Source organism: Phytohabitans aurantiacus (assembly GCF_027923225.1).
In the GTDB taxonomy this organism is placed as follows: Bacteria; Actinomycetota; Actinomycetes; order Mycobacteriales; family Micromonosporaceae; genus Phytohabitans; species Phytohabitans aurantiacus.
In genome coordinates this window covers 115343-161030 of sequence record NZ_BSDI01000005.1, presented here as the reverse complement: position 1 = coordinate 161030, position 45688 = coordinate 115343, and the positions used below count along the sequence as shown (strand labels likewise).

Annotated in this window: 44 protein-coding genes and 1 pseudogene (1 of these 45 only partly in view); 24 read left to right on the top strand and 21 right to left on the bottom strand. The window is 71.7% G+C overall.

From position 1 onward, the window contains the following. A partial coding sequence (locus QMG73_RS06935; RefSeq protein WP_281893205.1) for a DUF222 domain-containing protein occupies positions 1-892 on the bottom strand: 892 nt, incomplete at its 3' end. 390 nt (positions 893-1282) lie between these two features. Further along, positions 1283-2593 carry an NAD(P)/FAD-dependent oxidoreductase gene (locus QMG73_RS06930; protein WP_281893204.1) on the bottom strand — a complete coding sequence of 437 codons (1311 nt, stop codon included), beginning with the start codon at positions 2591-2593 and terminating at the stop codon, positions 1283-1285. A gap of 154 nt (positions 2594-2747) precedes the next feature. Here QMG73_RS06930 and QMG73_RS06925 point away from each other — a divergent pair, with 154 nt between their 5' ends. The 10 genes from QMG73_RS06925 (at position 2748) to QMG73_RS06880 (ending at position 12913) form a co-directional block, all read left to right on the top strand. After that, positions 2748-3638, top strand: coding sequence for an SMP-30/gluconolactonase/LRE family protein (locus QMG73_RS06925; RefSeq protein ID WP_281893203.1), 891 nt, complete (start codon positions 2748-2750; stop codon positions 3636-3638). Continuing rightward, positions 3635-5095 (top strand): sugar ABC transporter ATP-binding protein, encoded by a 1461-nt coding sequence (locus QMG73_RS06920; RefSeq protein ID WP_281893201.1) that lies wholly within the window; start codon positions 3635-3637, stop codon positions 5093-5095. The genes QMG73_RS06925 and QMG73_RS06920 overlap by 4 nt, the downstream gene beginning before the upstream one ends. Positions 5096-5110: 15 nt before the next feature. Next, a complete protein-coding gene (locus QMG73_RS06915) occupies positions 5111-6190 on the top strand; it encodes an ABC transporter permease (RefSeq protein ID WP_281893200.1) in 1080 nt (359 codons plus the stop codon). Then, positions 6187-7362, top strand: coding sequence for a substrate-binding domain-containing protein (locus QMG73_RS06910; RefSeq protein ID WP_281893199.1), 1176 nt, complete (start codon positions 6187-6189; stop codon positions 7360-7362). Before QMG73_RS06915 ends, QMG73_RS06910 begins: the two co-directional genes overlap by 4 nt. Beyond that, positions 7359-8228, top strand: coding sequence for an NAD(P)-dependent oxidoreductase (locus QMG73_RS06905; RefSeq protein WP_281893198.1), 870 nt, complete (start codon positions 7359-7361; stop codon positions 8226-8228). Before QMG73_RS06910 ends, QMG73_RS06905 begins: the two co-directional genes overlap by 4 nt. Positions 8229-8230: 2 nt before the next feature. Further along, positions 8231-9106 (top strand): NAD(P)-dependent oxidoreductase, encoded by an 876-nt coding sequence (locus QMG73_RS06900; protein ID WP_281893196.1) that lies wholly within the window; start codon positions 8231-8233, stop codon positions 9104-9106. Continuing rightward, the gene (locus QMG73_RS06895) at positions 9103-9978 is read left to right on the top strand and encodes an SDR family oxidoreductase (protein ID WP_281893195.1); all 876 of its coding nucleotides are present in this window, start codon (positions 9103-9105) and stop codon (positions 9976-9978) included. The genes QMG73_RS06900 and QMG73_RS06895 overlap by 4 nt, the downstream gene beginning before the upstream one ends. 1 nt (position 9979) lies before the next feature. Continuing rightward, on the top strand, positions 9980-11029 hold the full coding sequence (locus tag QMG73_RS06890) for an L-idonate 5-dehydrogenase (RefSeq protein WP_281893194.1): 1050 nt from the start codon (positions 9980-9982) through the stop codon (positions 11027-11029). A 42-nt stretch (positions 11030-11071) separates the two neighbouring features. Next, positions 11072-11860: an IclR family transcriptional regulator gene (locus QMG73_RS06885; protein ID WP_281893193.1), complete on the top strand. Its 789-nt coding sequence runs from the start codon at positions 11072-11074 to the stop codon at positions 11858-11860. Positions 11861-11935: 75 nt separating this feature from the next. After that, positions 11936-12913 carry a 2-hydroxyacid dehydrogenase gene (locus QMG73_RS06880; RefSeq protein ID WP_281893192.1) on the top strand — a complete coding sequence of 326 codons (978 nt, stop codon included), beginning with the start codon at positions 11936-11938 and terminating at the stop codon, positions 12911-12913. Between the two features lie 11 nt (positions 12914-12924). Here the strand turns inward: QMG73_RS06880 and QMG73_RS06875 are convergent, their stop codons facing one another. Beyond that, complete coding sequence (locus QMG73_RS06875) at positions 12925-14049, bottom strand: Ig-like domain-containing protein (RefSeq protein ID WP_281893191.1); 1125 nt, start codon at positions 14047-14049, stop codon at positions 12925-12927. 168 nt (positions 14050-14217) lie between these two features. Here QMG73_RS06875 and QMG73_RS06870 point away from each other — a divergent pair, with 168 nt between their 5' ends. Beyond that, a complete protein-coding gene (locus tag QMG73_RS06870; RefSeq protein WP_281893190.1) occupies positions 14218-14583 on the top strand; it encodes a PH domain-containing protein in 366 nt (121 codons plus the stop codon). Here QMG73_RS06870 and QMG73_RS06865 read toward each other — a convergent pair. Then, on the bottom strand, positions 14571-15155 hold the full coding sequence (locus QMG73_RS06865; protein WP_281893189.1) for a hypothetical protein: 585 nt from the start codon (positions 15153-15155) through the stop codon (positions 14571-14573). The genes QMG73_RS06870 and QMG73_RS06865 overlap by 13 nt on opposite strands. A gap of 46 nt (positions 15156-15201) precedes the next feature. Here QMG73_RS06865 and QMG73_RS06860 point away from each other — a divergent pair, with 46 nt between their 5' ends. After that, positions 15202-16029 (top strand): alpha/beta fold hydrolase, encoded by an 828-nt coding sequence (locus QMG73_RS06860; RefSeq protein WP_281893187.1) that lies wholly within the window; start codon positions 15202-15204, stop codon positions 16027-16029. Between the two features lie 327 nt (positions 16030-16356). Here the strand turns inward: QMG73_RS06860 and QMG73_RS06855 are convergent, their stop codons facing one another. Further along, the gene (locus tag QMG73_RS06855; protein ID WP_281893186.1) at positions 16357-16728 is read right to left on the bottom strand and encodes a VOC family protein; all 372 of its coding nucleotides are present in this window, start codon (positions 16726-16728) and stop codon (positions 16357-16359) included. Positions 16729-16819: 91 nt separating this feature from the next. On the opposite strand from QMG73_RS06855, the gene QMG73_RS06850 reads away from it, so the two are divergent. Continuing rightward, on the top strand, positions 16820-17764 hold the full coding sequence (locus QMG73_RS06850; RefSeq protein ID WP_281893184.1) for a hypothetical protein: 945 nt from the start codon (positions 16820-16822) through the stop codon (positions 17762-17764). 19 nt (positions 17765-17783) lie between these two features. Continuing rightward, a complete protein-coding gene (locus QMG73_RS06845; RefSeq protein ID WP_281893183.1) occupies positions 17784-18098 on the top strand; it encodes a hypothetical protein in 315 nt (104 codons plus the stop codon). Here QMG73_RS06845 and QMG73_RS06840 read toward each other — a convergent pair. From QMG73_RS06840 to cpt, 3 genes are read right to left on the bottom strand one after another with little or no spacing between them, the layout of a single operon-like run. Next, positions 18022-18216: an alpha/beta hydrolase gene (locus tag QMG73_RS06840; protein WP_281893182.1), complete on the bottom strand. Its 195-nt coding sequence runs from the start codon at positions 18214-18216 to the stop codon at positions 18022-18024. The two genes, QMG73_RS06845 and QMG73_RS06840, sit on opposite strands and share 77 nt — an antisense overlap. Positions 18217-18225: 9 nt before the next feature. Continuing rightward, on the bottom strand, positions 18226-18465 hold the full coding sequence (locus QMG73_RS06835) for a hypothetical protein (protein ID WP_281893181.1): 240 nt from the start codon (positions 18463-18465) through the stop codon (positions 18226-18228). A 36-nt stretch (positions 18466-18501) separates the two neighbouring features. Continuing rightward, positions 18502-19035 (bottom strand): chloramphenicol phosphotransferase CPT, encoded by a 534-nt coding sequence (gene cpt, locus QMG73_RS06830; protein WP_281893179.1) that lies wholly within the window; start codon positions 19033-19035, stop codon positions 18502-18504. Between the two features lie 273 nt (positions 19036-19308). Between cpt and QMG73_RS06825 the strand changes: the two genes are divergently transcribed. From QMG73_RS06825 to QMG73_RS06810, 4 genes are read left to right on the top strand one after another with little or no spacing between them, the layout of a single operon-like run. Further along, a complete protein-coding gene (locus tag QMG73_RS06825) occupies positions 19309-20604 on the top strand; it encodes an enolase C-terminal domain-like protein (RefSeq protein ID WP_309299439.1) in 1296 nt (431 codons plus the stop codon). After that, complete coding sequence (locus QMG73_RS06820; protein ID WP_281893178.1) at positions 20601-22163, top strand: sugar ABC transporter ATP-binding protein; 1563 nt, start codon at positions 20601-20603, stop codon at positions 22161-22163. Before QMG73_RS06825 ends, QMG73_RS06820 begins: the two co-directional genes overlap by 4 nt. 1 nt (position 22164) lies before the next feature. Further along, positions 22165-23166, top strand: a complete 1002-nt coding sequence (locus tag QMG73_RS06815; RefSeq protein ID WP_281893176.1) for an ABC transporter permease — start codon at positions 22165-22167, stop codon at positions 23164-23166. 33 nt (positions 23167-23199) lie between these two features. Then, positions 23200-24171, top strand: coding sequence for an ABC transporter substrate-binding protein (locus tag QMG73_RS06810; protein WP_281893175.1), 972 nt, complete (start codon positions 23200-23202; stop codon positions 24169-24171). An 81-nt stretch (positions 24172-24252) separates the two neighbouring features. Here the strand turns inward: QMG73_RS06810 and QMG73_RS06805 are convergent, their stop codons facing one another. The 11 genes from QMG73_RS06805 to QMG73_RS06755 all read right to left on the bottom strand — a co-directional run bounded on the left by QMG73_RS06805 (position 24253) and on the right by QMG73_RS06755 (position 33407). Continuing rightward, on the bottom strand, positions 24253-25401 hold the full coding sequence (locus QMG73_RS06805) for an RCC1 domain-containing protein (RefSeq protein WP_281893173.1): 1149 nt from the start codon (positions 25399-25401) through the stop codon (positions 24253-24255). Between the two features lie 194 nt (positions 25402-25595). After that, positions 25596-26552 carry a septum formation family protein gene (locus QMG73_RS06800; RefSeq protein WP_407676754.1) on the bottom strand — a complete coding sequence of 319 codons (957 nt, stop codon included), beginning with the start codon at positions 26550-26552 and terminating at the stop codon, positions 25596-25598. A 131-nt stretch (positions 26553-26683) separates the two neighbouring features. Then, on the bottom strand, positions 26684-27091 hold the full coding sequence (locus tag QMG73_RS06795; protein WP_281893172.1) for a nuclear transport factor 2 family protein: 408 nt from the start codon (positions 27089-27091) through the stop codon (positions 26684-26686). A 16-nt stretch (positions 27092-27107) separates the two neighbouring features. Beyond that, positions 27108-28604, bottom strand: coding sequence for an FAD-dependent monooxygenase (locus QMG73_RS06790; protein ID WP_281893171.1), 1497 nt, complete (start codon positions 28602-28604; stop codon positions 27108-27110). A gap of 1 nt (position 28605) precedes the next feature. Further along, complete coding sequence (locus QMG73_RS06785; RefSeq protein ID WP_281893170.1) at positions 28606-28851, bottom strand: acyl carrier protein; 246 nt, start codon at positions 28849-28851, stop codon at positions 28606-28608. A gap of 17 nt (positions 28852-28868) precedes the next feature. After that, positions 28869-29879: a beta-ketoacyl-ACP synthase III gene (locus tag QMG73_RS06780; protein ID WP_281893169.1), complete on the bottom strand. Its 1011-nt coding sequence runs from the start codon at positions 29877-29879 to the stop codon at positions 28869-28871. After that, complete coding sequence (locus QMG73_RS06775) at positions 29876-30580, bottom strand: AAA family ATPase (protein ID WP_281893168.1); 705 nt, start codon at positions 30578-30580, stop codon at positions 29876-29878. The genes QMG73_RS06780 and QMG73_RS06775 overlap by 4 nt, the downstream gene beginning before the upstream one ends. Before the next feature lie 14 nt (positions 30581-30594). After that, complete coding sequence (locus tag QMG73_RS06770) at positions 30595-31563, bottom strand: AvrD family protein (protein WP_281893166.1); 969 nt, start codon at positions 31561-31563, stop codon at positions 30595-30597. Continuing rightward, on the bottom strand, positions 31544-32761 hold the full coding sequence (locus tag QMG73_RS06765; RefSeq protein WP_281893165.1) for an MFS transporter: 1218 nt from the start codon (positions 32759-32761) through the stop codon (positions 31544-31546). Before QMG73_RS06765 ends, QMG73_RS06770 begins: the two co-directional genes overlap by 20 nt. Beyond that, a complete protein-coding gene (locus QMG73_RS06760) occupies positions 32758-33147 on the bottom strand; it encodes a carboxymuconolactone decarboxylase family protein (RefSeq protein ID WP_281893164.1) in 390 nt (129 codons plus the stop codon). The genes QMG73_RS06765 and QMG73_RS06760 overlap by 4 nt, the downstream gene beginning before the upstream one ends. Continuing rightward, positions 33144-33407, bottom strand: coding sequence for a hypothetical protein (locus QMG73_RS06755; RefSeq protein ID WP_281893163.1), 264 nt, complete (start codon positions 33405-33407; stop codon positions 33144-33146). The genes QMG73_RS06760 and QMG73_RS06755 overlap by 4 nt, the downstream gene beginning before the upstream one ends. 327 nt (positions 33408-33734) lie before the next feature. Here QMG73_RS06755 and QMG73_RS06750 point away from each other — a divergent pair, with 327 nt between their 5' ends. Genes QMG73_RS06750 through QMG73_RS06740 form a run of 3 tightly spaced genes read left to right on the top strand, consistent with a single transcriptional unit; the run spans position 33735 to position 36230 of the window. After that, entirely contained in the window at positions 33735-34346 is a 612-nt protein-coding gene (locus QMG73_RS06750) for a hypothetical protein (RefSeq protein WP_281893162.1), read from the top strand. Continuing rightward, on the top strand, positions 34343-35554 hold the full coding sequence (locus tag QMG73_RS06745) for a sensor histidine kinase (RefSeq protein WP_281893160.1): 1212 nt from the start codon (positions 34343-34345) through the stop codon (positions 35552-35554). Before QMG73_RS06750 ends, QMG73_RS06745 begins: the two co-directional genes overlap by 4 nt. Next, entirely contained in the window at positions 35544-36230 is a 687-nt protein-coding gene (locus QMG73_RS06740) for a response regulator (protein ID WP_281893159.1), read from the top strand. Before QMG73_RS06745 ends, QMG73_RS06740 begins: the two co-directional genes overlap by 11 nt. 106 nt (positions 36231-36336) lie before the next feature. On the opposite strand, the gene QMG73_RS06735 is transcribed toward QMG73_RS06740, so the two are convergent. Continuing rightward, complete coding sequence (locus QMG73_RS06735) at positions 36337-36942, bottom strand: hypothetical protein (protein ID WP_281893158.1); 606 nt, start codon at positions 36940-36942, stop codon at positions 36337-36339. Positions 36943-37237: 295 nt separating this feature from the next. Between QMG73_RS06735 and QMG73_RS06730 the strand changes: the two genes are divergently transcribed. Both QMG73_RS06730 and QMG73_RS06725 read left to right on the top strand, forming a co-directional pair. Then, the gene (locus QMG73_RS06730; RefSeq protein WP_281893157.1) at positions 37238-38851 is read left to right on the top strand and encodes a carboxylesterase/lipase family protein; all 1614 of its coding nucleotides are present in this window, start codon (positions 37238-37240) and stop codon (positions 38849-38851) included. A 69-nt stretch (positions 38852-38920) separates the two neighbouring features. Next, positions 38921-40951, top strand: a complete 2031-nt coding sequence (locus tag QMG73_RS06725; RefSeq protein WP_281893156.1) for a sensor histidine kinase — start codon at positions 38921-38923, stop codon at positions 40949-40951. 61 nt (positions 40952-41012) lie between these two features. Here the strand turns inward: QMG73_RS06725 and QMG73_RS06720 are convergent. After that, positions 41013-43130, bottom strand: a pseudogene (locus tag QMG73_RS06720) (MMPL family transporter); the annotation flags it as partial. Between the two features lie 218 nt (positions 43131-43348). On the opposite strand from QMG73_RS06720, the gene QMG73_RS06715 reads away from it, so the two are divergent. After that, a protein-coding gene (locus QMG73_RS06715; RefSeq protein WP_281893155.1) for a non-ribosomal peptide synthetase crosses the window boundary here: on the top strand, positions 43349-45688 show its 5' end (the start). It continues 11874 nt past the right edge of the window; 2340 of the gene's 14214 nt are visible here — the first part of the coding sequence; it begins with the start codon at positions 43349-43351; the stop codon falls past the right edge of the window.

Sequence of the window (45688 nt, the reverse complement as noted above, 5' to 3'; positions counted from 1 at the left end):
GCAGGATGTGGGCGTCGCAGGCCAGCCGTCGCACCTGCTCCGCGGTGAGTCGTTCGCCGGTGTCGAGCTGCCCGACGCCCAGTTCTTTACGCACGACGTCGTACGGCACGGTGACCGCGACCTGTGGCCGGTCTCCGCCGTTGTCCGGTAGCTGTTCGGTGCGTAGGGCCAGCCGGCATACCTCGACGAGTGCGTCGGCGCGGCGTTGGGCGGGTGTGCGTTCGAGGTCGGGTTTGCATAGTGGGTCGAGGGCGGCGTTGACGATGGCGGCGGCTTCGGCGTCGAGCCAGCCGGTGACTCGGTAGCGGCCGTCGCCGTTGTTGGTCAGGGTGAACGCCCGTGTCCGTTGGGCGCGTTTCTCGTCTCGTTCGGTGGCGCGTCGGTCGGCTTCGTCGGCCATTTCTGGTGCCACATGTGCCAGGATCCGTTGTGCGGCTTTGCGGAAGGTGGCCGGCTCCCAGTCTGCGAAGTCCGCGATCAACGTTTTCTCGGCCAGGTCCACCACATCCGCCGGATTCTCGTCGGCCAGGTCGTGAACGGTCTTGGCGACGATGTGGGCTTGTTCGACGTTGATAGCGCCGCTCGACAGTGCCGCGTCCAGCACCGGCCGCCTATCCAACGCCTGGGCCAGGTCGACCGTGCGGCGGGCGGTATTGATGCTGACATGTAGCTGTTCGCGGAGCCAGACGGCGGTGCTGGCGGCCTCTTGGGCGATGGGCAGGTTGCGGCCTTCGATTTCGCGGATGAGGTGGAGTGTGGTGGCGGCGAGTATCTGCTGCGCGTCGTGGACGGTGTGGAGGGCGTCGATGAGGTCGGTGTCGGGCAGCGACCAGACCGGGGTGCCGGCGCACTGGCCGGCGATCTCCCTGAGCTGCTCCAACGTTTCCCGCACACATTGATTCTCGTACGTTTGTGCGGTGATCGTTGCCCCGCCAGGCGACACGCCGGCCGACACGCCGGTCGACGAAAAAGTTGGCCTGCTTGGTTGGGCTGGGGCCTGTTTCCGCGGCGATGTGCCCCGGCCGTCGATCAAGGAGATCCGCATGGATCGAGGGCGAATGCACGCGGAGAAGAGATCCAACCACGTGCGTTCGCCCTTGATCGACGGTGCGGGGGGCCCGCGCGGCGCGGTGCGCGGGGGTCGTGCGCGATGCGGTGCGCGGGGGTCGTGCGCGATGCGGTGCGCGGGGGTCGTGCGCGATGCGGTGCGCGGGGGTCGTGCGCGATGCGGTGCGCGGGGCGTGGGGTCGGGCGCTGGGCACGGGGCGGGGAGGGGCGGGGGTTACGGCGGGGTGGGGCGGGTTAGGGCGTTGCGGGCGTTGATTTGTTGGGTGGTGGCTACGCGTTGCGGGCGGCCGCGACCCAGGAAGCTCACCACCCAGTGCATGAGCGTCGTGACCTTGTTCTTGAAGCCGATCAAGTAGAACAGGTGCACGGCGAGCCACATCAGCCAGCCGAGCACTCCGCGGAAGTGCAGTCTGCCAACGTTTGCCACCGCCGAGAAGCGGCTGATGGTGGCCATGTTGCCTTTGTCGAAGTACCGGAAAGGCTTGGTCAGCGGTCGCCCGGCCAGGCGTCCCTTGATGACGCGGGCGGCGTAGCGGCCGCCTTGCATGGCGACCTGGGCGACGCCGGGCAGATTCGAAGCCGCCATGTCGCCGACGACGAAGATCTCGGGGTGTCCCGGGATGGTGAGGTCCGGGTTGACGCGGATGCGGCTGGCGCGGTCGGTTTCGGCGCCGGTGGCCGCGGCGAGGCGCTGGCCGAGCGCGGGTGCGGCCACGCCGGCCGCCCAGATTTTGGTGTATCCCTCGACGCGTTCGGTGCCGTCCGCGGTCTCCATTTTCACGCCCTCGGCGTCCACGTCGACGACGCGGGTGTTCAGGCGCACGTCGACGCCCATTGTGGACAGTTGGCGAAGGGCGTCGCGCGACATCGGCGGGTCGAAGGCGGGCAGGACGCGGTCGGCGGCGTCGACCAGGATGATGCGGGTCTTGGCGAGGTCGGCGTGGCGGTACTGGCCCTTCAGGGCGCGGTGTGCGAGCTCGGCGATCTGTCCGGCCATCTCCACGCCCGTGGGGCCGGCGCCGATGAGTATGAAGGTGAGCCAGCGCTGGCGAGCCGCCGGGTCCTCTTCGAGCTCGGCCATCTCGAACGCGTGGAATATGCGGCTGCGCAGTTCCAGCGCGTCGTCGATGTTCTTCAGCGACGGCGCGTGCTCGGCGAAGCCGTCGTTGCCGAAGTACGAGTTGCTGGCGCCGGCGGCGACGATCAGCGAGTCGTACGGCACCCGCCGCTCGCGGCCGTCCGGTGCGCTGACGAGCACCGCCTTCTCCGCGACGTCCACATCGGTCACCCAGCCGAGTTTGATGTCGAGGTTGTCGTGGCCGCGGAAGATCTCGCGGATCGGCAGGGCCACCTCGCCCTCGGAGAGGATGCCGGTCGCGACCTGGTAGAGCAGCGGCTCGAACAGGTGGTACGTCGTGCCGTTGATCAGCGTCACCGACGCGGGTGCCCGGCGCAGGGTCTTGGTGGCGAACAGGCCGCCGAACCCGGCGCCGACGACCACCACACGGTGCTTCTGAGTCCTCATGCCTGGAGGACGGGACAGCACCGCCAGACGTGACAGTAAGTGCTGGTCATGTGACGCGGGTCGCGTTTCCAACACGTTAAGAAAATGTCGCCGACCCTCTTGCGTTCCACCTGTGGTACAGCGTTCACTGTGTGGCACCACCTAGGGAGGTCACATGGTGAAGCTGGCCGACGTGGTCGACCCGTCCGCGCGACCCGAGCGGCTGGGCGGCGACGCGACCTGGAGTGAAGGGCCGCTTTGGCTGCCCGCTGAAGACGCCGTCATCTGGTCGGACATTCCCGGCAACCGCATCCTGCGCTGGAGCGCCGCCACCGGTGCCGTGACCGTCGACCGTACCGCTGTGGAGTTCACCAATGGCCGCTGCCTCGACGTAAACGGCCTGGTGGTGACGTGTTCGCACGGGCGGCGGGCGGTCGAGCGCGGCCCCGCGGGCGCCGCCGGAGAGGTGCTCGTCGACCGGTACGGCGGGGTGCGGCTCAACTCGCCCAACGATGTCGTGGTGGCCGCCGACGGCGCGATCTGGTTCACCGATCCGCCGTACGGGATCGTCCAGCCCCAGGAGGGGTACGCGGGCACCCAGGAGTACCGCGACTGTTACGTCTTCCGGTTCGACCCCGCCACCGGTGAACTGACTCCGGTCGTCCTGGACATCGAGGAGCCCAACGGGCTGGCGTTCTCGCCGGACGGGTCGTTGCTGTACGTCACCGACACCTCGGCCGCCCTTCGCAAGGACGGCAGCGGCAACCACTGGATCCGGGTCTACGACGTCGTCGACGGCAGGCGGTGCAAGAACGGCCGGGTCTTCGCCGTGGTCGATCCCGGCCTCGCGGACGGCATCAAGGTCGACGTGCTCGGCAACGTGTGGACGTCGAGCGCCGACTCGGTGCAGGTGTACGCGCCGGACGGCACCCACCTGGGCCGGATCCCGGTACCCGAGGTGGTCGGCAACCTCTGCTTCGGCGGGCCGGACGGCAGCACGCTGTTCATCGCCGCCACTACCGGCCTGTACCGGCTGCCCACCCGCACTCGCGGGGCGACCGCGTGAGCACCCCGCTGCTGGCCGTGCGGGGGCTGGTCAAGTCCTTCTACGGCAACCGGGCGGTCGACGACGTCTCGTTCGACGTACCGGCCGGGCGGGTGGTGGCGCTGCTCGGCGAGAACGGCGCCGGCAAGTCCACGGTCATCAAGATGCTCGCCGGCGTGTACCACCGCGACGCGGGCCAGATCCTGCTCGACGGGCGCGAGATCCACAAGCCCGAGGGCATCTCCTTCATCCACCAGGACCTGGGCCTCGTCGACTGGATGACGGTCGCGGAGAACATCGCGCTGGTCAGCGGCTTTCCCGGGGGCCGCCGGCCGATCTCGTGGCGCGCGGTACGCCGGCAGGCAGAGGAGACCCTGGCGCTGGTCGGCGGCGGCATCGACCCGGACGCGCGGATCTTCGATCTGCCGCGCACCGAACGGTCGCTGCTGGCCATCGCGCGCGCTCTGGTCGGCGGTGCGCGGCTGCTGGTACTCGATGAGCCCACCGCGAGCCTGCCAGCCGCCGACGTGGAGCGCCTTTTCGCGGTCCTGCGCCGGCTCCGGGAGTCCGGCGTGGGCATGATCTACGTGTCGCACCGCCTCGACGAGATCTTCCAGATCGCCGACGACGTGGTGGTGATGCGCAACGGCCGCGTGGTCGGCGCCGCGCCGACCGCCGAGTTCACGCCCGGCGACCTCGTGCGGCTCATCGTCGGCCGGGAGACGCGGCCGGGCTCGCCCGGCGCGGTCGGCGACCGCGTGCGGCTCGAGCTCGACGGCGTCCGCGTCGGCGACGTCGGCCCGGTGGACCTGAAGGTCCGCGCGGGTGAGGTGGTCGGCCTCGTCGGCCTCCGTGGCGCCGGCCAGGAGGAGATCGGGCGCGCGGTCGCGGGCGTGCTTCCGGCCCGCGGCGGGTCCATGAGCCTTGACGGTACGCCGTTCGCGCCCCGCCACACCGGTATGGCGGTGAAGGCGGGCGTCGGGTTCGCGACCTCGAACCGGGAGACCGACGGCATCGCGGCCGGCCTGTCGGTGCGCGAGAACCTCTTCATGAACCCGTCGGTGTGGGGGCGCCGGCTGCTGGCTCCCGGCACCACGCGCGCGGAGCGGATCCGGGCGGCGCGGCTGGTGCGCGAGTTCGACGTGCGGCCCGCCGATCCTGAGCGGCCGATCGACACGCTCTCGGGCGGCAACCAGCAGAAGGTGATCGTGGCGCGCTGGTTCGGTGTCGGGCGCGCGGTAGCGGTACTGGAAGAACCCACGATGGGCGTCGACGTCGGCGCGAAGAGCGACATCTACGCGTTGCTGCGACAGGCCGGCGAGCGCGGCACCGCCGCGCTCGTGGTCTCCACCGACCTCGAAGAGGTCGCCGCGATCTGCCACCGGGCCCTGGTCTTCCACCGCGGCCGCGTGTGCCGCGAGCTGGCCGGCGCCGACCTGACCGTGACCGCCTTGATGAGCGCCGCGACCGGCCTCTAAGCCCGAGGAGAACAGATGGCTCTGCACACCTCCGTGCGCTCGACCGCGCTGGAGCCGCGCAAGGGCGGCTCCGCCTCGCGGCGGCTGCTCACCGTCTATGGCATGGTGTTGCTGACGGTGGCGCTGTTCGGGCTCTTCGCGGCGCTGAAGCCGGACACGTTTCCGACGCTGCTCAACTTCAAGCTGCTCACCGCGGGCAACGCGGTGCCGCTGATCCTCGCGCTCGCGGTGACGGTGCCGATGGTCGCCGGGAAGATCGACCTGTCGGTCGGGTACGCGCTCGGACTGTGGCAGGTGCTCGCGCTCTCCTGGCAGCTCAACGGTTTGGACTACCGGCTCGTCATCCTGCTGGTACTGGTCGGCGGCGCCGTCGTCGGCCTCGTCAACGCGGCCCTCGTCGAGCTCGCTCAGGTGGACGCGTTCATCGCCACGCTCGCCACCGGCCAGGTCATCTTCGCGATCACGTACTGGCACACCGGCGGCCGGCAGGTCGTCGACACCGATGGGCGGCGCGCGGCCAACTTCGACTCCCTCGCCACCTGGTCGCTCGGGCCGGTTCCCGGCCCGTTCGTCATCGCCGTCGTGCTCGCTGTCGCGCTGTGGGCGGTGCTGGAGTTCCTGCCGGTCGGCCGTTACCTGTACGCCGTCGGCGCGAACCCGAAGGCCGCCGAGCTGACCGGCATCCGGCGCCGCCGGTACGTGGTCGGCTCGATGGTCGCCTCCGGCGTGCTCTGCGCGATCGGCGGCATCCTGCTCTCGGCCCGCCAGGGCGGCGTCGCACAGGCCAACATCGGTCCCGACTTCCTGCTACCGGCGCTCGCCGCGGCGTTTCTCGGCTCGACGACGATCCGGCCCGGACGGGTCAACGCCTGGGGCACCGTGCTCGGCGTCGTCATCACCACCATCGGCATCTCCGGCCTCCAGCAGCTGCTGCCCGGCCGGTTCTACCTGGACCCGCTGTTCAACGGGCTCACCCTGGTCGCCGCCATCACCATCGCCAGCCTCGCCAGCCGCAAGCGGCTCGCCAGCGCGGAAAAGCACCAGGTCGCCACGCCTGATCCCGCACCGTCAACCACCGTTGGGAGCACCGTATGAGAACCTTCCGGGCGGTAGCCACCGCCGCCGCCATAATGCTCGCCTTCGCCGGATGCGCCAGCGAGACCGCCGCACAGCAGTCCGGCAGCGCCTCGACCGGTTCGTCACCGTCGGCCGCCGCGCAGGCGCTCGTGCCGGAGGGCATCACGGACGTCCTCGCCGACGCCAAGAAGCGGGTCGCCGACAGCCTGTCGGGCTCGACCGGCTTCACCCCGCCCAACACGGGGCCGGCGGCGCAGAGGAAGGGCGCCACGATCGCGTACGTGGCGGCCGACCTGACCAACGGCGGCGTCAACACGGTCGCCAAGGCGGTCACCGAGGCCGGCGCCGCGATCGGCTGGAAGGTCAACGTCATCGACGGCAAGGGCAGCGCCCAGGGCCGCACCAACGCGCTCAACCAGGCGATCGCGCTCAAGCCGGCCGGCATCATCCTCGGCGGGTTCGACGCCACCGAACAGGCCGCCACCATCAAGCAGGCCGCCGACCTGAAGATCCCGGTCGTGGGCTGGCACGCCGGCGCCGAGTCCGGCCCGATCGCCTCCGCCGGGCTGTTCACCAACGTGACCACCGACCCGTTGCAGGTGTCGTGGCTGGCCGCCGCGTACGCCGTCGCGCAGTCCGAGGGCAAGGCGGGCGTGGCCATCTTCACCGACTCCCAGTACCAGATCGCCGTGCGCAAGGCCGACGCGATGCGCGACTACGTCAAGCTGTGCTCGGGCTGCTCGGTACTGTCCTATGAGGACGCGCCGATCGCCGAGGCGGACTCCCGTATGCCGGCCCTGATCTCGTCGCTGCTCCAGCAGAACGGTGACAGGCTCACCTTCCTGCTCGGCATCAACGGCAACTACTTCGGTGGTGCCAAGGGCGCGCTGCGCGACGCCGGCAAGCCGGGCGCGGGTCCACCGTGGGCGGTCGCGGCCGGTGACGGTGACGCCGCCGAGTTCCAGCGCATCCGCACCGTCGACTACCAGGCGGCCACCGTCGCCGAGCCGATGCCGCTGCAGGGCTGGCAACTGGTCGACGAGCTGAACCGGGCCATCGCCGGGCAGCAGCCGTCCGGGTTCGTGCCGATGCCGGCGCTGATCACCAAGCAGAACGTGCCCTCCGGCGACGTCTTCGACCCGCCGTCCGGGTACCGCGACATCTACAAGAAGATCTGGTCCGGCCAGTGAGCGAGGTCGGGGTCATCGGGCTCGGCGTCATGGGCTCGGCCATCGCCCGGCGGCTGCTGGCCGCCGGGCACCGGCCCCACGTGTACGACGTGCGACCCGAGGCCGTCGCCGAGCTCGAAGCCGAGGGGGCGGTGCCCGCCGCCCGCCCGGCCGACCTCGCCGGTCGCCTGGTGGTGCTCTCCCTCAACAGCGCGACCATTGTGGAGCGTGCGGTCTTCGGGCCGGACGGCGTGCTCTCGGGCGACTCCAAAGGAACCCTCTTCGTCGACATGTCCAGCATCGATCCGGCCAGCACCCGCGACATCGCCGAGCGCGCCGAGCGCCAAGGCGCGGCGTGGGTCGACGCACCGCTGTCCGGTGGCGCGCCCGGTGCCCTGCGCGGCGAGTTGACCCTCATGTTGGGCGGCAGCGACGAAGACGTGGCCCGCGCGCTGCCGGTACTGCGGATCCTCGCCTCGCGCACCACGCACCTCGGGCCGGTCGGCTCCGGGCAGCTCGGCAAGCTCGTCAACCAGGTGCTCGTCGGCTGCGGGTTCGCGGCGCTGGCCGAGGCGGCCGCTCTGGTGCGGGCGGCCGGGCTGCCCGCCGAGCAGATCCTGGCCGCGCTGACCGGCGGGCGGGCGGATTCGGCGCTGCTGCAGGAGTTCTTCACCAAGTTCGCCACTGTGGACCTGTCGCCGACCGGCCGGGTGGCCAACATGGTCAAGGACCTGGAGATCGCCCGGGACTTCGCCCGCACCCGTAACGTGCCGCTGCCCATGACGACGGCGGTGTCGGAGCTGCACCGCTGGCTGGTGGCGCGGGACCACGGCGCCTCGGACAACGCGGCGCTGATGCTGTACTACACGGGCGGTGCGGAGGCGTGACGATGAGCGGTCGGGTTGGCCTCGTCGGGCTAGGTGTCATGGGCAGGGCGGTCGCCGCGCGGCTTACCGCGGCTGGCGTCCCGGTGGTCGCCACGTCCCGCACGCCGGCCACGCGTGAGGCCGCCGCGGCCGCTGTTCCCGGCCTTGTCGTTCTCGGCGAGCCGGCCTCCGTGGCCGCCGCCGGCCCAGCGTTGGTGTTGACGTGCCTGCCCAGCGGGGTCGAGGTGGCGTCCGTCGCCACCCAGCTCGTCGCCGGGTTGCCGGCTGGGCGGTCGCTGCTGCTGGTCGACCTGAGCACCACCGCGCCTGCCGAGGCGGCCGCCCTGCACGAGCGGCTGCGCGCCGGCGGCCACCGCGTGATCGACGCGCCCGTCTCCGGCGGTCCCACGGGTGCCAGTGCGGGCACACTGTCCATCATGGCCGGTGCTGTCGAAGCCGACCTGCGTGAGGCCGAGCCGATCCTCGCCCACCTTGGCACAGTCGTCCACTGTGGTCCACCCGGCTCGGGACAGGTTGCCAAGGCGTGCAACCAGCTCGTCGTCGCCAGTACCCTCGTGGCCGTCGCCGAAGCGCTCACCCTCGCGGCGCGCAGCGGCGCCGACCCGGCACTCGTCCGCGCCGCGTTGTTGGGCGGCTATGCCGCCTCGCGCGTGCTGGAGTTGCAGGGCGAGCGGATGCTGCGCGGCGACTTCGAAGGGCGGGGCAAAGCCGGCCTGCTGGCCAAGGACGTGGGCATCATCCGCCGGCTGGCCGGCGAGGCGGCGCTCGGCACGCCGGTGCTCGATGCGGCCGGCGCGATCGTCGACCGCCTAGCCGCCCGCGACCCCGACATCGACCACAGCGCCGTCATCACCATCATCGAGGAGATGGTCCCGTGAGTGAGTGGAGCGGCGCGGCGCCGCTTGGAGCGGCCCCCGTGCCCACCGACTCGATCGGCCAGGTCGGGCCGATCCAGGCGCCGCCTTCGGGCGCCGCGGAGCGAACGAACCAGGAGACACAGCAGTTGTTTGACCTCACGGGGCGCAGGGCGTTGGTCACCGGATCCAGCCGGGGGATCGGCGCGGCGCTGGCGACCGGTCTCGCGGAGGCCGGCGCCGAGGTGGTGCTCAACGGGCGCGATGAGGCGGCGCTGGAGCGCGCCCGGCGCGCCCTTGCCGAGCGCACCGGCGCCACGGTGCGGGCCGCCGCCTTCGACGTCACCGACGCGGCCGCCGTCCAGCAGGGCGTCGAGCGGCTCGGACCGGTCGACATCCTCGTCAACAACACCGGCGTGCAGCACCGCGAGCCGATGCTCGACGTCGGCGTCGACACCTTCCGGCGGGTACTGGACACCAACGTCACCAGCGCGTTCCTCGTCGGTCGCGCGGTCGCCGCCGGCATGATCGCGCGCGGCCACGGCAAGATCATTAATGTGTGCTCGGTGCAGACCTGGCTGGCCCGTCCCGGCATCGCCGCGTACACCGCGTCCAAGGGCGCCCTCGCCATGCTGACCAGGGCGATGTGCGCCGAATGGGCGAGCCACGGCGTGACCGCCAACGGCCTCGCCCCCGGATACGTGGTGACCGAGCTGACCCAGCCGCTGGTCGACGACCCGGCGTTCGACGCGTGGATCCGCGGGCGCACCCCGGCCGGCCGCTGGGCCACGCCGGAGGACCTGGTCGGCACCCTGATCTGGCTGGCCGCGCCGGCCTCCGACTTCGTCAACGGCCAGGTCGTCGCCGTCGACGGCGGCATCACGGCGGTGATCTGAGATGGCGGTGCTTGACGGGACCATGCGCGCGGTCGTCGTACACGGCGCCGGTGACCTGCGGCTGGAGCACCGCGACGTGCCCGCGCCCGGCCCCGGCGAGGTCGCGATCGCGGTCCGCTACGGCGGCATCTGCGGTTCCGACCTGCACTACTGGCGGCACGGCGCGGTGGGGGAGTTCCGGGTGCGCGAGCCGCTCGTGCTTGGGCACGAGGTGGCCGGCACCGTGCACGCGCTCGGTGACGGCGTCGAATCGGTCACGGTCGGCGCGCCGGTCACCGTGCACCCCGCGACACCGTGCGGCGCCTGCCGGCAGTGTCTCGGCGGTCGCCCCAACATCTGCCCCAACGCCCGCTACCTAGGCAGCGCCGCCCGGTTCCCGCACGTACAGGGTGGCTTCGCCGACGTGCTCGTCGTCCGGGAAGACCAGGTGATCGCGCTGCCGGCCGGGCTCGACCTGCGGCGGGCCGCGGTCGTCGAGCCGGCGTCCGTCGCATGGCACGCCGTCCGCCAGCTCGGCGACGCGCGGGATTCCCGGGTACTGGTCACCGGCGCCGGCCCCATCGGCTGCCTGGTCGTCTCCGCGCTGCGTGCGGCGGGCGCCGCCGAGATCGTGGTCACCGACGTCCACCCGGAGCCGCTCGCGGTGGCCGCCGCGCTCGGCGCGACCCGCACGGTACTGGTCGGCGACGGCACCGACGACCTCACCGCCGACGCCGCCATCGAGTCGTCCGGCAGCCCGGCCGGGTTCAACACCTGCCTGCGCGCGGTCGACCGCGGCGGCCTGGTGGTCGGCCTCGGCCTGCTGCCGCCCGGTGACAGCCCGATCGCCGCCAACCTGATCGTCACGCGCGAGCTGCGGGTCGTCGGGTCGTTCCGGTTCGACCGGGAACCCGGCGACGTGCTGGCCGCCCTGTCCGACGGCCGGCTCGCCGTCGACCCCGTCATCACCCAGGTCGTGCCGCTGGACGCGCTCGGTGACGCGTTCCCGCTGGCGGGCGATCCGACCCGGTCGTGCAAGGTGCTGCTCGACTTCGCGGGCGGTACGCCGTGACTGCGAAGATGGGCGGGCGCACATGAGTGAAGGAGTCCTTCCGTGACCCAGATCAGGCAGTCGGCACCGCGTTCGCTCCGCGACGTCGACAGCCGTGCCCCCGCGGTGACCCGGGCCGTGGCCCTGCTGGAGGAGCTGGCCCGCCGGGGCCCGCTGTCGCTGACCGAGCTGGCCCGTTCGCTCGACCTGGCGAAGTCCACCGTGGCCAACCTGTGCGCCGCGCTGGAAGACAGCCACCTCATCCGGCGCATGGACCAGCGGTGGGCGCTGGGGTACAAGGTGGTCGAGCTGGGCCAGGGCTTCCTGGCCGGCACCGATCTGGTCGCGGAGTTCCGACGCGCGGCGACCGTGCTGCCGGTGGCCGCCCAGGAGACCCTGCTGCTGGCCGTCCTCGACAACCTCGACGTCGTCTACCTGGCCCGCCACGACGGCAACCAGCCCGTGCGGCTGGCCAGCGACATCGGCCGGCGGCTGCCCGCGGTGGTGACCGCGCTGGGCAAGGCGATGCTCGCCAGCCTGCCACCGGCTGAGCTCGACCGCCGGCTCGCCACCGTCGACGAATTGCCGGTGTACACGGCGCGGTCGCACCGCACGATGGACGCGCTGCGCGCCGACCTCGACGAGATCCGCCAGCGCGGGTACTCGCTCGACGACGAGCAGAACACCGAGGGCGTCACCTGCTACGGCGTCGCCCTGCCCGGCGCGCCGGACACCCCGACGGCGGTCAGCGCCACCATGCTCACCGCCCGGGTGACCCCCGAGCTGCGGGATTCGCTCACCAAGGACCTGACCAGGCTCGCGAAGGACCTGGCTCGGCTGGCCGGTTCGTAACGCCATCCGCTCTTCATCCGGCTTTGCCATAGCCGACGCTTGGAACGCTGTACCGCATACTGAACGGAGTTGACCATGACGCCTCGCGTCGCCGTCTCCCGCCGCGACCTTCCCGGGCCCGGCCCGCGCCTCCTCGCCGACCGGTTCGACCTCGAGGTCTGGCAGGACGACGCGCCACCCACCGCTGGGCAGCTCGCCGACCTGGTCAGTGACTGCGACGCGGCGCTCGTGCTCGGTACCGACAAGGTCGACACCGCTCTGCTCGACGCCGGCTCCCGGCTCCGCGTGGTCGCGCTCGCCTCCATGGGGTACGACGCCGTCGACGTGCCCGCCGCGACCGGCCGCGGCGTACTGGTCACCCACACCCCCGACGTGCTCGCCGAGACCACGGCCGACCTGGCGCTCGCGCTGATCCTCATGGCTCGCCGACGGCTCGGCGCCGCGGTCGACACCCTGCGGGGCGGCGGCTGGAGCACGTTCCGCATGAACGGCTTTCTCGGCCTCGACGTGCACGGCGCGACCCTCGGCCTCGTCGGGTACGGCCAGATCGGGCAGGCGCTGGGCCGCCGCGCCGCCGGCCTCGGGATGCGCGTCCAGCACTACACCCGCACCCCGCGGGACGGCCACGGCGGCTCCCGCGCGGTCGAGTTCGACGAACTGCTGCGTACCAGCGACGTCATCTCCCTGCACGTACCGCTGACGCCGCAGACCCGCGGCCTCATCGGTCCCGCCGAACTGGCCCTGATGAAGCCGACCGCCACCCTCGTCAACACCTCCCGGGGCGGCGTCGTCGACGAGGCGGCCCTGCTCGCCGCCCTGCGCACCGGAGCGCTGCACTCCGCCGGCCTCGACGTGATGGTCGACGAGCCGCGCGCCGATCCGGCCGACCCGCTCTTCCACGAGCCGCACCTCGTCGTACTGCCGCACGTCGGCTCCGCCACCGAGGCCACCCGCGCCGCCATGGTCGACCTGGCCGCCCGCAACATCCTTGCCGTACTGGACGGGCGCGACGCCCTCACGCCGCTGCCCGGTACCCCGGCGCGCCGGGCCTGAGCGCCGGATACTCAGGAGTTCAGCGGTGTGAAGTCCATGACCACCTGCTCCTGGGTGCAGCCACTGGACGCGGCCTCGTTGTTCGCGTCACCGCTGTACTCGACGACCCAGCTGATCGTGGCGTCCGCCGTCACCTTGAACGTGGTGTTGCTGGTGACGTACGTGCCGTTGGCGTCGACGGTCTGGTCCGGCTCGACGTAGGCGGCGTCGCCGGTGCAGTCGGCATTCAGGTACAGCTTGAACGAGATCGTCCCGCCGGCCGGCGCGAACGCCCCGGCGATCGTCGCGCTGTCGTTGGGCAGCAGGTCGGGCACCGTGTTCATGGTCGGCCGTGCCTTGTTGACGACCACCGACTCGTTGACGTCGCCGCATGCGGTCGTCGCGGCGAAGTTGAAGGCGTCACCGCTGTAGCTGGCGATCCACTCGTACGTGCCCACCGCGTTCGGGGTGAATGCGGCCGAGTCGTAGTCGCCGTTCCCGTTCACCGGCACGGTGGAGGTGAACGCGGCCGTCCCCGAACAGGTGGCGTCGTCCGGTCCGAACGCCTGGAAGGTGATCGTGCCGGTCGGGTTGTTGCCGCCGGAGAGGGTCGCGGTGTCGTGGACCGGGTCACCGATGGTGATCGACGCCGCCGACACCTGAGTCACGATCGCCGGTTGCACCTTGGGCACGTAGCAGAACGAGACGTGGCTGAGACCGAAGAACTTGTCGTTGGCCGGATTGACGGGCGCGTGCAGCGCGGTGCCGCTGTTGGCTCCGCCGGGTCGATAGTCGTAGAAGTTGGTGTTGGGCCCGCCCTTGACCGCCACGCCGATGACCGTTGCCCCTCCGGTGGCGGTGTAGTCGAACACCGGACTGCCGGTCTGGGTACCGCTGTGGCTGGGGTCGTCGGAGGTCAGCGTGCGCACGTCGAGCGTGACCGAGAGCGTGCCGTCGGTGAATGTGCCATCGCTGGGCGGGTCGATCCGCAGCTCCTTGGCGCCGCTGATGAGATCGCTGCAGTTCTTGTTCCCCGGTACCGGTGAACCGTCGGCATAAGCGGCCGGCCCGGTGGCCGCGACGAGCAGAGTGGCCAGGAGGGCGCTGATCGTGGACGCGGCGAGCACGCGCCGCGTGCGTGGGCGTGTGGTTGTCATTTCCATTCACGCTTTCCATATAGGTGCGCGGAGGCATTCGCCCGGATAAAACCACCTTTGTATTGATTTTGTGGAATTGTCAATCCAACGACTGGCCGGGGGGTTTGGCCGTTCAGGCACGCCATCGCTACACGGTCCCACTGGCGGCTGGCGGATACCGTCGATCGCATGGCACAGCGGGTGATCCACGACAAGCGCGAACAGCTTCGACAGATCGAGAGCGGCCTGCTCGACGGCGAGGACATCATCGCCGTCTACGACGCGATCGGCGCGGGAACCGGCTTCATCGGCCTGACGACCCGGCGCGTGATCATCCAGGACAAGTCGTTTCTGGGCAAGAAGGTCGCCATCACGAGCATCCCGTACTCGAAGATCACGAGCGTCAGCGTGGTGAGCAACAAGTCGTGGGGCGGCGAGTTCTTCTCCACCGGCACCATCGCCATCAACGTGGGCACGCACACGTACGAGGTGGAGTTTCGCGGCGCCCAGAAGACGCACCACGCGCACAACGTGATCCTGCACTACATCTCGTGAGTCCCTGGCTGGTCGCGTTGGAGCTGGTCGCGCTGCAGGTGGTAGGCGAGCGCGCGGCGCGCGGAGGCTGACCCGGTGCCGGTCGCGGTCCGTGCGGGCACGTCGAGAGCGCGGCTGATCTGGTCGTACGCCCGCTGGTAGCCGCCGGGAAGTTTCGCCTCGCGAAGGTCGTCCTCGACGAGGCGCCGCAGTTCGTAGACGTTCTGGGGCGTGAAGCGCTTCCGTCCCCGGGCGAGGGAGTCGACGTACCGGCCGCAGCGTGCCGCGCCGTCGAGGGTCTCGGCGATCTCCTCGGCCAGGCCCCACAGGCGCCCTTCGAGCCACGGCACGTCGTACTGGTCGAGCGAGAGCTCCATCGGGGGCGGCGCGTCACCCGCGCGGTACCTCGCCACCTGCTTGGACACGGCGGGCTGGCTCATGTCGGTCAGGTGGGCGATCGTCTCCTGGGTCCAGCCGAGGCCGACGAAGACCTGGATCATCTCGGCGCGCAGCTTGCGCATCTCCTCGCCGGCGCGGATGACCTCGTTCATGCCGGCGAGCAGCCGCGCCGCCCCCTCCTCGGTCAACTCCACGGCGGCCATTATAACTGGGTTGTATAACCGGGTTATAGTCGTCGTCATGGCCACCTTCACCGCACCCGACGGGACCCAGCTCGCCTACCGCCTACACGGCCAGGGCGACCCCGTCATCTGCCTACCCGGAGCCTTCGCCGACCCCGCCTACCTCGGTGACCTCGGCGGCCTGGCCGCGCACCGCACGCTGGTCGTGCTGGACACGCGCGGCACCGGCGGATCCGCGATCCCCGACGACCCGACGAGCTACCGCTGCGACCGCCTTGTCGACGACGTCGAGGCGCTGCGCGAGCACCTCGGGCCCGCCACCATCGACCTGCTCGCCCACTCGGGAGCCGTAAACGTCGCCACCCAATACGCCGCCCGGCACCCGAAGAACCTCCGCCGGCTGGCCCTGATTGGCCCCAGCACCAGGGCCGTCGGCATCGAGATCACCGGCGAGACGCGGCGCGCGGTCGCTCGGCTCCGCAAGGACGAGCCGTGGTTTCCGGCGGCGTACGCGGCACTGGAGGCGCTCACCGAGGGCAGGGACGGCAACCCGGACGACATCGCGCCGTTCTTCTGGGGGCGATGGGACGCCGCGGCGCGCGAACACCACGCGGCCAGCCAGCCCGCCAACACGGACGCCCTGGCGCACTTCGGCGCCGAGGGCGCCTTCGACCCGCCAACGACCCGGGCGGCGCTCGCCGACTGCACGGCGCCCGTCTTGTTGCTGACCGGCGAGTACGACGTGAACAGCCCACCCGAGACGACAGCCGAACTAGCACGCCTGTTCCCCCACGCGACCGTCGTCATCCAACCCGAGGCCGGCCACTACCCGTGGCTAGACTCCCCCACCCACTTCACCGCCACCCTAGCCCCGTTCCTCCCCTAACCCCGGCGCCCAGTCCGCGCCCGCCCCTCTTCCGCCGATCAAGGGCAAACGCACGTGATTCGATCGCATTTCCGCGTGCATTCGTCCTTGATCCAGGCAGATGGCCTTGATCGGCGCGCGGGCGGCGAGAGGCGGCACGAGGCGAGGCGCTGTCCGCGCGAGCGCCGCGCACCCGGCACGGTACAAGCGCTGTTCATGCCCCGGTCCGCGCCAGCCGCGGACCGTATGCTCCCGCGGGCACCGCGCGGGCCGGCGGCTCGCAAGCGCTCGCCGAAACCCCGGCCCACGCTGCCAGCACCGCGCGCCAAGCCCAACCCCCGCGGCCGGTCAGCTGATCAGCGTCACCTTTGGGCGCACCACGCAGAACTCGTTGCCCTCGGGATCGGCGAGGACGACCCACGATTCCTCACCCGTCTGTCCGATGTCGACACGCTTGGCGCCCAGGGCCAGCAGCCGCTCGATCTCGTCATCTCGATCCTCCACTTCGGACGTAAGGTCGAGATGCAACCGATTCTTGACGCGCTTCTCGTCGGTGACGGGCATGAAGCAGATGCCGACCGGCGCCGCCTCGTCCGGCCCGATCACGACCTCTCGCTCCCGTTCGGACAGGACCCTCCAGCGCAGCACCTCGGCCCAGAAGCGCGCCAAGCCGGGCAGGTCGCGAGCGTCGAACACAATATGGTGAAGGCGCAACGGCATGCACCTGATCATCGTCCCGCGCAGGACACATTTGCCACCGGATAACGGCACGCCTTGACCCTCACACCGGGGAAGAGGCCACGCTGGCCACATGCTCGCGTACCCGTACATTGGTTCCGGACCCTACTGCTACGCCAACTCGCTGGCGATGGCTCTCGGCCCCGCTGCCCCTTCGCCGTCGACCATCGAGGTTCTGACCGGGTCGCCGTTCGGCTTTCACCTGTACGCCGGGGTGTTGCCGCTGTTCGACCCCTACGGCTGGGATGACCGGGGCATCGATGACGCGATCGCCTTGCTTGGCTGGGTCTGCCGCCGCCAGAGCGCCGACGACGACGTGCAAGCCTTGGCGATGCTCAGGGACGCGGTCAAGGAGGCCAGCCCGGTTCTGGCCGGACCGCTGGAGATGGGGCTGCTGCGCCACCTGCCGGGGATGACGGGGCCGATCGAGGCGGACCACTTCGTGGCGGTACTGGAGGTCGACGACACGCGGATCCGATTTCACGACCCGCACGGGTGCCCGTACGCGACCCTTCCGACCCGGGAGTTTCTCACCGCGTGGCGCGCTGACACCATCGCGTACGCGGCCACGCGGTACACGATGCGTAGTGACTTCCGGCGCGTCCGTGACGTTACGACGGAGGCGGCGTTGCACGCGGCCCTGCCCGGCGCGGTCGCGTGGCTGCGCGGCCGCGACGACCTCGCGATGCCGCCCGGCACGATCGGCGGGGCGGCGGCGGTCGACCGGTTGGCGGGTATGGTCGCCGGCGGGCTGGATTCCAGGACGCGCGACCACCTGGCGCATTTCGCGATCCGGGTCGGCGCGCGGCGTCTCACCGACGCCGCCACGGCGCTCGCCGGTCTCGGCCACGGTCGGGCCGCCGCCGTGGCCACGCGCCAGGCGCGGCTCGTGGGCAGCCTCCAGTATGACGTCGTGAGCGGGCGCACGAGTGCCGCCGCGGAGACGTTGCGGCGGCTCGCCCCGACCTACGAGGAACTGGCGACTGCGCTCAGCAGCCAGCGACGGGCATCGCGGTAGCTCATGGGATCGTGGACGCGTGGAGAGAACCCAACCCGTCATGATGCAGGTGTACTGCCGCGTGGAGGTCGTCGTTCACGACCCCGAGGCTGTCACGGATCTCGCCGCGCGGGAGTTGCGCGAGGCCGACATCGACTGGTCCAAAGAGGAAGACGACATGGAGTCCGCGGTCGCGGAGCTGAAAGCCAACCTTCGCCAGTCGCTCGCGAGCTTCGCGAATCCGCACAACCTGCTCGATGGGGTGCCGGGCGTCGAGGTCAGGGCTGGCTTCGTCTGGGCGGAGCAGGGGGAGGGGCATCCCCGCTTCCGGCCCGGATTCGGGGACACGCCGTAGCGCCGGCCGCCTGCCGAGCCGCGCCGGGTGGCCGGCCCGTGAGGAGGTAGGCGTCGGTCACCGCCGTGACACAGGCGTCGCGGCCGTACACGCCGTGCCCGGAGCCCTCGTACGTCACTGTGGTTGGTCAGGGGGTCGGGCTGGTGCGGGTGCAGGTGACGTTCGCGCCGGGCAGGGCGCCGTCCAGCAGGTACCGGTTGACCGCGCCGTCGACGCAGGCCCTGGTCGGCGGCGCGGCGGATCTCGTCGACGGCGGCCAGCACGGCGGCGGTGGTACGGCCGAGGCGGTACCGGTCGTCGTGCTTCGCGGCCCAACCAGCCCAGTTGCGCTGCTCGGCCACCTGTACCGGCCAGCGGTCGCGGCCATCGTCGGGACCGTACGTGTCCGGATTCGAGCGCTCAGTCAGTCGACCTTCGCGGCGATGGCCAGGGCGCACGCCAGGGCCTCCGTGTGCGTGGTGTCCACCTCGAGGTCGTAGGCCACGCCCTGGTGCACCGGCTCCGCCTGTGACGCGGCCATCCCGCGTACCCGATCCCCGCGAGCGATCTCGCGGCCCTCGGCCACCTTGACGTCACACCGGACACCGACCCACAACACGTCCAGCCCGGCGAGTGCCCGCCGCCAATCCCCTTGAGTGGACGCTCCGCCGAGGAAGACGTCGTCGATGATGACCCGGGCGCCCGCGCGGACCATCTCGGCGATGCCGGCCTGCCACGCCTTCTGCAGCGACCGGAACCCCGGCCCGACGCTCACACCGCCGTCCGCGGCGAACTCGATGCCCGTGCCGGACGCCTGCATGGACACGGGCATGGCCTCGACCAGCGTGTCGATGCTGAGGGCGAGCCACGGACCCGGCAGTACGGCCTGAAGGCAACGGGCGATCCCGGACTTGCCCGAGCTGGAGCCTCCATTGAGCACGATCACCTGAGTCGTCACGACGCCACTGTAGGTGGCGTGGCGACATGCCGTCGCCCGGCTCCCAGGGGCGCGGAACATCCGACCTATTCGCGGTATGACGGGATGGTCGGGAATCTCCCTTCGTGGTATAGAGCGCGAAGAGACATCACTCGCCCCCTAGACATCCGACCCCTTGCTTGTCATCGCAGTTCAACAGCCGCGTAACAACTTTGGTTAGGTATCTTGACAGGACAGACATCGGATGTCTAGCGTCCGGCAACATCACCGCATTCTTGCGGGAGGAGCTGCCTGGTGAGCCACATTGTCGCCCTGGAAACCGACGACGTCCGGTTTCCCACGTCCCAGTCATTGGATGGCTCGGACGCGATGAACCCTGATCCGGACTATTCGGCCGCCTACGTGCGGCTGCGGACCGACGCTGACGACGGGCTGGCCGGGCACGGCTTCGTCTTCACCATTGGCCGCGGCAACGACGTGCAGGTCGCCGCCATCCGCAGCCTCGCCCCGTACCTCGTCGGGCGTGACGTCGAGGCCATCCTCGACGACCTCGGCGGGCTCTGGCGCGAGCTGGTGCACGACTCCCAGCTGCGCTGGCTCGGGCCGGAGAAGGGGGTGATGCACATGGCCGTCGGCGCGGTCGTCAACGCGCTGTGGGACCTCAAGGCCAAGCGGGCCGGCCTGCCGCTGTGGCAGCTGCTGGCCAGGATGACGCCGGCCGAGATCGTCGACCTGGTCGACTTCCGGTACCTCACCGACGCCCTCACGCCTGCCGAGGCGCTGAAGATCCTCGAGGACGCGCGCGACGGTCGCGAGGCGCGCGAGGCAGAGCTGCTGCGCACCGGGTACCCGGCCTACACGACCACGCCGGGCTGGCTCGGGTACGACGACGAGAAGCTCGCACGGCTGTGCCGGGAGGCGGTCGACAGCGGGTTCGGCCAGATCAAGCTCAAGGTCGGCGGCGACCGCGACGACGATATCCGCCGGCTGCGGATCGCCCGCGAGGTCGTCGGGCCGGACGTGCGGATCGCGGTCGACGCCAACCAGCGCTGGGACGTGGCCGACGCTATCGACTGGGTGGGCGCGCTCGCGCCGTACGACGTGGCCTGGGTCGAGGAGCCCACCAGCCCCGACGACGTGCTGGGGCACGCCGCCATCGCCCGCGCCATCGCGCCGATCCCGGTCGCGACCGGCGAGCACATGGCCAATCGGGTACTGGCCAAGCAGTTCCTGCAAGCGCGCGCGCTCGGCGTACTGCAGATCGACGCCACCCGGGTCTCCGGAGTCAACGAGAACGTCGCGATGCTCCTGCTGGCCGCGAAGTTCGGGGTGCGGGTGTGCCCGCACGCCGGCGGCGTCGGCCTGTGCGAGCTGGTCCAGCACCTGTCGATGTTCGACTACGTGGCCGTCTCCGGCACCCTCCACGACCGCATGATCGAGTACGTGGACCACCTGCACGAGCACTTCGTCGATCCGGTGGTGATCCGGGACGGCAACTACGTGACACCGGTTTCGCCGGGTGCGGGCGCGGAGATGCTGCGGGAGTCGATCGAACGGTACCGGTTCGTCGAGGGGAGGGCGGCGGGGTGAGCGACTACCTTCTCGAGGTCGAGGGCGTGCGGAAGGCGTTTCCGGGCGTCCTGGCCCTGGACGACATGCACATCAACCTGCGCTACGGCGAGGTGCTGGCCCTCGTGGGCGAGAACGGCGCCGGCAAGTCGACGCTGATGAAGCTGCTGTCGGGCATCTACGTGCCGGACGCGGGCTCGTTCCGGCTGCAGGGCCAGCCGTTCACGCCGGAGAGCCCCAAGCACGCCCTCGAGTCCGGCATCAGCATCATCCATCAGGAGTTCAACCTGATGCCGCATCTCACGGTCGCGCAGAACATCTACATAGGACGCGAGCCCCGGCGCGGCCTGGTGCTGTCCGACCGCGAGCTCAACCGGCGCGCGACCGAGTTGGTGGACCGGCTGGGGCTGCCGCTCGACATCAGGGCCACGGTCAGCGACCTGACCGTCGCCAACCAGCAGATGGTCGAGATCGCCAAAGCGCTGTCCTACGACGCCCGCGTACTCATCATGGACGAACCCACCGCGGCGCTGAACGACGCCGAGGTGCGCACTCTGCACGGGCTGATCCGTCGTTTCATCCGCGAAGACACCGGCGTCATCTACATCTCCCACCGGATGGACGAGTTGAAGGCGATCGCCGACCGCATCACCGTCATCCGCGACGGCCGGTACGTCGGCACCCTCGACACCGCGAAGACAAGCATGCGCGAGGTCATCACCCTGATGGTCGGCCGCACGCTGACCAGCGACGCGCGCCCGGTCGACGTGCGCGACGGTCGGGAGACCGTCCTCGACGTCGCGGGATTGTCCACAAAGGAGCTGCTCCGCGACGTCAGCTTCACGCTCGGCAAGGGGGAGATCCTCGGGTTCGCGGGGCTCATGGGAGCGGGGCGCACCGAGGTCGCCCGGGCGCTGGTCGGCGCCGACAAGGCGAGCGCTGGCACGATCCGGGTACACGGACGGCAGGTGAAGATCCACACGCCGGCCGAGGCCGCCGAGCTTGGCATCGGGTACCTGTCGGAGGACCGCAAGCAGCTCGGTCTGCTGCTCGAGCACGACGTGAGCGAAAACATCACGCTGCCGTCGCTGCGCGAGCGGTTCAGCCGGTGGGGCCTGGTCGACAAGCTCGTCGCGAGGCGCGCCGCCAAGGAGGTGGCCGACCGGCTGACCATCAAGACGCCATCGATACGGCAGACCACGAAGTTTCTCTCCGGCGGCAACCAGCAGAAGGTCGTCATCGCCAAGTGGCTGGTCAAGGACTGCGACATCCTCATCTTCGACGAGCCGACGCGCGGCATCGACGTGGGCGCGAAGGAAGAGATCTACGCCCTGCTCAACAGCCTGGCCCAGCAGGGCAAGGCGATCATCATGATCAGTTCCGAGCTGCCCGAGGTGCTCCGCATGTCCCATCGCGTCGTGGTGATGGCGGAGGGGCGGGTCAGCGGCATCCTCTCCGCCGACGAGGCGACTCAGGAAGGCGTCATGCACCTGGCCACCCTGCGGCCCAACGAGAACCCCGACGACGCCGCCGAGCTGGGCCTGCTCGACCTGCACTCCACCGAACCGAAGGCGGTATGAGATGACGTCCCTGCTCACCCGCGCGGAAGGCGCCACCGACCGGGCCGCCTGGATCGCCGCCGCCAAGAACCGCCTTCAACAGCTGCTGGCGTTCGCGAGCCTGATCGTGATCTTCACGTTCTTCTCGTTCGCGAACTCGGCCTTCCCGACGTACTCCAACGTCATCAACATCCTGTTCAGCACCGTCGTGATCGGCACGCTCGCGCTGGGTACGACGTTCGTCATCATCACCGGCGGCATCGACCTCTCGATCGGCACCGGCATGGCGCTGTGCGCGGTCATGTCCGGCGTGTTCATCGTCAACGCCGGCCTGCCCGTGATCATCGGTGTGCCGCTGGCGATCCTGTTCGGCGGCCTGATCGGTCTCGTCAACGGCCTCAACGTCGCGGTGCTGAAGCTGCCGCCGTTCATCGCGACCCTGGCGATGATGCTGGTGGCGCAGGGGCTCGCCCTGGTGATCTCCAACAGCACGCCGATCTACTTCACCGACAACCCCGGGTACATCAAGATCTCGACCGGCGAGCTGATCCCCGCGCTGAACATCCCCAACGCCGTACTGGTACTGCTCGCCGCCGCGGTGATCGCGGGCTTCCTGCTGAGCAAGACCCTGCTCGGCCGGTACACGTACTCCATCGGCAGCAACGAGGCCGCGACCGCGCTGTCCGGCATCGACGTGCGGCGCTGGAAGATCGTCATCTACACGCTGGCCGGCCTGTTCACCGGCCTCGCCGGTGTGATGATCTCGGCGCGTCTCGGCTCCGCCCAGCCGGCCACCGGCATGGGCTACGAGCTCCAGGCCATCGCCGCCGTCGTCATCGGCGGCACCTCGCTGGCCGGCGGCAAAGGCTCGATCATCGGCACCGTGATCGGCGCCCTCATCATCTCGGTCCTCAACAACGGCCTCCAGATCATGTCCATCCCGCAGGAGTGGCAGAACGTCATCCTCGGCCTGGTCATCCTCGTCGCCGTCTACGCCGACATGGTGCGCAAGAAGGAAGCCTGACGTGACCACCCACGGCACAAGGGAGCACCCATCATGAAAAGAAATCGAATTCTCGCAGCCATTGCCGCCGCCACCATCGCCATCGTCGCCGCCGGCTGCGGGGACGACGGCGACAGCGGTACCGGCAGCGGCGGCGGCCAGAAGTACATCGCGATCGTCTCCAAGGGCTTCCAGCACCAGTTCTGGCAGGCGGTCAAGAAGGGCGCCGAGGACGAGGCGGCCAAGCAGAACGTGCGCATCACGTTCGAGGGGCCCGCCACCGAGGCCGACATCGAGGCGCAGACGACGATGCTCACCAACGCGCTGGCCAAGAAGCCCGACGCGATCGGCTTCGCCGCGCTGGACAGCAAGGCCGCCGCGCCGCTGATGGAGCAGGCCAAGTCCGCCAACATCCCGGTGATCGCCTTCGACTCCGGTGTGGACAGTGACGTACCGCTGACCACCGCCGCGACCGACAACAAGGCGGCCGCCGGCGAGGCCGCCAAGCACCTGTCCGAGCTGATCGGCGGCTCAGGCAAGGTGGCCCTGGTGGTGCACGACCAGACCAGCGTCACCGGCCGGGACCGGCGCGACGGCTTCCTGGACTGGATGAAGGCCAACGCACCCGGTATCCAGGTGCTGCCGGCCCAGTACGGCGGTGGTGACCAGGCGAAGTCGGCCGACATCACCAAGTCGATCCTGCGCGCCAACCCCGACATCAAGGGGATCTACGGCGCCAACGAGGGCTCGGCCATCGGCGTGATCAAGGGCATCGAGGAGGCCGGCAAGTCGGGCGTCGCGGTGGTCGGCTTCGACTCCGGACAGGCCCAGATCGACGCCATCAAGAACGGCACCGAGGCGGGTGCCATCACGCAGAACCCGGTCGGCATGGGTGCGGCTCTGGTCAAGGCGGCGGTCGAGGCGATCAACGGCCAGACCCTGCCGAAGACCATCGACACCGGCTTCTACTGGTACGACAAGACGAACATCGACTCGCCGGAGATCCAGGCGGTTCTCTACAAGTAGTACCCAAAGGAGTCAGGGCGTCCCGCCGCGACTTGCGGGACGCCCTGACCGGGGGGTGAGGAATTTAGCTCGTGTGACGGCTCAGTTCGTCGTGACGGCCAGGCTGTGCTGGTAGCCGGCGCCGATCGCCGCTACGCCGGTCAGGCCGCTCACCGCCACCGGAGACCTGCGGTTGGTCGCGGTGCCGTCGCCCAGGGCGCCGTACTGGTTCCATCCCCAGCTGACCGCGGTGCCGCCCTGGAGCAGCGCCGTGTTGTGCCCGTAGCCGGCCGCGATCGCCTTCACGCCCGCGAGGTTCGGCACCGTCACCGGGGTGTCCCGCTGGACGGTGGTGCCGTCGCCGATCTGCCCGTCTCCATTGTGGCCGAAGGTGGCCACGGTGCCGTCCGCGCGCAGGGCGATGCTGTGGTGACCGCCCGCGTCGACGCTGACCACATTGGACAGGCCGGAAACGTGGGCCGCGGTGGGCCGGTTGTCCGTGGAGCCGTCGCCGAGCTGGCCCTGCGCGTTGTAGCCCCACGAGTACACGAGGCCGCCGGTGTCGACGGCGAGGCTGTGCCCGCCGCCACCCGCGATCGCGACCGCGTTCCACACGTTGGCCACGCCGACCGGCGTGCGCCTCTCCTCGACGGTACCGTCGCCGAGCTGGCCGACGTTGTTGGCGCCCCAGGCCGCGATGGTGCCGCCCGCGTAGAGCGCCATGCTGTGGTTGTCGCCCGCCGCGATGGCGACCGCGCCGAAGACGACCGGCACCGGCGTGTTCTGGTCGTACTCCTGGCCGTTGCCGACCTGGCCGAAGTGGTTGTCGCCCCAGGCGTACACGACGCCGTTCGAGTTCAACGCCATGCTGTGGTACGCGCCGGCCGCGATGGCCACGATGCCGGTGAGCCCCGGCACGCGCTTCGGGCGCAGCCGGTCGTTGGGCGTACCGTCGCCGATCTGGCTCTGGTCGTTCGAGCCCCACGCCCAGACCGTGCCGTCGGCCCGCAACGCGAGAGTGTGGTCGTATCCACCGGCCAGCGCGACGGCGTCGGTCACGTCCGGTACGGCGACCGGCCGGCGCTGGTCCACCTCGCTGGCGTCGCCGAGCTGGCCGTGCCAGTTGTAGCCCCACGCACGCGCCTGGCCCGCGGTCGCCGCCGCACCGGCGGGGGCCGCCGCGACCGAGCCGGACGCGACCAGCGTCGTGGCCAGTACTCCGAACAGCGCCGCTCGTCGTGTGATTGACACGCTCCGTCCTCCCCAGGATGTCCACTGTGGCCGCCCGACCGATGGTGGAGGAGCAGCACGGGGATGTCGAGCCGAGAAGCCGATCTTGAGTGAATCTTGATACACCGCCGGCTACCCGCCCGCGACGAGACGTAGCCGCTATCATCCTCGGTGCTGTTTACGACTCTTTCAGTACTGCTCGTCTTCGCATAGCTTCAGCGGACGGGTAGCGCGCCGGGGCCGGCGTTCTTGATCGAGCGCTTTAGATCATTGTCGTCGTACCAGAGGAAGCAGCGGACACCTCGGTCGCCATTGGCCCACGCGTCGGCCTCGGGGCTGTAATAGATGGTGCCGGAGCGGAATTCGATGTTGGAGTCGTTGGGCACCTTGGCGTAGGCCGCCAGCACACCGCGGCACCCGGTGTGCGTGCGCGCCGAGTTGCGCAGATAGTCGGTGTACGGGGTGTCGGGCGCGGTCCAGATTCCCACGAACTCGGCGCGGTGCGCGCTCGTACAGGAGACCGGTGTCATCGTGTCGACCGCGTCGGTGCCCTTCATCATGACCGGGTTGAAGCAGGTGTACGCGATCGGTGACGCGGACTTCAGCGCGTCCCGCAGGCTGCCGGTGCGAGCGACGAGGTTTCCGGGTGAGTCGAGCGACTGGGTCTCGGAGAGGTCGCACCGGAACCAACGCGCACCGCCTGACCATCCGTCCACGGCTGGGAACATCACCCACAGTCGCAGGCGGGCTCCGCGCCAGTCCGCGCCCAGAAACTCCGTCGCCTTGGCGCCGCACTCCGCGTGGGCCTTGCGGACCGTCGGAGAACCCGGCGCTGGGGGCTTGGAAGGGGCGGCATCGGCGCCTGTGAGCTGTCCGATGTGTACGGTCTCGCCGCCATGCGACGCGCCGCAGTCCAGCGGCTTGTAGAGGTCGATCGTCGTGTGAAGCTTGTAGAAGACCTGCGAGAGGCCGGAGTGGCAGGTGTTCGCGGCCGGCATGTAAAGGCGTGGTTCCGGGAGGGTGCTCCAGTCGTCGGCCAGGTCGCCGTCGACACCGGCCGGATTGCCGCACCCTGCCAGGAGCGCCGCGACCAGCGCGCACGCCATCGTCACACCGAGCCGTCGCCGCATGTTGATCCCCCCGTAGAAGGCGCCCGGCGCAGCATACGGCACGTCACCTTTGGGCGCGGGGGCGTCGCGGGTGCCGCGGATCGCCCCGCTGTTGCGGCACGCGGTGACCCCCTGCCGTGATCAGGGCGTCCCTCAAGCTGCCCTAACGACTTGAGGGACGCCCTGATCACTGGTTAGGGCCGGTACGCGGCTGCTACCGCGGCGCTGTCTTCGAACATGTGGTACAGGTCGATGCGGCCGTCGCGTACGTGGATGTGGAGCGCGAAGCCGCAGGAGAACGCCCGGCCCGTGCGGAGTACCTCGTGGGTGAACCGGCCAAGGGCCACGCCGTGCTCGCCGTCGGCCAGTACCCGGTCGACGGTGAACTCGCGGGTGCGGACCTCGGCGGCCACTGTGGACAGGAACGCCCGGATGTCGGCACGGGTGCGCCGGCGGCCGGTCCAGGGCACCTCGGGCGCGCCGGGCACGTCCCAGTCGACGTTGTCGGCGAACAGCTCCAGTACGCCGTCGAAGTCGCCGGCGCCGAAGCGGCGGAAGAACTCGGCGGCGACCGCCGCGGCGGGGCTCATCGTGGTTGTCATGATCTTCTCCAATCGATTAGGTGGTGTGCAGGGGTGTCAGGCGGCTCAGGTGACCGTCGGGGCGGACCACGGCCACGCGGGGCCGCGCGCCCAGCGCCCGCCGCAGTGCCCGCCGAGCCCGTCCGGCCGTCGCGGACAGGTCGTGGACGGGCATGTCCGCTGGGGCTTTGCTCCGTAGCCGCGCCACCGCGGCCGCCCACCCGGTGGGCGTACGGCTGCCGGGCCACAGCAGCATGGTGAACGCGTACGGGGCCAGCGGCGGCATTCCCGCGAGCGGCACCCGCTGTCCGGGCTGTACCGGTCCGCGCCGCCACGCGAGCGGGTGGGTGCCGGCGGAGCCATAGTGGACGTCGGTCTGGCTCAGCAGCGGCACCAGGATCCGCCGCACGAGTCCGGCGGCCCGCCCGGCGATGAACGCGGCGTCCCGCAGGGCGATCCGTGCCGTGCCGCGCTGGAGCGCGAACCGGGCCTGAGCCGCCGAGGTGCGCGACATGCGGGCGGCCGCCGCCCGGCGCTCCGGGTCGTAACCGGACAGCGCGGTGGCCGGCAGCCGCCCCCGCAGCACGCCGCCGAGGCGCCAGCCGAGGTTGACCGCGTCCTGGAACCCGACGTTCATGCCCTGGCCGCCGGCCGGGCTGATCACGTGTGCCGCGTCGCCGGCGAGGAAGCACCGTCCTTTCTGGAACGTCTCGGCGAGGCCGAGCCGGGGCCGGAACGACCGGGTCCACAGTAGATCCGTGATGGTCAGCGGCACCCGGGCGCGCTCGTCGAGGATCCGCTGGAGCAGCTCGCGCGGCGGCGGGCCGTCCGCCACGTCGCGGTGCGGCACGTTCGCCGCGATCCGGAACCGGCCGCCGCCCAGCGGCACCAGCGCCACGACCCCGTGCCGGGAGTAGTAGTACTGGAGGTCGGCCGGTGCCGGGCCGCCCACGACGACGTCGCCGATGGCGTACGTGACGTCGACCGGGTCGCCGTCGAAGCGGATGCCGAGCAGGGTGCGCACGGCGCTCGCCGGCCCGTCCGCGCCGACCACGTAGTCGGCGGTCGCCCGCTCGATGGTGCCGTCGGCGTGCCGCAGCGTCGCCACGGGTCGCTCACCGGTGTCGTCGAGGTCGACGAGCGTCACGCCGTGCTCGACGGCACCGCCCAGCTCGGCGAGGCGCCGCCGCAGCACCTGCTCGGTCCGCGACTGCGGCAGGGCCAGCACGAACGGGTACGGGGAGTCGGCGAGCGTGCCGAGATCCGCCGTACCGAGCAGGCGCCCGCCGGAGTAGTAGCGCACCCCGGAGCTGCGATGGCCGGCCGCCACCAGCGCCTCGCTGGCACCGATTCGGCGCAGTACCTCCAGGCTGCGCGGCCAGACCAGGATGGCTCGGGAGTGCGGGTCGGCCGGTCCGGCCCGTTCGTCCCGGTCTATCAGCCGCACCCGCACGCCCTGCTGGGTCAGCTCGCAGGCGAGCACCGTGCCGACCGGGCCGGCGCCGACGACGAGTACCTGTATGGACGTCGACATCTCACCGCCCTCCCGCCGCGCCCTTGTCGCGCAGCAGCGCGGCGACGTCGGACACCGTGTGCTCCGGCCGGAGGTCGCCGTCCGCGACCGGTACGCCGTACCGCTGCTCCAGCAGGAGGGTCAGCTCGGCCAGGGTGAGCGAGTCCGCCTCCAACTCGGTGAACGCGGTGGCGGCACCCACCCGGCCCGGTGGCACGCCGAACACGTCCACCATGATCCGGGCGATCTCGTCGGTCATCTCTCGCATCTCTCGTTTCTCCTTGTCTAGAAAGTCGCTACCGCGGGCAGCGCGGGCCAGGTGAGCGTCACCGAGCCCCAGGTGGCGCCGGCACCGAACGCGGTGAGCAGTACGCGATCGCCGGCACGCAGGTCGCCAGCCGCCGCCGCGTCCGCGAGCGCCAGCGGGATCGACGCGGCGGATGTGTTGCCGACCCGGTCGATGTTCACGACCGCCCGCTCGCGCGGCACGCCCAACCCGTCGGCCACGGCGTGCAGGATGCGCACGTTGGCCTGGTGGCCGACGAGCCAGTCGAGCGCGGCGGCCTGCCAGCCGGTACCGGCCAGCGCGGCGCGGGCCGACGCGGCCATCCGCCGGACCGCGTTGACGAACACCGGCCGCCCCCGCATGGCGAGGTAGTGCGCGGCCGGGTCGGCCGGTCCGGTGGAGCGCTGCCGCGACCCGCCGGCCGGGATGGCTATCAGGTCGGCCAGTTCGCCGTCGCTGCCGAGGTCGAAGGCGAGCAGGCCGCCCACCTCGCCCGGTACGCCGGCCCGCAGCACCACGGCGCCGGCTCCGTCGCCGAAGATCGCCACCGTCGTACGGTCGGACGGGTCGACGATCGTGCTGAACGTGTCGGCGCCGATCACGAGTACGGAGCCGGCGAGGCGGCCGGCGATGGCCCCCGCGGCCACGCCGAGCGCGTACACGAAGCCGGAACACACGGCGGCGACGTCGAACGCCGGCACCGGGCCGAGACCCAGCCGGCTGGCCACTTCCGGTGCGGTGGCCGGGCAGAGCCGGTCCGGTGTCGCGGTCGCCACCACCACCATGTCGACCGTGGACATTCCGGCGTTGGCGAGTGCTCGCGCGCCCGCCGTGACCGCCAGGTCGCCGGTCGCGGTGCCGGGCGCGACGGTGTGGCGGCTGCGGATACCGGTGCGGGACCGGATCCACTCGTCGGAGGTGTCCAACCGGGCGGCCAGCATCTCGTTGGTGAGAACGTGCGGCGGCACCGTCGCGCCCAAGCCGGCGACGACCGCCGTGGGCCCGTTCACGCCGCCCTCCGTTCCGTCTCCGGCCGCACGTCCTGCGCGGCGTACTCGGTGTGAGCGGCCGCGATCGCCTCGTCGACGCCCATCACCCGGGGCAGGCCGTAGTCCTCGGCGATCCGGACCAGCCGCTCGGGCAGGCTGCCGCCGATGATCCGGTACGGGATCCGCAGCTCGTCCAGGACCCGCAACAGGGTCTGGTCGGCGAGCTGCCGGAACCGTTCGTTGACCGGCCGGTGGCCGTCGCGGGCGAGCGGGAGCTCGTTGGGCAGGTGCACGGCCGCGTCGTAGGCGCCCGCCACGTGCCGCCGCACGGCGGAGCCGATCTGGGCCATGACGGACTCGAAGAACCGGATCTCGTCGGTGCGCGGCACGCTCTCCAGGTCACCCAGGTGCACCGAGGTGTTCGGGTTGATGCCGACCGTGACCCGGATCGCGCCGTAGATCCACTCTTGCAGCGAGCAGCCGTCCGAGACGTACGTCGAACCGAGGCGGGCCTCGTGGGCGGCCCGTTCGGCGTGCCGCACGACGATCATCTGGATCAGTTCGGGCGCGGTGCACTCTTCGAGGGTCTTGCCGGGTGCGGCCTCGGGCAGGATCTCCCGCATCGTGCGGGCCCGGGTGCGCGGTACGCCCGTCAGGTGCGACAGCGCCATCGCCGTCAGCGTCTTGCCGGACGAGTACGTGCCGCAGATAGCCAGTCTCATGTGGATCCTCTCGGTCAGGCGGCGCGGACGGCCGCGAGATCGGGTAGTTGGTGTGCGACGGAGCACCGGACGAGGACGTCCCGGCCGGCGGCGACCACGTCGGCGAGGCGCCAGGTCGCGCCGCGGGCCGGTACGAGCCGGCTGCCGGCCAGCTCCGCCCCCACCGGGAACGGGATACCGGCGGGCCGGTGGGGCGTGCGCGGCCGGATCACCGTGCGCCGCATCCAGAGCGTGCTCGTGGTGGCCCGTTCCAGGCCGTCCTGCCGGTAGAGCAGGGCCTGGCCGAGCTGGAGCGCCACCGTGAAGATGTCCACGATGGACACCGACGGGTGGTAGCGCGACTCCATGCCGTCACCGGCCGGACCGTCGATGTCGACCGCGGTGAGCACGCGAGCGCGTCCGGTCGCGTCGAGCGCGAGGTTCCTCACCCGGTGCCGGCGTAGCTTGAAGCCGTCCACGTACGGGCCGGTCGTCTCGGCGGCGCCGGTGCCCCGGTGCCCCTTGCCGGAGGAGTGCTCGACCAGGCAACCCACGCGCATCGGGCCGATCCAGCAGTCCACGAGGGACAGGTGGCCGAGGAGCGTGTACGGTGCCGGCCGGCTGCGGACCACCTCGGCCCGTACCGCGAACGCCTCCAGCCCAGCCTCCAGCGGCCGCGGTCCGGCGTTGACGTCCAGCCGTCGCACCCACATCGCCCGGCGCTGCGCGGCGTCGAGCCCGTGTGCCGCGGTGACGCACGCGTCGGTGAGCCGCGCGGCGAGGACGATCGCGTCGATCGTGCTCAGGTGCGGCGGTACCGCCCCGTCGCGCTTGGTGGACCAGTCCGCCGGGTACCGGACTCCGCCGGTGGCGCTCGCGCGAACCCCGTGGCCGTCGTCCACTATGGACAGATTGTCGATGTGCTGGCCGACCCGGCGGTAGCCGCCGCCGAAGAAGCGACCCTCCGCCGGACCGAGCAGCTCGTCAAGAGTTCTGGATCGCATGGTGCGTCTCCCGTTCGTCGTCCTTGGGAAGCAGGGCCGGCTCGCGTGTCCACAGGAGAAGGCCGAGCAGCGCGAAGCCGGCGCCCACCAGGCACACGGCCAGCCAGCCGCCGCGGGCGTACGCCAGCCCCGAGGCGCCGGCACCGGCCACCCCGCCGGCGAAGTAGACGGTCATGTAGGCGGTGGTGACCCGGCTGCGCGCGGCGGGCCGCAACCGGTAGCTGACGCTCAGGTTCGTGGACTGCAGCGCCTGCACGCCGAAGTCGAGCACCACCACGCCGAGCACCAGCGGGAGCAGCCAGTGGCCGCCACCGAGGGCCATCAGCGCCCAGCCCAGCAGGGCCAGGCCGAAGTACGCCGCGGTGGCCGGGCGGTCCCCGCCGCGGTCGGCGACCTTTCCGGCCCACCGTGCCGCGTAGGCACCCGCGACGCCGGCCAGCCCGAACAGGCCGATCGCCGCCTCGCCGTACCGGTAGGGCGGTGCGGCGAGCAGGAACGCGATCGCCGTCCACAGTGCGCTGAAGCCCGCGAACGACACGAACCCGTACGCGCACCGCAGCCGCAGCACCGGTTCCTCCCGCACGAGGCGGGGCACCGAGCGCAGCAGCGCCGGATAGCTCAGCCGGTCGGGTGGCCGGGCGCGGGGCAGCGATCGCGACAGCACCAGCGCGAGCGCCACCATCGCCGCGGACGCCAGCGCGTACACGGAGCGCCAGCCGCCCACCTGCGCGACCAGACCGCCAGCCGTGCGGGCGAGCAGGACGCCGGCGAGCACACCGCCGAGTACCGTGCCGGCCACCCGGCCCCGCTCGGCCGGCGGCGCCAGGGTGGCCGCGAACGCGACCAGGATCGGCGCCACCACGGCGCTGAGCGCCACCACGACCGTGGCGCCCGCGAGCACCCCGAACGACCAGGCGCCCGCGGCCACCGCCTGGCCGGCCGCGACGACCAGCAGCAGCACGGTGACGAGGCGCCGCCGCTCCACCACGTCACCGAGCGGCACGAGCAGGGCGAGGCCGGCGGCGTACCCGATCTGCCCGAGCGTCACGAGCAGTGACGCCTCGCCGCTGCCCGTGCCGAACGTGCCGGCGATGGCTTGTAGTAACGGTTGCGAGTAGTAGACGTTGGCCACGGCGAGGCCGCTGGCGGCGGCGAACAGCGCCACCGTGCGGCCCGGCAGCGTCGGATCCGGGTTCATCGCTCTTCCTCCTCGTCGTGCGCGGCGAGCACGCGCCGCGCCACCGCCATCGCGTTGATGGCCCGCGGGACGCCGGCGTAGAGGGACACCTGGGTTAGTGCCTCCACCACCTCGCGCGGCGTGGCGCCGGCGCGGAGCGCGCCTCCAATGTGGAACTCCAGTTGTGGTTCGGCGCCGCCGAGCGCGGCGAGGACGCAGATCGTGGCGAGCTGGCGGGTGCGCAAATCCAGGCCGGGCCGGCCGAGCACGGCACCGAGGCCGTGCTCGGCGGCTTCGGCGAGGCCCGGCGCGAGGTCGGCCAGCGCCTCCCACGGCGGCACCGCGCCGTCGGGCGCGATCCGCCGGAACACGGCGATCCCGCGTCCCGCGCCACTTCCCGCGCTCACCGGTACACCTCCGCCACCACGCACAGCGCCCAGCGCATGCGGGCGGCGGCGGTCTCCGGGTGGTCGCCGTACTCGCCGGCCACCTCCACCGCGCACCCGTCGGGGCCGCCGTGGCGGCGTAGCGACTGCGCGACCGCCGCGATGACCTCGGCCCGGTCCGGCCGCGACCCGGCCGGCAGGTGGCTGGCGAACAGCGCCGCCGCCAGTCCCGCGGCGGTACCGGTCGAGGCGCCGGCGCGTGCCTCCAGTTGCGTGGCCATGAGCTGCCCCCTTTCGGGTGATCTGCTTGCATTCGAGAATCGGCCAGTTCGCGGCTGGCGGCGTCCGGTGAGGGGCTGATCTTCGGCCTCCGCTCCAGGGCGTACCGGCGGCCGCTCCCGCTGCCCGGCAGCACGGGGAACACGGCGTTCCGGCCGCCCGCGGCCCTCGCGGGTACGACTCCAGGGGGACCCGGCGGGCCGGGGTCCGACCGGCGGTGTAGGCGGCGGATCGGCCGGGAAACAGACGCCGCGATGCGGCGTCAAATGATGCAATGTCCGCATAAGTCGGCCAGACGGCGGCGCGTTCGCCATCATTGAGGAGGGGCCATGTCGTACCCGGAGCTGAGCGACGCGGACCAGCGGGTGTCCGGCGCCGCCACCGAGACGTTCGTGCTGGTCAAGGACCGCACGGCGGACGACTGGCGCACCGGCACCGTCGGCGTGCTGATCGACACCGACGTCGTCATGGTGCCCGCGCCGCCGAAGGGCCTGCTCGACCACGGGGAGCAGGTCGACCTGATCCTCTGCGGCCCGCCCAACGGCCACGGCCCCGCGCCGGAGTGCGTCGGCGGCCGCCGCGCGGTGGTGCTGCGCTTGACCGGCGGCCGGGCGGTCGTCGGGTACGTCCAGCTCGACCGGGGCACCCGGCACCCGGCGCTGAACGTCACGCGTCCGGACAAGGAGCGCCTCGTCGACGCGCTCGCCGGCTGCGGCGGAGACTACTGGTCCGCCATGGACGGCGTGGGCATCGTCCGCGACCCTCGGCCGCCCTTCAAGGCGGGAACGCTGTGGTCGCCCAGCGACCTCGACAGCGTGGCGCACGGGTTCGCCGGGGGCCCGCTCGAAACCAAGGAGCGGGAGTACCAGACGCTGGGCGAGCTTGGCACCGACGCGTGTTGCCCCACCAAGTGCTGCAAGAGAAGCCTGTTCCCACGATGAGCACGCCCTCCCTGGGCCGAGGGCCGGTGATCGCCTGGGACGCGGTGCTGGCGGCGCTGGCCTGCGCCCTCGACGTCACGCTGTTCAGCTACATCGGTCTGAGCGAGGAGCGGGCACCGGCGCTCGCGGTCATCGGCTACGCGGTGGTGGGGTACGCCGCGTTGCTGCTGCGCCGCCGGGCGCCGGTGCTCGTGTTCGCCGCGCTGTGGGTGCACAGCATGGTGGCCTCGCTGACGCCGGACCTCATGTACTTCCCGACGGTGGGCCTCGTCGTCGCGATCTACACGCTCGCGGACCAGCGCGGCAACCGCGCGGCGCTGTGGGGACTGTGCCTGTTCACGGTGCCGGTCGGCTTCAACGTGGCCGACACCGTGCGCGGATCCGAGGACCCGTACCGGGTGGCGGTGATGTGCGCCGCCGGGCTGCTCGCGTACGGCGCCGCCGGATGGGTCGCCGGGCGCCTCGTGCGGGTCAGTCGGGAGCTCTGGCGGGCCTCGGCGCGGGAGGCCCTCGGCGCCGAGCGCCTGCGGATCGCCCGCGAGCTGCACGACGTCGTCGCGCACTCGGTCACGGTGATGGTGCTGCAGGCGGCCGGCGCCCAGCGGGTCCTGACGGCCGACCCGGCCCGAGGGGTACGCGCCCTCGGCGAGATCGAGAGCGCGGGCAAGCAGACCATGACCGAGCTGCGCCGCATGCTGCGGGTGCTGCGCGGCGACGACACGGTCGGCCGCCTGGACCCGTACGAGCCGCGCCCCGGCGTGGACGACCTGGAGGCGCTGGTCGCGGGCGTGCGCAGCGTCGGCGTACCGGCCCGCCTGCGGGTGGAGGGCGCGCCGGGCGAGGTGAACGTGGAGGTCGCCCTCACCGCGTACCGGGTCGTCCAGGAGGCGCTCACCAACGTGATCCGGTACGCGCGCCCGGGCGCCGCCGCCACCGTCCACGTCGTGTGGGAGGGGCGGACCCTGCGCATCAGGGTGTCGAACGAGGGCCCGTCCGCGCCCCGGCCGTCCGCCGCGTCGATGTCCAGCGGGTACGGGCTGCGAGGCCTGCGGGAGCGGGTGGCCCTGGCCGGCGGGGAGCTGCGAGCCGGGCCCACAAGGGACGGTGGCTTCGAGGTGACCGCCACGCTGCCCGTCGCGATTCCCGCGCGGCCGGTGGCGGCCGGCGGCGTACCAGACAACCGAGGAGCACTGTCCAATGTCGATTAGGGTGCTGCTGGCCGACGACCAGCCGATGATCCGTACCGGTATCGCGATGCTGCTGGACGCCGAGCCGGACGTGGAGATCGTCGGGGAGGCCGCCGACGGTGGTGAGGCGGTCGAGCGCGCCGGCGAGCTGCGCCCCGACGTCGTGCTGATGGACGTGCGGATGCCCGGCGTCGACGGCGTCGAGGCGACCCGCCGGATCACCGCGGACGGGTTCGCCGGTACCGCCGACGGCCCCATCACGGTGCTGATCCTGACGACGTACCACGTGGACGACGCGGTGTACTCGGCGTTGCGCGCCGGGGCCTCCGGGTTCCTGCTCAAGGACGCCGCGCCGACCGAGCTGGTCGCCGCCGTACGCGCGGTGGCCGCCGGCGAGGCGTGGCTCGACCCGGCGGTCGCGCGCGGCCTGATCACCGAGTTCGCCGCGCGGCCGGAGCGGAACCTGCCCACGCCCACCGAGCTGCGCCAGCTGACGCCCCGCGAGACCGAGGTACTGGTGCTCGTGGCGCACGGCCTGTCCAACGCCGAGATCGCCGCGCACCTGGTCGTGGGCGAGGCGACCGTCAAGACGCACTTCGGGCGGGTACTGATGAAGCTCGGGCTGCGCGACCGCGCGCACGCCGTCGTGGCGGCGTACCAGAGCGGGCTCGTCAAAGCCGGCGACTCGCTGGCATGACTGGCGACTCGCTGGCATGACTGGCGACTCGCTGGCATGACAAGGCGTCCCGCACGCCGTCACAGCGACGTGGGGGACGCCTTGATCAGGAAGGAGCGGACCCGCGTCAGTTGCGGGACAGCGCGCCTTCGGCGTTCGTGATGGCCTGGCGGGCCTGCTGCATCTCGGCACCGCCGTCGTCGAGGTCCTCGACGGCGCCGTTCAGCATCCGGCCGGCGCCGCGGCGGGCGTTCGGGTTCGCCGCGACCGCGGCCTGCGCGTCGGAGACGGCCGTACGCGCCAGCTGCATCGCCTGCTGCGCCGCGGTGAACGCGCCCTCGGCGTTGGCCAGCATGTTCGGCGCGCTGCCGTCACCGCGCGAGGCGGCGAGGAGCTGGCGCGCGGTCTGCGCCGCGTCCATGGCGGCCGAGGTGGCCTGGCGGCCCGCGGCCGCGGCGTCCTGCCCGGCCTGGGTGTCGGCGTCCTCGCAGGCACGGGCCACGTTCTGGCCCGCGTCCATGGCGGCGTCCGACGCCTCGAGCAGGCTCCGGGCCGCGTTGCGCAGCTCGCCCCGGGCCGCGTTGTTCATGGGTACGCTGGCCGCCGCCACGCTCTGGTTCCCACCCGAGACGGAGTCCGCGTTCGCCGAGCCGAGGCCGAGCGCCGCGAGTGCCACCACGACAGAGGCGACACCGGCTCCGAGCAGTACCCGTCGATTGCGCAGTAGTTCCACGATCTCTCACCTTCTCGATGGCCGGCACAGTGGACCGGCCTCCCCAACAGATGTGTGCACGCCGCGCGGCGGTCACTTGTCGGTATTCACGGAGTTGGCGGTGGATCGGGCTTGTCGGGTCGTGCACGTCCCGTAGGCGCGTTGTTGCGATACGCGCGGTGGCGGATCCGCGGATCGCGTGGTATCTCGCGGGCGCGTGGCGCGCGGTCGAGTGTGGACAGGTGACAATCAGCTCGGCATGAGCTTTGCCGATCGTTAGTGTTTCTGTCCCAGTACGGGTCCTAGCTTTGCCGCCATGACACGTGGGAACCTGCGTCCGCTCGTCCTGCTGCCCGTGCTCGTGGCGCTCCTGATCGGGAGTGGGCTCGTCGCTGCCGCGCGCGCGTCCGCCCTGTCGCTGCCGTTGCCGGGGCGCGAGGTCACCATCGACACCGGCAAGCTCAAGGGAAACGTGCGCCTGGACCGCCGGGAGTTCCTCGGTATCCCGTTCGCCGCGTCCACCGCCGGCGACGGCCGTTTCCGCGCGCCGCGGCCGCCGGCGAAGTGGTCGGGCGTGCGCGACGCGACCAGGTCCGGTGCGGCCTGCCCGCAGATCCTGCCCTCGTCCGAAGACTGCCTGACCGTCGACGTGCACACGCCGCCACTGTCGGCCGGTACCGACCTGCCGGTGATGGTCTGGATCTACGGCGGTGCCTTCGTGTTCGGCTCGAACTCCGGGTACGACCCGTCGCCGCTGATCAAAGAGGACGTCATCGTCGTCAACGTGAACTACCGCCTCGGCCCGTTCGGGTTCCTGTCCCTGCCGGGGCTCAAGGAGAGCAACGTCGCGTTGCTGGACCAGCAGGCCGGGCTGCGATGGGTGAAACGCAACATCGCCGCCTTCGGTGGTGACCCCGGCAAGGTCACCGTCTTCGGGGAGTCGGCCGGGGGCAGCAGCGTCTGCCACCAGATGGCGTCACCGCTCGCGGAGGGCCTGTTCCAGCAGGCGATCGTCCAGAGTGGATCGTGTTCGGGGCGGAACGGTCTGACGCCGGTGTCGAAGGACGAGATCCAGAAGCGCAGCCGGGCCTTCGCGCGGGAGATGGGGTGCGAGGATCCGGCCGAGGAGGTCGCCTGCCTGCGCGCGCTGCCGCAGGACAAGCTGCTGTCGTCGAAGACGCTGGAGTTCCAGCTCGACCTGACCTGGGTGCCCAGTGTGGACGGTGTGGTCGTGCCGCGCTCGCTGGAAGACGCGTGGCGCACCGGCCAGTACCAGAAGGTGCCCATGATCGTCGGCGGTACCAGGGACGAGGGCCGCACCTTCATCGCGCTGCTGGACCACCTGCTGACGCTGTCCAGTGTCAGCCCGGAGGAGTACGCGGCGTTCGTGCGCGACGCGTTCGGCGACGACGCGGACGCGGTCCTGGCGAAGTACCCGGTGTCCGCGTTCGACTCGGCCGACCTCGCCAAAGCGACCGTGCTCACCGACTTCTCGTTCGCCTGCGCGACGGCGTTCCACATCGAGCAGGCCGACGCCGCCGGCTCGCGGGTGTTCGCGTACGAGCTGAACGACGTGGACCCGCCGCTGGCCGGCGTCGACCCGTTCATGCCGATGGGCAACTTCCACGGCTCCGACGTGCTCTACCTGTTCAACTCGCTGCAGGGGATACCGGCCATCCGCAACGGTACTCAGCAGAAGCTGTCCGACCAGATGGTCGCCGCGTGGACGTCGTTCGCCCGCTCCGGCGACCCGGGCGCGGTCGGCGGCACCGACTGGCCGGTGTGGAGCGCCGAGCGGCCGCGCGTCATCCAGCTCAGCTCGGCCGGCAGCACGCTGAGCACGACCGTGCCCGGCGAGCACAACTGTGACTTTTGGGAGCCGATCGTGGGACCGACTGCTCTGGGTGACCGCGACTACACAGCAGAGTGACAGTGGTGGGCGCCGATACGCTCACCTGGCACGCAGACGCGAGGCCGGTCCATCTGGCTATGTGGGTGCATGGAGAGTATTCGCGACCAGGTGCGGAACCTCTTCCGGCGCGGCCGCCACGGCCGGCTGACGCTGCGAGGGTACGGCGCGTTCGCCCTGCACGGCCGGCCGCTGCCGCTCCGGATCGCCGCCGTCATGGCGCCCATGACCGTGGTGGCCGTCGCCTTCGGGTGGCTGACCGTGGTCAACGCGGTCGACCTGGCACGGCCGCTGGACGAGGCTGAGCGGTACGCCGAGGTGAGCACCGCCAGCCTGACGCTCGTCGAGAAGCTCCAGGACGAGCGCGACCGGGCCGCCCGCGCCGTCGACGTCGACCGGGACGAGCTGGGCCTGGACGCCGCCTTCGCCGCTACCGAAGACGCCATCGAGGCGTTCGAGACCGCCCTGGCGCAGGTGCCCGAGTCGGCGTTCGGCGCGCAGGTCGCCCGGGCCCGCGCGGGCCTCGCCGAGCTGGGCGGGCTGCGGGACGCCGCGTTCCGGCCCAGGCTGTCGCCGCTGGCCACGATCGACGCGTACAGCAAGGCGATCCTGCCCGTGATCCACATCGGCAGCGGCGCGGACAGCCAGGCGGTGCGGCTCTCCGGCAGCCCGGCGGTCGTCGCGCGCACCGCCGGCCTGTACGACCTGGTGCTGGCGGCGGGCGCGGCCTCGCAGCGGCGCGCGCTGGTGACCGCGATGCTGGCGCGCGACTGGGCCGAGACCGGCGAACGCGACGCCCTGGTGGTCTCCGGCTTCCAGAGCCGGGTGGAGCTGGACGCGTTCCAGGCCATCGCCGGCGCGCCGGCCCGGACCCTGTACGAGCGGGCCGGCGTCGCCCCCGCGACCCGGAGCGAGGACGCGTACGTGCGGCGGGTCCTCGGCAACGACGACAGCTACGCGGACGCCGGGCTGTCCGTCACGGCCTGGCTGGACGTCTCCAACCAGCAGCTCACCCGGCTCCGGCTGGTCATCGGCCAGAGCGCCCGCGGCGGCCTGGACCAGATCCGCGACCTGCGGATCGCGGCGTGGCAGGCGGCGGCCGGCAACACCGCGCTGTTCGCGGCGGCCGCCGCGTTCGCGGTCATCATCGCCCTCGCGGTCGGCGGCGGCATCGTGCGCGACCTGCGACGGCTGCGCCGCGGGATGCTGAGGGTCGCCAACGACCGCCTGCCGCGCACGGTCCGGTCGCTGTCGGAGTACCCGCCGGAGCTGGTCGACCTGACGATCCGGCCGGTCGGCGGCGATACGCGTGACGAGATCGGGCAGGTCGCGGACGCGTTCGACACCGTGCACCGCGAGGCCGTGCGGCTGGCCGCCGCCCAGGCCCGCATGCGCACCACCGCCAACGCGGTCATCGGCACGGTCGCCGGCCGCGCGCAGAAGCTCGTCGGCGAGCAGCTCGCGGTGATCAGCGAGCTGGAGCGCGACCAGATCGACCCCATCAAGCTCGACGGCCTCTTCCGGCTCGACCACCTCGCGACGCGGATGCGCCGGTACGGCGAGGTGCTGCTCGTACTGGCCGACGACGACCCGGGACGGCGGCGCACCGAACCGGCACTGCTGGCCGACGTCGTGCAGGCGGCCGTCGGCGAGATCGAGCAGTACGTCCGGATCGAGCTGCTGTACCTGCCGGCCGTCAGCGTCGCACCCGGGCTCGTCGTCGACCTCGCGCACCTGCTCGCCGAGCTGCTCGACAACGCCGTCGCGTACTCCGACCCGGGCAGCGTCGTGCACGTGTTCGCCAGCCGCCAGCGGGACGGCCAGGTACTCGTCGAGATCCACGACGACGGTCCGGGCGTACCGGCCGAGACGCTCGATCAGCTCAACACCCGCCTCACCGGGGCACCGGGCCTGCTGCTGGGCAAGGAGCCGCAGCTCGGGCTCTTCATCGTCCGGCTGCTGGCGTCCCGCCACGGGGTACGGGTGCGGCTGTCATCGGGCGAGCAGCGGGGGACCGTGGCGTCGGTGCTGCTGCCGGCGTCGTTCGTCGCCCCGGCGCCGTCCGCATCGGCGTACGAGCTGCCGGAGCCGGTGGGGTTCGGGCCGCAGGCGAAGGTGTGAACCCTCCACTCTCGACAAGTCCCAACCTGCGGTGCAGGCGCGCGAGAATCGGGGGAGCCCACCAGTTCCGCCGGCCGAGCAGCGTCATCGTCGCCGGCACCAGCAGGCAGCGCACCAGCGTCGCGTCGATCGCCACCGCCGCGGCCAGCCCCAGGCCGATCTGCTCGACCGAGCTCATCCGCGCGGCGCCGAAGCAGCCCATCACGACCACCATCAGCATCGCCGCCGAGGTGATGACCCTGCCGGTCTGCTGGAGTCCCCAGCGCACGGCGGTGCCCGGTGCCACGCCCGCGTCCACGTACTCCTTGACGCGCGCGAGCAGAAACACCTCGTAGTCCATGGACAGTCCAAAAGCGAACCCGAAGATGATCACGAGGAAGATCGGGTTGAAGCCGGTCACCGTCACCGTGTTCAGGGCGCCGTCGAACACGCCGTGGTAGAAGACGGCGCTCATGATGCCGAACGTCGCGGCCAGCGAGACCACGTTCATGACGACGGCCTTGACCGGTACGACCAGGGAGCCGGTCATCAGGAACAGCAGTACCAGCATCGCGAGGGCGGTCAGCCCCATGGCCATCGGGAGGCGGCCGGTGAGCAGGCCGGTGAGGTCGCGTAGGAGCGCCGCGTCGCCGGTGACCCACGACCGGTCGCCGGGTGGGCGGTCGTCGCGGATCCGGTCGACGAGGTCCCACACTGTGCCGCCCTGCGGGTCGCCGCGCACGTCGAACTCCACGATGGACATCTCAGGGGACAGCGGCGCGGCCGGGCGGACGCGGGCCACCAGCGGGTCCGGCCGCCAGCGGGACGCCCATTCGTCCAGCGCCCGCGGCGATGTCGAGGCCAGCACCGTCACGCTCGCCACGGGCGGCAGGCCGAACCGCCGCACCAGCGCGTCGGCCACCTCCACCCCCTCGATCGACCGCGGCAGGCTGTCCACTGTGTCCAGGCGTACCGAGGTGGGCAGCGCCGGCGCGGTGGCGGCGAGCAGCACCGCCGACGTGGCGAGGGCGACCAGCAGCGGCCGCCGCTGCACGCGGCCGGCGAGGCGCGCGAAGAAGCCGGCCTCCGCGCCGCTGTCCGGCGGGAGGATCCGGCGCGCGCCGTGCCGCGCCGGCCGGATCCACCTGCGCAGCAGGCCGAGCAGGCCGGCGGTGAGGGTCAGGGACGCGAGCATCGCGACCACCGCGATGGACATGCCGGCGATGCCGAGGGCCGACAGTCCGGGTACCCCGAACGTGAGCATCCCGACCAGCGACGTGGCCACGGTCAGGGCGCTGAACAGGATGGTCCGGCCGGCGGTCGCCCAGGTGCGCTCCAGGGCGGCGAGCGGCGGACCCGGCACGCTGAGCTCCTCCCGGTACCGGTTGACCAGCAGCAGCGAGTAGTCGATGGCGAGACCGAGGCCGAGCAGGGTGGTGACGGTGACCGCGTTGACCTCCAGATCGGCCACTGTGGAGAAGCCGAGCAGGATCGCGGTCACCGCGGCGACCGATACCAGCGCGACCAGTACCGGCAGGCCCGCCGCCACCACGCCGCCGAACACGACGACCAGGACGACCGCGCTCAGCGCCAGCGACAGGGCCTCGCCCTGGGCGAGGTCTTCGCGGATGGCGTCGTTGGCCTGCAGGGTGACCGCCGTGGTGCCGCCGACCCGGACCCGCACGTCCGGCTGGCCCGCGTCGCGCAGCCGGCCCTCGCCCTTGCGCAGGGCGGCGGTCACGCCGGCGGTGGTCTCGGCCAGTTCGGCCGGCTCCAGCCGGGTGAGCGAGACCTGGATCAGCAGCGCCTTGCCGTCGGGCGTCACGGGCGCGCGGCCGTCGAACGGGGTCCGCACCGCGCGCACGCCGCCGACCTCTGTGATCTTGGCGGCGGTCGTCCGTACCGCCTCGCGGACGCTCGGCGCGCGCGCGTCGACACCGTCGACGAGCCCGGTGATCTCGCCGCCCTGGCCCGTGGCCTCGGCCAGCACGTCTATCGCGGCGACCGACTCCAGCTGGGTCGGTCCCTGGTTGGCCAGCCGGTCGAACAGCGGGCCGGCGCAGGCGCCGCCGCCCACGGCGGCGGCCAGCCAGATCGCGATGACCGGCCACGGTCTGCGGAAACACCAGCGCCCGGCACCGGCCAGCACGCTGTTGATCGAGGTGCGCACTATCGCACCCTGCCCCGCGCCACCGGCCATCGACAGCGATTCGCGCGCGCGAATAAGGGTCCGATAGGCGCGCGCGGTGACAAGCCTCTTCTCTTGTAACGCGGGTGACAACCCGGGCGGGTCGAACTGTTGCTCCGGTGCGTACGAATGCGGTCACGGAGCGGCGTAGTACCGGGTGACGGCGTCCCGCCGCACGGTAACCGGATCGATCTGGTGACCGGCTCGATCTGGGGAAAGGCGTGATCTGCGTGAGCGGTACGTACCTTCCGGTCTCCGCGGCCCAGCGCGAGATCTGGCTCGCCCAGCAGCTCGCGCCCTATGGCGGCGGCTACCAGATCGCGCAGTACGTCGAGATCGACGGGCCGGTGGACGCGCGGGCGATGGAGGCCGCGGTGCTGCGGACGGCGGCGGAGGCCGAGCCGGTGCGGGTCCGGCTGGCGGAGGCCGACGGCGACCCGATCCAGGAGGTCGTCCCGCTGACCGGCTGGACCATGCCGGTGTTCAACGTCAGTGAGGCGCCCGACCCGCGCCTGGCCGCCGAGAAGTGGATGCGCACCGACGCGGCCCGGCCGATGGACCTGGGCGGTGGCCGGCTGTTCAGCTGCGCGCTGTTCCGGCTGCGACCAGACCGCTTCGCCTTCTACCAGTGCGTCCACCACATCGCCGCCGACGCGTTCGGCGCCGCGGCGCTCACCCGCCGCATCGCCCAGCTGTACACGGCCGCCGTCACCGGCCAGCCCGCCGAGCCGGCGTCGTTCGGGCCGCTGCGGCTGCTGGTCGAGGAGGACGCGCGGTACCGGGAGTCCGCGAGGTTCGAATCGGACCGTCGATACTGGACGGAGCGGCTCGCCGGCCATCCCGATCCCGCGACGCTCGTCGCCGACCGGGCCGTGGCCGAGGTGAGCGGTGCTGTCGACCGGACCGCCGTGCTGTCCCACGCGGAGGCGGACCGGGTACGGGCGGCGGCCCGCGCGCGGCAGACCCACTGGGCGAGCCTGCTGACCGCCGCGACAGCCGGGTACCTGCACCGGGTGACCGGGCAGACCGACATCGTCCTCGCCCTCCCGGTGACCGCCCGGCCCGGCCGGCGCGTGGCCAGCGTGCCCGGCATGGCGGCGAACGTGCTGCCGCTGCGGGTCGCGGTCACCGCCGCCACGCCGCTCGTGGACCTCGTCGACGCCGTGTCCGCCGGGATCCGCGACGCCCTGCGGCACCAGCGCTACCGGGGCGAGGACATCGCGCGCGACCTCGGCCTGACCGGCGGCTTCGGCGAACTGGCCCGGGTACGCGTCAACGCGATGCCGTTCGAGCAGAGCCTCAGCTTCGGCGGTCACCCCGGCACGCTCCACACGATTTCCGTCGGGCCGGTCGAGGACCTCGCCGTGACCGCTTACGACCGGGGCGACGGACTGTTGCATGTGGACTCCCACGCGCCGGCCGACCGGTGCGACGCCGGGGAGATCGCCGGCCACCACCGCCGGGTGCTCGCCGTGTTGGGCGCGGTGGTCTGTGCCATCACCGGCCCATCGCGCGACGCCGTCGTCGGTGACGTCGAGCTGCTGACCGGCGCCGAACGCCGCCTCGTGCTGGGCGACTGGGTACCGCGCCGTCCGCCCGCCGGCGCGGAGGGATCCGCCCTGCTGCCCGACCTGTTCGCGGCGCGGGCCCGGCGCGGCCCGAACGCGGTGGCCGTGACCTTCGGGGACCGCGACATGACGTACGCGGAGCTGGACGCGGCCACGAACCAGTTGGCCCGGCGGCTGATCGCGGCCGGCGCCGGCCCGGAGCGCACCGTCGCCGTGGTGGTGCCGCGCTCGGAGGACCTGGTCGTCGCGATCCTCGCGGTCGCCAAGAGCGGTGCCGCGTACCTGCCGGTCGACCCGCGCTACCCGGCCGAGCGGATCGCGTTCCTGCTCGCCGACGCCAGGGCCGACGTCGTACTGTCCACCTGGGAAATAGTCGGTGACCTGCCGGACACCGAGGCGCCCGTGCTCGCGCTCGACGACCCGCCCACCACCGGAGTCTTCCCCTTCTCGCCGATCACCGACGCCGACCGGCGCGCGCCGCTGCTGCCCGGCCATCCCGCGTACCTTGTCTACACGTCCGGCTCCACCGGCGTGCCCAAGGGCGTCGCCGTCAGCCATCACGCCGTGACGCGGCTGTTCGCGGCCACCAGCGAGGAGTTCGGGTTCGGCCCCGACGACGTGTGGACGCTGTTTCACTCGTGCGCGTTCGACGTATCGGTGTGGGAGATGTGGGGCGCCCTGGCGCACGGCGGCCGCCTGGTCGTGGTGCCCGACGAGACCACCAGGAACCCCGCCGACCTGCTCCGGCTGCTGATCTCCGAGCGGGTGACGGTGCTCAGCCAGACGCCGAGCGCGTTCGCCGCGCTGGACGAGGCCGCGCGCGCCGAACCCGACCTGGATCGGGCGCTCGCCCTGCGCACGGTCGTGTTCGCCGGTGAGCCGCTGGACTTCGGGCTGCTCGCCCGGTGGTACGAGCGGCACCCGGACGAGGCGCCGGTCATGGTGAACATGTACGGCACCACCGAGACCGCCGTGCACGCCACGTACGCCGCGCTGCGCCAC

What these genes read in the sequence shown, in the direction of transcription:
- QMG73_RS06930 (WP_281893204.1), bottom strand. Translation starts at nt 2,593, where the DNA reads ATGAGGACTCAGAAGCACCGTGTGGTGGTCGTCGGCGCCGGGTTCGGC.
- QMG73_RS06925 (WP_281893203.1), top strand. Translation starts at nt 2,748, where the DNA reads ATGGTGAAGCTGGCCGACGTGGTCGACCCGTCCGCGCGACCCGAGCGG.
- QMG73_RS06915 (WP_281893200.1), top strand. Translation starts at nt 5,111, where the DNA reads ATGGCTCTGCACACCTCCGTGCGCTCGACCGCGCTGGAGCCGCGCAAG.
- QMG73_RS06910 (WP_281893199.1), top strand. Translation starts at nt 6,187, where the DNA reads ATGAGAACCTTCCGGGCGGTAGCCACCGCCGCCGCCATAATGCTCGCC.
- QMG73_RS06900 (WP_281893196.1), top strand. Translation starts at nt 8,231, where the DNA reads ATGAGCGGTCGGGTTGGCCTCGTCGGGCTAGGTGTCATGGGCAGGGCG.
- QMG73_RS06890 (WP_281893194.1), top strand. Translation starts at nt 9,980, where the DNA reads ATGGCGGTGCTTGACGGGACCATGCGCGCGGTCGTCGTACACGGCGCC.
- QMG73_RS06880 (WP_281893192.1), top strand. Translation starts at nt 11,936, where the DNA reads ATGACGCCTCGCGTCGCCGTCTCCCGCCGCGACCTTCCCGGGCCCGGC.
- QMG73_RS06875 (WP_281893191.1), bottom strand. Translation starts at nt 14,049, where the DNA reads ATGACAACCACACGCCCACGCACGCGGCGCGTGCTCGCCGCGTCCACG.
- QMG73_RS06870 (WP_281893190.1), top strand. Translation starts at nt 14,218, where the DNA reads ATGGCACAGCGGGTGATCCACGACAAGCGCGAACAGCTTCGACAGATC.
- QMG73_RS06860 (WP_281893187.1), top strand. Translation starts at nt 15,202, where the DNA reads ATGGCCACCTTCACCGCACCCGACGGGACCCAGCTCGCCTACCGCCTA.
- QMG73_RS06855 (WP_281893186.1), bottom strand. Translation starts at nt 16,728, where the DNA reads ATGCCGTTGCGCCTTCACCATATTGTGTTCGACGCTCGCGACCTGCCC.
- QMG73_RS06850 (WP_281893184.1), top strand. Translation starts at nt 16,820, where the DNA reads ATGCTCGCGTACCCGTACATTGGTTCCGGACCCTACTGCTACGCCAAC.
- QMG73_RS06835 (WP_281893181.1), bottom strand. Translation starts at nt 18,465, where the DNA reads ATGGCCGCGACCGCTGGCCGGTACAGGTGGCCGAGCAGCGCAACTGGG.
- QMG73_RS06815 (WP_281893176.1), top strand. Translation starts at nt 22,165, where the DNA reads ATGACGTCCCTGCTCACCCGCGCGGAAGGCGCCACCGACCGGGCCGCC.
- QMG73_RS06810 (WP_281893175.1), top strand. Translation starts at nt 23,200, where the DNA reads ATGAAAAGAAATCGAATTCTCGCAGCCATTGCCGCCGCCACCATCGCC.
- QMG73_RS06795 (WP_281893172.1), bottom strand. Translation starts at nt 27,091, where the DNA reads ATGACAACCACGATGAGCCCCGCCGCGGCGGTCGCCGCCGAGTTCTTC.
- QMG73_RS06790 (WP_281893171.1), bottom strand. Translation starts at nt 28,604, where the DNA reads ATGTCGACGTCCATACAGGTACTCGTCGTCGGCGCCGGCCCGGTCGGC.
- QMG73_RS06785 (WP_281893170.1), bottom strand. Translation starts at nt 28,851, where the DNA reads ATGCGAGAGATGACCGACGAGATCGCCCGGATCATGGTGGACGTGTTC.
- QMG73_RS06775 (WP_281893168.1), bottom strand. Translation starts at nt 30,580, where the DNA reads ATGAGACTGGCTATCTGCGGCACGTACTCGTCCGGCAAGACGCTGACG.
- QMG73_RS06770 (WP_281893166.1), bottom strand. Translation starts at nt 31,563, where the DNA reads ATGCGATCCAGAACTCTTGACGAGCTGCTCGGTCCGGCGGAGGGTCGC.
- QMG73_RS06765 (WP_281893165.1), bottom strand. Translation starts at nt 32,761, where the DNA reads ATGAACCCGGATCCGACGCTGCCGGGCCGCACGGTGGCGCTGTTCGCC.
- QMG73_RS06755 (WP_281893163.1), bottom strand. Translation starts at nt 33,407, where the DNA reads ATGGCCACGCAACTGGAGGCACGCGCCGGCGCCTCGACCGGTACCGCC.
- QMG73_RS06750 (WP_281893162.1), top strand. Translation starts at nt 33,735, where the DNA reads ATGTCGTACCCGGAGCTGAGCGACGCGGACCAGCGGGTGTCCGGCGCC.
- QMG73_RS06745 (WP_281893160.1), top strand. Translation starts at nt 34,343, where the DNA reads ATGAGCACGCCCTCCCTGGGCCGAGGGCCGGTGATCGCCTGGGACGCG.
- QMG73_RS06740 (WP_281893159.1), top strand. Translation starts at nt 35,544, where the DNA reads ATGTCGATTAGGGTGCTGCTGGCCGACGACCAGCCGATGATCCGTACC.
- QMG73_RS06730 (WP_281893157.1), top strand. Translation starts at nt 37,238, where the DNA reads ATGACACGTGGGAACCTGCGTCCGCTCGTCCTGCTGCCCGTGCTCGTG.
- QMG73_RS06725 (WP_281893156.1), top strand. Translation starts at nt 38,921, where the DNA reads ATGGAGAGTATTCGCGACCAGGTGCGGAACCTCTTCCGGCGCGGCCGC.